This window comes from Bradyrhizobium hereditatis (assembly GCF_020329435.1).
Classification (GTDB): domain Bacteria; phylum Pseudomonadota; class Alphaproteobacteria; order Rhizobiales; family Xanthobacteraceae; genus Bradyrhizobium; species Bradyrhizobium hereditatis.
Map to the genome: position 1 here is coordinate 1 of NZ_JAGKJK010000014.1, position 55,269 is coordinate 55,269.

53 protein-coding genes, 2 tRNA genes and 1 riboswitch (1 of these 56 only partly in view) are annotated in these 55,269 nt (G+C 63.6%); of the genes, 29 read left to right on the forward strand and 26 right to left on the reverse strand.

Annotation, left to right across the window (positions count from 1 at the left end; genetic code table 11):
* Positions 1-565, forward strand: a 565-nt coding sequence (locus tag J6524_RS28005) for a transposase (protein ID WP_225676637.1), incomplete at its 5' end; no start/stop codon positions are given.
* A 535-nt stretch (positions 566-1,100) separates the two neighbouring features.
* Here the strand turns inward: J6524_RS28005 and purH are convergent.
* From purH to J6524_RS28020, 3 genes are all read right to left on the reverse strand, one after another.
* Positions 1,101-2,693 carry a bifunctional phosphoribosylaminoimidazolecarboxamide formyltransferase/IMP cyclohydrolase gene (purH, locus tag J6524_RS28010; protein ID WP_225676639.1) on the reverse strand — a complete coding sequence of 531 codons (1,593 nt, stop codon included), beginning with the start codon at positions 2,691-2,693 and terminating at the stop codon, positions 1,101-1,103.
* Positions 2,694-2,716: 23 nt separating this feature from the next.
* A riboswitch (ZMP/ZTP riboswitch) is annotated at positions 2,717-2,797 on the reverse strand.
* A 351-nt stretch (positions 2,798-3,148) separates the two neighbouring features.
* A complete protein-coding gene (locus tag J6524_RS28015) occupies positions 3,149-4,861 on the reverse strand; it encodes a heparinase II/III family protein (protein WP_225676641.1) in 1,713 nt (570 codons plus the stop codon).
* Positions 4,862-5,025: 164 nt separating this feature from the next.
* Positions 5,026-6,378, reverse strand: a complete 1,353-nt coding sequence (locus J6524_RS28020) for an RsmB/NOP family class I SAM-dependent RNA methyltransferase (RefSeq protein WP_225676643.1) — start codon at positions 6,376-6,378, stop codon at positions 5,026-5,028.
* Between the two features lie 160 nt (positions 6,379-6,538).
* On the opposite strand from J6524_RS28020, the gene J6524_RS28025 reads away from it, so the two are divergent.
* Together J6524_RS28025 and J6524_RS28030 are read left to right on the forward strand one after the other, a co-directional pair.
* Entirely contained in the window at positions 6,539-6,748 is a 210-nt protein-coding gene (locus J6524_RS28025) for a DUF1674 domain-containing protein (RefSeq protein WP_225676645.1), read from the forward strand.
* Between the two features lie 179 nt (positions 6,749-6,927).
* Positions 6,928-7,404: a thermonuclease family protein gene (locus J6524_RS28030; RefSeq protein WP_312002499.1), complete on the forward strand. Its 477-nt coding sequence runs from the start codon at positions 6,928-6,930 to the stop codon at positions 7,402-7,404.
* Between the two features lie 47 nt (positions 7,405-7,451).
* On the opposite strand, the gene J6524_RS28035 is transcribed toward J6524_RS28030, so the two are convergent.
* On the reverse strand, positions 7,452-7,964 hold the full coding sequence (locus J6524_RS28035; protein WP_225676648.1) for a L,D-transpeptidase: 513 nt from the start codon (positions 7,962-7,964) through the stop codon (positions 7,452-7,454).
* A gap of 441 nt (positions 7,965-8,405) precedes the next feature.
* A complete protein-coding gene (gene acs / locus J6524_RS28040; protein WP_225676651.1) occupies positions 8,406-10,358 on the reverse strand; it encodes an acetate--CoA ligase in 1,953 nt (650 codons plus the stop codon).
* 371 nt (positions 10,359-10,729) lie between these two features.
* On the opposite strand from acs, the gene J6524_RS28045 reads away from it, so the two are divergent.
* Positions 10,730-11,905: a DNA topoisomerase IB gene (locus J6524_RS28045; RefSeq protein ID WP_225676653.1), complete on the forward strand. Its 1,176-nt coding sequence runs from the start codon at positions 10,730-10,732 to the stop codon at positions 11,903-11,905.
* A 155-nt stretch (positions 11,906-12,060) separates the two neighbouring features.
* On the opposite strand, the gene J6524_RS28050 is transcribed toward J6524_RS28045, so the two are convergent.
* The 3 genes from J6524_RS28050 to tsaD are packed head-to-tail and all read right to left on the reverse strand — an operon-like array spanning position 12,061 to position 14,532.
* On the reverse strand, positions 12,061-12,474 hold the full coding sequence (locus J6524_RS28050) for an EVE domain-containing protein (protein ID WP_171712661.1): 414 nt from the start codon (positions 12,472-12,474) through the stop codon (positions 12,061-12,063).
* A gap of 2 nt (positions 12,475-12,476) precedes the next feature.
* Complete coding sequence (locus tag J6524_RS28055; RefSeq protein WP_225676656.1) at positions 12,477-13,457, reverse strand: NAD(P)H-dependent glycerol-3-phosphate dehydrogenase; 981 nt, start codon at positions 13,455-13,457, stop codon at positions 12,477-12,479.
* A 1-nt stretch (position 13,458) separates the two neighbouring features.
* Positions 13,459-14,532, reverse strand: a complete 1,074-nt coding sequence (tsaD, locus tag J6524_RS28060) for a tRNA (adenosine(37)-N6)-threonylcarbamoyltransferase complex transferase subunit TsaD (RefSeq protein ID WP_225676991.1) — start codon at positions 14,530-14,532, stop codon at positions 13,459-13,461.
* Between the two features lie 123 nt (positions 14,533-14,655).
* Here tsaD and J6524_RS28065 point away from each other — a divergent pair, with 123 nt between their 5' ends.
* The 5 genes from J6524_RS28065 to J6524_RS28085 all read left to right on the forward strand — a co-directional run bounded on the left by J6524_RS28065 (position 14,656) and on the right by J6524_RS28085 (position 19,383).
* Complete coding sequence (locus J6524_RS28065) at positions 14,656-15,411, forward strand: uroporphyrinogen-III synthase (protein ID WP_225676658.1); 756 nt, start codon at positions 14,656-14,658, stop codon at positions 15,409-15,411.
* A gap of 109 nt (positions 15,412-15,520) precedes the next feature.
* On the forward strand, positions 15,521-16,768 hold the full coding sequence (locus J6524_RS28070; RefSeq protein ID WP_225676660.1) for a COG4223 family protein: 1,248 nt from the start codon (positions 15,521-15,523) through the stop codon (positions 16,766-16,768).
* A 25-nt stretch (positions 16,769-16,793) separates the two neighbouring features.
* Complete coding sequence (locus J6524_RS28075) at positions 16,794-18,587, forward strand: heme biosynthesis protein HemY (RefSeq protein WP_225676662.1); 1,794 nt, start codon at positions 16,794-16,796, stop codon at positions 18,585-18,587.
* Between the two features lie 155 nt (positions 18,588-18,742).
* Positions 18,743-18,818: transfer RNA gene (locus J6524_RS28080), tRNA-Thr, on the forward strand.
* Positions 18,819-18,942: 124 nt separating this feature from the next.
* Complete coding sequence (locus tag J6524_RS28085; RefSeq protein WP_225676664.1) at positions 18,943-19,383, forward strand: hypothetical protein; 441 nt, start codon at positions 18,943-18,945, stop codon at positions 19,381-19,383.
* A 381-nt stretch (positions 19,384-19,764) separates the two neighbouring features.
* Here the strand turns inward: J6524_RS28085 and J6524_RS28090 are convergent, their stop codons facing one another.
* On the reverse strand, positions 19,765-20,817 hold the full coding sequence (locus J6524_RS28090; RefSeq protein WP_225676666.1) for a polysaccharide deacetylase family protein: 1,053 nt from the start codon (positions 20,815-20,817) through the stop codon (positions 19,765-19,767).
* A 207-nt stretch (positions 20,818-21,024) separates the two neighbouring features.
* Between J6524_RS28090 and J6524_RS28095 the strand changes: the two genes are divergently transcribed.
* Positions 21,025-21,303 (forward strand): hypothetical protein, encoded by a 279-nt coding sequence (locus J6524_RS28095; RefSeq protein ID WP_225676668.1) that lies wholly within the window; start codon positions 21,025-21,027, stop codon positions 21,301-21,303.
* Between the two features lie 225 nt (positions 21,304-21,528).
* Positions 21,529-21,756 carry a hypothetical protein gene (locus J6524_RS28100; RefSeq protein ID WP_225676670.1) on the forward strand — a complete coding sequence of 76 codons (228 nt, stop codon included), beginning with the start codon at positions 21,529-21,531 and terminating at the stop codon, positions 21,754-21,756.
* Positions 21,757-21,776: 20 nt separating this feature from the next.
* Here J6524_RS28100 and J6524_RS28105 read toward each other — a convergent pair whose 3' ends face one another.
* The 6 genes from J6524_RS28105 to J6524_RS28130 form a co-directional block, all read right to left on the reverse strand.
* Entirely contained in the window at positions 21,777-21,950 is a 174-nt protein-coding gene (locus tag J6524_RS28105; protein WP_225676672.1) for a hypothetical protein, read from the reverse strand.
* Positions 21,947-23,332 carry an amidase gene (locus J6524_RS28110; protein ID WP_225676674.1) on the reverse strand — a complete coding sequence of 462 codons (1,386 nt, stop codon included), beginning with the start codon at positions 23,330-23,332 and terminating at the stop codon, positions 21,947-21,949. The genes J6524_RS28105 and J6524_RS28110 overlap by 4 nt, the downstream gene beginning before the upstream one ends.
* Before the next feature lie 30 nt (positions 23,333-23,362).
* Positions 23,363-24,712, reverse strand: coding sequence for a TRAP transporter large permease (locus J6524_RS28115; protein WP_225676676.1), 1,350 nt, complete (start codon positions 24,710-24,712; stop codon positions 23,363-23,365).
* Positions 24,709-25,314, reverse strand: a complete 606-nt coding sequence (locus tag J6524_RS28120) for a TRAP transporter small permease subunit (RefSeq protein ID WP_225676678.1) — start codon at positions 25,312-25,314, stop codon at positions 24,709-24,711. Before J6524_RS28120 ends, J6524_RS28115 begins: the two co-directional genes overlap by 4 nt.
* Positions 25,315-25,430: 116 nt before the next feature.
* Positions 25,431-26,552, reverse strand: coding sequence for a TRAP transporter substrate-binding protein (locus tag J6524_RS28125; RefSeq protein WP_225676680.1), 1,122 nt, complete (start codon positions 26,550-26,552; stop codon positions 25,431-25,433).
* 429 nt (positions 26,553-26,981) lie between these two features.
* A complete protein-coding gene (locus J6524_RS28130; RefSeq protein ID WP_225676682.1) occupies positions 26,982-28,661 on the reverse strand; it encodes an MFS transporter in 1,680 nt (559 codons plus the stop codon).
* 152 nt (positions 28,662-28,813) lie between these two features.
* Here J6524_RS28130 and J6524_RS28135 point away from each other — a divergent pair, with 152 nt between their 5' ends.
* From J6524_RS28135 to J6524_RS28145, 3 genes are all read left to right on the forward strand, one after another.
* The gene (locus tag J6524_RS28135; protein WP_225676684.1) at positions 28,814-30,199 is read left to right on the forward strand and encodes a hydrolase; all 1,386 of its coding nucleotides are present in this window, start codon (positions 28,814-28,816) and stop codon (positions 30,197-30,199) included.
* A 142-nt stretch (positions 30,200-30,341) separates the two neighbouring features.
* A complete protein-coding gene (locus J6524_RS28140; protein WP_225676686.1) occupies positions 30,342-31,721 on the forward strand; it encodes a cytochrome P450 in 1,380 nt (459 codons plus the stop codon).
* A 115-nt stretch (positions 31,722-31,836) separates the two neighbouring features.
* Positions 31,837-33,246, forward strand: a complete 1,410-nt coding sequence (locus J6524_RS28145; RefSeq protein WP_225676688.1) for an adenylate/guanylate cyclase domain-containing protein — start codon at positions 31,837-31,839, stop codon at positions 33,244-33,246.
* Positions 33,247-33,400: 154 nt separating this feature from the next.
* Here the strand turns inward: J6524_RS28145 and J6524_RS28150 are convergent, their stop codons facing one another.
* The gene (locus tag J6524_RS28150; RefSeq protein WP_225676689.1) at positions 33,401-33,877 is read right to left on the reverse strand and encodes a cupredoxin domain-containing protein; all 477 of its coding nucleotides are present in this window, start codon (positions 33,875-33,877) and stop codon (positions 33,401-33,403) included.
* Between the two features lie 366 nt (positions 33,878-34,243).
* On the opposite strand from J6524_RS28150, the gene J6524_RS28155 reads away from it, so the two are divergent.
* The 4 genes from J6524_RS28155 (at position 34,244) to J6524_RS28170 (ending at position 37,715) form a co-directional block, all read left to right on the forward strand.
* Positions 34,244-34,750, forward strand: a complete 507-nt coding sequence (locus J6524_RS28155; protein ID WP_225676692.1) for a tellurite resistance TerB family protein — start codon at positions 34,244-34,246, stop codon at positions 34,748-34,750.
* A 232-nt stretch (positions 34,751-34,982) separates the two neighbouring features.
* Positions 34,983-35,762, forward strand: a complete 780-nt coding sequence (locus J6524_RS28160; protein WP_225676694.1) for an SDR family NAD(P)-dependent oxidoreductase — start codon at positions 34,983-34,985, stop codon at positions 35,760-35,762.
* Between the two features lie 163 nt (positions 35,763-35,925).
* Positions 35,926-36,723, forward strand: coding sequence for a glutamine amidotransferase (locus tag J6524_RS28165; protein WP_225676696.1), 798 nt, complete (start codon positions 35,926-35,928; stop codon positions 36,721-36,723).
* A gap of 179 nt (positions 36,724-36,902) precedes the next feature.
* Complete coding sequence (locus tag J6524_RS28170) at positions 36,903-37,715, forward strand: enoyl-CoA hydratase (protein WP_225676698.1); 813 nt, start codon at positions 36,903-36,905, stop codon at positions 37,713-37,715.
* A 120-nt stretch (positions 37,716-37,835) separates the two neighbouring features.
* Here the strand turns inward: J6524_RS28170 and J6524_RS28175 are convergent.
* Positions 37,836-37,911 (reverse strand) — tRNA-Ala (locus tag J6524_RS28175).
* 184 nt (positions 37,912-38,095) lie between these two features.
* Here J6524_RS28175 and J6524_RS28180 point away from each other — a divergent pair.
* The 3 genes from J6524_RS28180 (at position 38,096) to folD (ending at position 39,679) form a co-directional block, all read left to right on the forward strand.
* On the forward strand, positions 38,096-38,386 hold the full coding sequence (locus J6524_RS28180) for a YggT family protein (protein ID WP_225676699.1): 291 nt from the start codon (positions 38,096-38,098) through the stop codon (positions 38,384-38,386).
* Positions 38,387-38,416: 30 nt separating this feature from the next.
* Positions 38,417-38,731, forward strand: coding sequence for a DUF167 domain-containing protein (locus J6524_RS28185; protein ID WP_225676701.1), 315 nt, complete (start codon positions 38,417-38,419; stop codon positions 38,729-38,731).
* 63 nt (positions 38,732-38,794) lie between these two features.
* Positions 38,795-39,679: a bifunctional methylenetetrahydrofolate dehydrogenase/methenyltetrahydrofolate cyclohydrolase FolD gene (gene folD, locus J6524_RS28190; protein WP_225676704.1), complete on the forward strand. Its 885-nt coding sequence runs from the start codon at positions 38,795-38,797 to the stop codon at positions 39,677-39,679.
* A gap of 229 nt (positions 39,680-39,908) precedes the next feature.
* Here the strand turns inward: folD and ppa are convergent, their stop codons facing one another.
* Together ppa and J6524_RS28200 are read right to left on the reverse strand one after the other, a co-directional pair.
* Complete coding sequence (ppa, locus tag J6524_RS28195) at positions 39,909-40,445, reverse strand: inorganic diphosphatase (protein WP_225676706.1); 537 nt, start codon at positions 40,443-40,445, stop codon at positions 39,909-39,911.
* A 99-nt stretch (positions 40,446-40,544) separates the two neighbouring features.
* Positions 40,545-41,054 (reverse strand): GNAT family N-acetyltransferase, encoded by a 510-nt coding sequence (locus J6524_RS28200; RefSeq protein ID WP_225676708.1) that lies wholly within the window; start codon positions 41,052-41,054, stop codon positions 40,545-40,547.
* Between the two features lie 289 nt (positions 41,055-41,343).
* Between J6524_RS28200 and J6524_RS28205 the strand changes: the two genes are divergently transcribed.
* The 4 genes from J6524_RS28205 (at position 41,344) to J6524_RS28220 (ending at position 44,514) form a co-directional block, all read left to right on the forward strand.
* Positions 41,344-42,240 carry an alpha/beta hydrolase family protein gene (locus J6524_RS28205; RefSeq protein WP_225676710.1) on the forward strand — a complete coding sequence of 299 codons (897 nt, stop codon included), beginning with the start codon at positions 41,344-41,346 and terminating at the stop codon, positions 42,238-42,240.
* Positions 42,237-42,704: a DUF2269 family protein gene (locus J6524_RS28210; protein WP_225676712.1), complete on the forward strand. Its 468-nt coding sequence runs from the start codon at positions 42,237-42,239 to the stop codon at positions 42,702-42,704. The genes J6524_RS28205 and J6524_RS28210 overlap by 4 nt, the downstream gene beginning before the upstream one ends.
* A gap of 7 nt (positions 42,705-42,711) precedes the next feature.
* Positions 42,712-44,031: an SDR family oxidoreductase gene (locus J6524_RS28215; protein ID WP_225676714.1), complete on the forward strand. Its 1,320-nt coding sequence runs from the start codon at positions 42,712-42,714 to the stop codon at positions 44,029-44,031.
* A 75-nt stretch (positions 44,032-44,106) separates the two neighbouring features.
* Positions 44,107-44,514, forward strand: a complete 408-nt coding sequence (locus J6524_RS28220; protein WP_225676716.1) for a thiol-disulfide oxidoreductase DCC family protein — start codon at positions 44,107-44,109, stop codon at positions 44,512-44,514.
* A gap of 104 nt (positions 44,515-44,618) precedes the next feature.
* Here J6524_RS28220 and J6524_RS28225 read toward each other — a convergent pair whose 3' ends face one another.
* Together J6524_RS28225 and typA are read right to left on the reverse strand one after the other, a co-directional pair.
* On the reverse strand, positions 44,619-45,875 hold the full coding sequence (locus J6524_RS28225) for a flavin monoamine oxidase family protein (RefSeq protein WP_225676719.1): 1,257 nt from the start codon (positions 45,873-45,875) through the stop codon (positions 44,619-44,621).
* 111 nt (positions 45,876-45,986) lie between these two features.
* Positions 45,987-47,813 (reverse strand): translational GTPase TypA, encoded by a 1,827-nt coding sequence (typA, locus tag J6524_RS28230; protein ID WP_225676721.1) that lies wholly within the window; start codon positions 47,811-47,813, stop codon positions 45,987-45,989.
* Here typA and J6524_RS28235 point away from each other — a divergent pair.
* On the forward strand, positions 47,812-48,126 hold the full coding sequence (locus J6524_RS28235) for a hypothetical protein (RefSeq protein ID WP_225676723.1): 315 nt from the start codon (positions 47,812-47,814) through the stop codon (positions 48,124-48,126). The two genes, typA and J6524_RS28235, sit on opposite strands and share 2 nt — an antisense overlap.
* 21 nt (positions 48,127-48,147) lie before the next feature.
* Here the strand turns inward: J6524_RS28235 and J6524_RS28240 are convergent, their stop codons facing one another.
* Positions 48,148-48,903, reverse strand: coding sequence for a Crp/Fnr family transcriptional regulator (locus tag J6524_RS28240; RefSeq protein WP_225676725.1), 756 nt, complete (start codon positions 48,901-48,903; stop codon positions 48,148-48,150).
* A 90-nt stretch (positions 48,904-48,993) separates the two neighbouring features.
* Here J6524_RS28240 and J6524_RS28245 point away from each other — a divergent pair, with 90 nt between their 5' ends.
* The gene (locus J6524_RS28245) at positions 48,994-49,494 is read left to right on the forward strand and encodes a response regulator (RefSeq protein ID WP_312002501.1); all 501 of its coding nucleotides are present in this window, start codon (positions 48,994-48,996) and stop codon (positions 49,492-49,494) included.
* Between the two features lie 59 nt (positions 49,495-49,553).
* Here J6524_RS28245 and J6524_RS28250 read toward each other — a convergent pair whose 3' ends face one another.
* Together J6524_RS28250 and J6524_RS28255 are read right to left on the reverse strand one after the other, a co-directional pair.
* Positions 49,554-51,140, reverse strand: coding sequence for an alkaline phosphatase D family protein (locus J6524_RS28250; protein ID WP_225676727.1), 1,587 nt, complete (start codon positions 51,138-51,140; stop codon positions 49,554-49,556).
* A gap of 89 nt (positions 51,141-51,229) precedes the next feature.
* The gene (locus J6524_RS28255) at positions 51,230-52,624 is read right to left on the reverse strand and encodes a TAXI family TRAP transporter solute-binding subunit (RefSeq protein WP_225676729.1); all 1,395 of its coding nucleotides are present in this window, start codon (positions 52,622-52,624) and stop codon (positions 51,230-51,232) included.
* Positions 52,625-52,866: 242 nt separating this feature from the next.
* On the opposite strand from J6524_RS28255, the gene J6524_RS28260 reads away from it, so the two are divergent.
* The gene (locus tag J6524_RS28260) at positions 52,867-53,172 is read left to right on the forward strand and encodes a 4a-hydroxytetrahydrobiopterin dehydratase (RefSeq protein WP_225676731.1); all 306 of its coding nucleotides are present in this window, start codon (positions 52,867-52,869) and stop codon (positions 53,170-53,172) included.
* Between the two features lie 146 nt (positions 53,173-53,318).
* Positions 53,319-53,702 carry a YkvA family protein gene (locus J6524_RS28265; protein WP_225676733.1) on the forward strand — a complete coding sequence of 128 codons (384 nt, stop codon included), beginning with the start codon at positions 53,319-53,321 and terminating at the stop codon, positions 53,700-53,702.
* Positions 53,703-53,831: 129 nt separating this feature from the next.
* Here J6524_RS28265 and J6524_RS28270 read toward each other — a convergent pair whose 3' ends face one another.
* Both J6524_RS28270 and J6524_RS28275 read right to left on the reverse strand, forming a co-directional pair.
* The gene (locus tag J6524_RS28270) at positions 53,832-54,995 is read right to left on the reverse strand and encodes a TAXI family TRAP transporter solute-binding subunit (protein ID WP_225676735.1); all 1,164 of its coding nucleotides are present in this window, start codon (positions 54,993-54,995) and stop codon (positions 53,832-53,834) included.
* Positions 54,996-55,026: 31 nt separating this feature from the next.
* A protein-coding gene (locus J6524_RS28275; RefSeq protein ID WP_225676737.1) for an SEL1-like repeat protein crosses the window boundary here: on the reverse strand, positions 55,027-55,269 show its final stretch. It continues 867 nt past the right edge of the window; only the last 243 of its 1,110 coding nucleotides appear in the window; its start codon lies off the right edge, out of view; its stop codon occupies positions 55,027-55,029.

Consider the following 55,269-nt stretch of genomic DNA (forward strand, 5'->3'; position numbering starts at 1 on the left):
AAACAGGAGCGAGCATTCCACACCGGACGTCGTGCAGAGGATGCAGAGGCGGCTCTTGAACAACATCGCCCTTGAAGTTGCCAAGCTCGAGACTGCGATCGTAGCCATGGTCAAGGCGACGCCGCATTTTGCCGAGCTCGCCGAGATCATTGAGAGCGTGCCGGGGCTCGGCAGGATCACGTCCGCTGGTCTGATCGCGGCGATGCCTGAACTCGGCCAGGTCAGCAACGAGATCGCCGCGGCCCTGTTGGGGGTGGCTCCTTATGATGACGATAGCGGCCGACGTCACGGGCAGTGCCAAATCAACGGCGGGCGCCGCAAGATCCGCAACCTGTTCTATATGGCGTGTCTCGGGGCCGCGACCCAGCACAATCCCGTGCTCAAGGCGTTCTATGCCCGCCTGATCGCGAAGGGAAAGGAGCCCAAAGTTGCGCTCACCGCCTGCATGCGCAAGCTCATCGTCATCGTGAACACCATGATCGCACGGCGCCAGAAATGGGATGCTAACCGTTACAACCTGAGCAATCCCGCTCGGCTTCCGCCGAGCGCATGCCCAGCCAAATGACCGGTGAGCGGACGGGGTCAAGGCCGTCAGCCGCCGGAGGCGGTGGCGCGTAGCGCCAGCCTTGAGCCTGGCCGATTACCGGTCTACGAAAAACACAGTTGCTCCCTGGTGAACGGCTTTATTGCCACCATCGCCCGCGAAAACTTAGCTCTCGCGGACTTAACGCCAGCACCGCGGCATCAGAACCACACGACTTCGCCGTACGCCTCCGGCGCGCAACGTCTCTCGCGCGATCCGCGTCCATCGCATCTCAGCGCGCGTTCGTGACGTGGCCGCCGCCCCTCATCTTGCGGTGAGACGAGCGGAGTTATGCGACTGATTTGGGTGAAAACGGAAGCGGAATATTTTTGCTTCCGGGGCTTGACGTGATTTCTGAAAATCAGAAGTGATTTGCCTATCGGGCAACCACATCACCGATGCCGTAGGGTGGGCAGAGCGCGAGCGTGCCCACCGTCAGGCCATTCGATCGGTGTTGGATGGTGGGCACGTCGCTTGCGCTCCTTTGCCCACCCTGCGATTTTTCATTCAACGTCGCTCAATGCCGGAAATGCCTGACGCCGGTGAACACCATCGCGATGCCGTGGTCGTCGGCAGCCTTGATCACTTCGTCATCGCGCACGGAGCCGCCGGGCTGAATCACGGCTGTGGCGCCGGCTTCGATGCAGGCCAGCATGCCGTCGGCGAAGGGGAAGAACGCATCCGATGCAACGACCGAGCCTTTTGTGAGCGGCTCGGCAAGTTGCAGCTCGGCCGCGGCATCGAGCGCCTTGCGCGCGGCGATGCGTGCGGAATCGACCCGGCTCATCTGGCCCGCGCCGATGCCGACGGTCGCGAGACCCTTGGCGTAGATGATCGTGTTCGACTTGACATGCTTGGCGACGCGGAAGGCGAACTTGAGATCGCGCAACTCAGCATCCGTCGGCGCGCGCTTGGTCACGACCTTGAGCGACATGTCGTCGATCACGGCATTGTCGCGGCTCTGCACCAGAAGGCCGCCGGCAACGGTCTTGGCTGTCAGACCCGCCGTGCGCGGATCCGGCAGCCCGTCGGCCAGCAAGAGCCGAAGGTTCTTCTTGGCCGCAACGATCTTGATCGCGTCTTCGGTTGCATCGGGCGCGATGATCACTTCGGTGAAGATTTCGGTGATGGCGCGGGCCGAATCCGCATCGAGCGTGCGGTTGAGCGCCACGATGCCGCCGAAGGCGGAGGTGGAATCGCAGGCGAGCGCGCGGCGATAGGCGGTGATGAGGTCGGGCCCTTCGGCGACGCCGCAGGGATTCGCGTGCTTCACGATCACGCAAGCCGCGGTGCGCTGGGGGTCGAATTCGCCGATGCACTCATAGGCCGCATCGGTGTCGTTGATATTGTTGTAGGAGAGCTCCTTGCCCTGCAGCTGCCGCGCGGTCGAGACGCCGGGCCGCTTGTCCGGCGTGGCGTAGAACGCCGCTTTCTGGTGCGGGTTCTCGCCATAGCGCAGCGACTGGATCAGCCGGCCGCCGAAAGCACGGAAATCCGGCGCGTCGGTCTCGTTCTGCGCCGCGAACCAGTTCGAGATCGCGGCATCATAGGCGGCGGTGCGGGCATAGGCCTTGGCGGCGAGGCGGCGGCGCAGCGCGAGCTTGGTCGCGCCCTTGTTGGCGGCGAGCTCATCGAGCACGGCCTGATAATCCTGCGCCTCGACGACCACGGCGACGTCGTCGTGGTTCTTGGCCGCTGCGCGGATCATAGCGGGACCGCCGATGTCGATGTTCTCGATGCACTCCTCGAAATCAGCGCCTTTGTCGACGGTTGCCTCGAACGGATAGAGATTGACGACCAGCAGATCGATCGGCGCGATGCCGTGCGCCTTCATCGCCTCGGCATGTTCCTTGTTGTCGCGGATCGCGAGCAGGCCGCCGTGCACTCTCGGGTGCAGGGTCTTGATCCGGCCGTCCATCATTTCGGGAAAGCCGGTCAGTTCCGAGACGTCTTTGACGGGTAGCCCGGCCGTGGCGATCGCCTTCGCGGTGCCGCCGGTAGAGACGAGCTCCACGCCATGGCCAGCGAGCGCCGTGGCGAATTCGATGAGGCCGGTCTTGTCGGAAACGGAAAGCAGAGCGCGGGTTACGCGGCGGGTCGTATCAGTCATGGGCAAGGTCCTCTGTCAGGGGATGCTTATGCCCAGGCGTGCGGCGATTGTTCCCGCGCTTCCCGATGGTGCTCCATCCAAAGTCGCCAGTCGCGCGAGAGGGCGCTGGTTAGCAGCTTTTGACTGACTTCACAATGACGGTTTCGAGCGCCTTCGTAGCTTTTGGGCGTAATGGGCGCACATTGACTAAGCACGGGAGCTGCGTTCCCTCCCCCCTTGCGGGGTCCGAGACGAGCGAAGCTCGCTCGTGGGTTAGGGAGAGGGGTGGCGGCAACGGCGGTGTGCGTTGCTTAATCACCATCATACCGGTCTAACCGGTCGGCAATTCGCCCGGTCGGTGTTCGTGGCTTACCCCTCTCCCTAACCCACGAGCGAGCTTCGCTCGTCTCGGACCCCGCAAGGGGGGAGGGAGCTCACCGCCCGTGGGGCGAGGCATCTAAAGCAATGACGAGCAGCTAAAGCGGCAGTTCCGGCTCGCGGCGGGCGCTGCGCCGCGCGTTGGTCGTGGCGGCTGACGCGCTCGAGCGGACAAAGCTCCAGCGGATCGAGGAGGCGTGGCGGGAGTCCTGCCGGATCACGATCTGGGCGGTGCGGCGCGGGCCGTCATTGCCGGCGAGAAACACGCTGTCCTCGAGGTCGACCTTGTCGTCGAGCGCCTCGAAGGTCCAGACGTCGCGGTTGGGCAATACCAGCATGACGCCGCGCGCGTCGCTGAGGCGGCTCGCCTTCACGGCGGGATGCAGATGAAAGCGCAGCGCAAAATCGGTCGCGCCCTTGATGCGCGCGCCCGGCGCCGGCGACACGGTGTCCTCGCCGTCAAGCCGTCCACCGTCCTGCGAGATCATCAGTACCCGCCGATGCAGGATGCCGAAGCGCGCGACATAGCCGTCCTGCGAGGCGGTCAGGAGATCGCCGTCGGCCACCGCCTCGCGGTAGCTTTCCACATTGGCCGGACCGCTGACGATCGGCGAACCCTGTAGGAGGCGTTTCATCGCCGACAATTCGACGAACTGGCAGGACGACGTGTCGTGATAGGTCAGCGTCGAATGCGCCATCGTGCTGCGGGCAAAGGTACGCCAGTTGTCACGACCGGTCGAGGGCATGCCGCAATTGACGACGATGCGGCTCGCGCCCGACGACAATTCGAACGAGAGACAGCCGGCGTGGGCTTCCTGGCTGACATTCGGCGGCGGCGGCGGGCCGGTATCGATGATGACCGTCGTGGTGCCGGCATCGAGGCGCTGGAAGCCGGTATGTGGCATGCTCGCCATCGGCACGCCATGCGTGTCGTCATAGGCCAGCAGCGTCGCCACCAGATCCGAAGGCGCGTTGCTCATGCCGTTGAACAGCGCAAAACTGCCGTCGCCATGACGGAAGAAGCGCAGCATCGGCATCATGCGATCGATCGCGTTCAAGAGCGCCGGCGGCGGCGCGATGTTGCGGGCGGCAAAAGTCTGGCGCAGCGGCAGCAGGTCGCTGAGCAGCTCGACCAGCGCGCCGGGATTGCGCGAGATGTGCCCGCCGTCGGGCAGGATCTGGCGCTGCAATTCGTCGGACAGGCGCCGCGTGGCAGCGCGGATGTGACGCGCCTGGTTGGCAAGGCACAGCGAGGCGTAGCACAGCGCGATCAGCACCTGCAGCCGCGGCACGCCGTCAACGATGTCGAACATCGCATAGCGCAAATAGCGAATCTCGCGAGTCAGCCCGCGCAGATATTTGCGATAGAATTTTCCATCGGTGTCGCCAAGTACCAGCGGCGCCTGCGACAACAGCGAGATCACGCGGCGCGCCAGCACGTCCGGGCGGCGCTCCAGCGGCCGCTTGCGCGCGGGATTGGAGATCCAGTCGTCGACCAGCGAGCGCGCATTGGCGCGGGTCAGCGCGGTGTCGGCGGCGCGCAGGTGCCGCAGCCAGCCAAAGCCGAGCAGGGCGGCTTCCCAGTCTTCCGACGGCGGTTCGAGATCGAAAATCGAGCGGCCATGGCAGGTCACGATCTTGCCGGCGAACACGAAGCGGCCGGCATAGATCTCGGCGGCGCGGGTGGCGTCGGCGGTACGCAGGTCATGCGGCGCGATGATCAGCCGGTCGGCGCGCCCGGGCCACAGCCGCGACACCGCCACCGTCGCTCCGGTCGCGCGCGCGATCACGGTCCGCGCCGAGCGGCTCATGATAAGCGTCGAGATGCGTCTGCGTTGAGCGACCGACACGCCGTGCCTTGGAAAGGGAGGGAGGGGTATTCTGGCGAATCCTTTTAATCCGGAAACGCCGGGATGGCACCATCTTGAAAAGCCACGAATCACCCGAGGGGCGGGCCGGGAAATTCCATTTAAAATCAGGACGATTTAACCAGACGCGCCGCGTAAAATCCATCCAGCCCGCCGAGCCGGGGGTCGGAATGGGGCAAATGGCAGGGCAGGGTGCGCAAATCGCCTGACGCGGTCAGGATTTCGCTGAGGCCTGCCACCTCCTCGGCCCCGATTGGGGCGCGGTGCACGCCGGGCTCAGTGGCCAGCAGGGAAGCGACAGCCTGCTCGCCTTCCTCGGGCTCCAGCGAACAGGTGCAATAGACCAGCGTTCCGCCTGGCTTGAGCAGGGCGACCGCCTTCTGCAGCAATCGCTTCTGCAGCGCCGTGAGCGCCGCAATATCGGCTTCCTGACGCAGCCAGGCGACGTCGGGATGGCGGCGGATGGTGCCGGTCGAAGTGCAGGGCGCATCCACCAGCACGCCGTCATAACCGCCATTGCCGCCGCCTTGCCATTCGGCAGCATCGGCCACCACATTATCGGCCTGCAGCGAGAGTCGCGCCAGATTGTCGCGCAGCCGCGCCATGCGCGCCGGCGAGCGATCGACCGCGGTTACGCGCGCGCCGGCCTGCGCCAGTTGTGCGGTCTTGCCGCCCGGCGCGGCACAGAGGTCGACAATGGATTTGCCGGCGACGTCGCCGAACAGCCGCGCCGGCAGCGCGGCGGCGGCATCCTGCACCCACCATTGTCCTTCGGAGAAGCCCGGCAGCATCGTCACCGAACCCTGCAGCAGGGTACGCACCGTCCCGGTAGGCAAGGTCTCGCCATGCAGGCGGCTCGCCCATTGCGGCGCGTCTGATTTCACAGTGATGTCGAGCGATGGCTCGTTGCCGATGGCGCGCGCCATTTCACGCGCGGTTACCTCGCCGTAAGTGCTGATCCAGCGCGCCAATAGCCACGGCGGAATGTCCAGCGTCTGCGATTTGACTTCTTCGATCAGCGGTTGTCCCTCGCGGGCGCAACGGCGTAGCACGGCGTTGACGAGGCCGGCATATTTGGCGGCGCGCCGGTCCGATTGCACCAGTCGCACCGAGAGGTCGACGGCGGCATGATCGGGCACATCCATCCAGAGAATCTGCGCCGCACCGATCAACAGCGCGCTCTGCGCGCGCGGCGCATCCGTCGGAATGCCGCGATCGAGCAGGCGTGAGAGCAAATGGCCGAGCGTGCCGAGCCGCCGCAGGATGGTAGCTACCAGGCGGCGCATCAATGCGCGGTCGCGATCGGCGAGCGCCTTCAATCCGGGATGGGCGCCTGCGCCGTCGAGCTGATCGTCGAGCGTGCGACGCTTGTGCAGCACGCCGTCGAGGATGTCAGCCGCGATCCGTCGCGCCGCGAGGCCGGGCACTTCTGAAGGTACTGCGAATCTTGAAGTGGGCATGAGGCAGGAATGTCTCGGAAGGCGGAAAGGTTTCGGCTCATGCCATGGACAATGAACAACTCGTGTGCCATGCGAATATGCCAAATGTAAGAATCGCCACAGACAATTTTGCGAATGTGATGTCATCTGCGCGCTCATCCCGTGCTATGGGAGGGTTGCGATGACCGACAATTCCTCAACTGCCGCGCCCGTCGCGGAACGCAAGAAGCTGACGCCTGCGGCCGAGCGCGCGCTCGCCGAGGCGGAAGCACGCCGCAAGGCTGCGGAGGCCAGCGCCACCACGCTGCAGAGGGAATTCCAGGGGCCGAAGGGTCTGGAACCGACCCGCTACGGCGATTGGGAGCGAAACGGGATCGCCTCGGATTTTTAAGCGATATTTTTGAGGGGCGCTGGCCCTTGCCGGATGACCCGACTCAGCTCTTAGTCGGGCATATGCCCTCCTATGAGCGAATGAATCCATATCGGCGCCGCCGTCCAGGTCGCCGCTTGATTTCGGCGGCGCTGCCATGGGTGTTCGTGGCGTGCGTGGCGGCGGCAAGCAATCTGCCAATGCGCCAATGGATCGACTGGCCATGGTCGCGTCCCGCCGACAGCCAGGCCGCGCGTGATGCAGAGACGATCTTGAAGCGTGCGGGAAGCCCGGACACCCGCCATGCCGTCGACGTGATCCGCACGATTGATGGCGATACCTTCGAGGCGCGGGTTCATCTGGAAGGCGGTGTTGATCTCAACACGCGGATCCGCCTGCGCGGCATCGATGCGCCGGAGTTGAAGGCATCTTGCCCGCAGGAGCTGCAGATGGCGGAAACCGCGACGGGCGCGTTGCGCGCATTGCTCGGCGAAGGCGACGTCCGGATCTTCAATATCGGGCCGGACAAATATGCCGGCCGCGTTGTCGCTGATGTCGCGACGCGGCGTACCGGAAATGTTTCGACGGCGATGATCAGCGCAGGCTATGTCCGCAGCTATGGCGGCGGGCATCGAAACAGCTGGTGCGCGAACGCGAGCCAAGCACTGCCGAAATGAAAGAGCCGCGCGAATCGCGCAGGCCTTGTTTTCAATTCAAGCGCAGATCAGTGAGTGACGGTCACGGTCGTTCCGACCGATACGCGCTGATAGAGATCGGTGATGTCTGCGTTGAGCATCCGAATGCAACCATAGGATACGAAGCCGCCGACCGAGTTCGGCACGTTGGTGCCGTGAATCGCATACTCGCCGCCGGCCAGCGTCAGCGCCGCGACGCCCATCGGGTTGCGGGGCGAGCCGCCGGGGATGACGTCGGGCATGTCGGGCTTGTCGCGCTTGACTACGCTCGGCGGCGACCAGGCCGGGTTGAGGTACTTGCCGTCGATCTTGGTAGTGCCGGACCACTGCTTGCCGGCCTTGCCGACGCCGACGGGATAACGCATGGCGAGGCCGGATTCGAGAATGAGATAGAGGCGTCGCTCACTGGTCTTCACCACGATCGTGCCGGGCGCGTAATCACCGCTGACCCCGACCAGTTCCGGCCGCGCCTGCGCCGCCGACGACATCATGCTGCTCGCACCGATGGTGGCGGCCAACGCCACTGCAATGTTCTTCAACATGCCCCAGCTCCACTTGCCCGCTCCCGCTCAGGGGGTCCTCAAAATATCCTTTTCAAGCCTGACGGCCCGTAGTCTCGCCGGCGCATTGTTAGTCGCGCGGACTCACCGGCTGGTTTCATGCCGGCCTTTCGAGGCCCGTTTCGCTGGGCGGAACAAAGAAAATGTTTGAAATAAAGTAAATGACCGGAAAACAACACATGGCCGCGGAATGGTCAGCGAGGTTGGCCCACCACTGACAATTGCGTGAGTGTGAGGGATTTGGCGTCAGGCTCTGCGCTTGCTGTCCCGTGCATCAATGCCTTCGTCACCGCGCCAAAGGCGTGGGTGCCCGGGCATAGGCGAGCGGAAGCGACGCCGTCCTTTGGACGGCTATGCCGGCCACGACGGCGTAGGAAGCTTGGCCGCCTCCGACGCCGGAGTGCAAGCGTGAGGTGCGCCAGCCTACGCCGGCGCGCTCTTCTTGTTCTGCCGGTTCTTGACGAGATCGTCGACCACGGCGGGATCGGCGAGCGTCGAGGTGTCGCCGAGGCTGGACGGCTCGTCTTCGGCGATCTTGCGCAGGATGCGACGCATGATCTTGCCGGAACGCGTTTTTGGCAGGCCCGGCGCGAACTGGATCTGATCGGGGGAAGCGATCGGGCCGATGTCCTTGCGCACCCAGGCGACCAGTTCTTTCCGCAGCTCCTCGCTCGGCTCGGTGCCGGCCATCAGCGTGACATAGGCGTAGATGCCCTGGCCCTTGATGTCGTGGGGATAGCCGACCACGGCGGCCTCCGACACCTTGGCATGCGCGACCAGCGAGCTTTCGACTTCTGCGGTGCCCATGCGATGGCCGGAGACGTTGATGACGTCGTCGACGCGGCCGGTGATCCAGTAATAGCCGTCGGCATCCCGGCGGCAGCCGTCGCCGGTGAAATACTTGCCCTTGTAGGTGGAGAAATAGGTCTGCTCGAAGCGCGCGTGGTCGCCGAACACCGTGCGCATCTGCCCGGGCCACGATTTGGCGAGGCAGAGATTGCCGGTGCATTCGCCCTCCAGCACCTTGCCGTCGGCGTCGACGATCTCGGGCACCACGCCGAAGAACGGCCGCGTCGCCGAGCCGGGCTTGAGCTTGGTCGCGCCGGGCAGTGGCGTGATCAGGATGCCGCCGGTCTCGGTCTGCCACCAGGTGTCGACGATCGGGCAGCGTCCGTCGCCGACCACGCGGTGATACCATTCCCAGGCTTCCGGATTGATCGGCTCGCCGACCGAGCCGAGCAGGCGCAGGCTCTTGCGCGAGGTCTTCTTCACCGGCTCGTCGCCCGCCTGCATCAACGCGCGGATCGCGGTCGGCGCGGTATAGAAGATGTTGACGTTGTGCTTGTCGATTACGTTCCAGAACCGCGAATTGTCCGGATAGTTCGGCACGCCCTCGAACATCAGCGTGGTGGCGCCGTTCGCCAGCGGGCCATAGAGAATGTAGCTGTGGCCGGTGACCCAGCCGACGTCGGCGGTACACCAGAAGATATCGCCATCGTGATAGTCGAAGACGTATTGATGCGTCATCGACGCATACACCAGATAGCCGCCTGTCGTGTGCAACACTCCCTTGGGCTGGCCGGTGGAGCCTGACGTATAGAGGATAAACAGCGGATCTTCGGCGTGCATATGCTCGCACGGGCATTCCGTCGTCACCACCTTGGCCGCCTCGTGGTACCAGAAGTCGCGTGAGGGACTCATGTCGACGGCTGCGCCCGTGTGCTTGACCACGACGACCCAATCGACGCCGCCGGCTTTTTCGATCGCGGCATCGACATTGGCCTTCAGCGGCACCTTCTTGCCGCCGCGCAGCCCCTCGTCGGCGGTGATGATGACCTTGGACTGACAGTCGGTGATGCGCTGGGCGAGGCTGTCGGGCGAGAAGCCGGCGAACACCACCGAATGAATGGCGCCGATGCGCGCGCAGGCCAGCATCGCGTAGGCCGCTTCGGGAATCATCGGCAGATAGATGGTGACGCGATCGCCTTTCTTGACGTTCCTTGTGCGCAGGATGTTCGCCATCTTGCAGACTTCGTCGTGCAGCTGGCGGTAGGTGATGTGCTTCGACTGCGAGGGATCGTCGCCCTCCCAGATGATCGCAGTCTGGTTGCCGCGCTTGTCGAGGTGGCGGTCGATGCAGTTCCAGGCCGCGTTCAGGACGCCGTCCTCAAACCATTTGATCGAAATGTTGCCTGGGGCAAAGGAGACGTTTTCGATTTTGTGGGGCGGCTTCATCCAGTCGATGCGCTTGGCCTGTTCGGCCCAGAAGCCGTTGGGGTCCGAGACCGAGCGGGCATACATTTCCCGATACTTTGCGTCATCGACGTAGGCACGTTTGGCCCAATCGGCGGATACGTCGTAAATCTTCTCGGACATGCTTCCCTCCCACTCATTGCGGCCCGATGCCGAGGCGGCCGCAAATCGTCCTGAATTGTTGCAGCGATTATGCGTCGCGGGGCGATACCCGGACAAGGCGGAACGTCTGCGACCTTGGTCGGCAAGCCGGTTACCGAACCTTGTCAGAGATCAAAATCGCCTGATTTTTCGCTGGGCGCTGCAGGGCGAAATCAACGTTATCGCCGGAATGGCTCCCATGAAAGGTATCTAATAACCGTCAATGACGGAATCGGGACTCGCAAACCGGTTCATTACCCCCTAAATGGCCTCCCCGGGGCGGCGGCCCTCCGGAACGAAGCCACAATAAGGGGCATTACCGGCGAAACAGGCGGAGCAAGGCGACAACAGTCATGATGGATCAGCAGAATTTCGAGGCTACGCGGCCCGTTTCCGCCGATCCTGCCGTGGCACTGGCGCAAGCGCTCGGGCAGTTGCCGAAGGAACCCATCAAGTCGGTTCGCAAGCCGGCCGCGACAAAGCCGCACATCGTCGCCAAGACCTCCGTCGAAGAGCTCGCGCAGGAACTCGGCCTCAAGCTCGGCGACCAGAACAGTTTGACGATCCGCCGGGTCAAGCGCGGCAAGGGTTATTCATTCCATCGCGCCAACGGCACGCAAATCCGCCATGCCGGCACCATCCGCCGCCTGCATTCGATGGCAGTGCCGCCGGCCTATCGCGACGTTCGCTATTCGGCCGATCCGAATTCGCATCTGCAGGCGGTGGGCATCGATGCGGCGGGCCGGCTGCAGTACCGCTATCACGTCGATTGGGAAAAGGTCCGCGAGCATCGCAAGGCGCATCGCCTGGCGCGGCTGGTCGCGGCGCTGCCGAAGATCCGCCGCAAGGTCTCATCGTTTCTGTCCGGCGACGTGCCGACGCGCGAATTCGCACTTTCGGCGGTGATCGAACTGATCGCGCGCACCGCGATCCGGCCGGGCAATGAATCCTACGCCCGCCTCAACGGCACCCGCGGCGCCACCACGCTGCTCAAATCCAACGTCACGCTGGAAGACGACTGCGTCGTCCTGACCTTCAAGGGCAAGGGCGGCAAGGACGTGCGCAAGGAGTGCGACGCCGCCAAGCTGGTGCGCGCCATCGGCATCCTGCGCACCGTGCCGGGCAAGCGGATGTTTCAGTACCGCGACAATTCCGGCATTGTCCGCGGGGTCTCGACCACGAGCGTGAACGCTTTTCTGCGCGAGATCGCCGGCATCAAGATTTCGCTGAAGGATTTCCGCACGCTGATGGCGTCTGCAGTCGTGCTGGAATCGCTGTCGCGGATTTCGCCTGCGGCAAGCGCCCGCGGCCGCAAGAAGCAGGTGCTGGAAGCAGTGCGCGCCGCCGCAGACGAGCTGTCGAACACGCCGGCGATCTGCCGCAAGAGCTACGTTCACGATACCATCGTCACCGCCTTCGAGGATGGCATCCTCGAGCGCTTCGCCGCGACGATGAAGGGCTACCGCACGCAAGCCAAGCGCGAAGCGCTGCTGGCGCAGGTGGTGACCGCCGCGGCGGCGGTGGCGTAGAATCGCAGCAGCATCGTAACCCCTAAACCGTCATGGTGAGGAGGCGCGAAAGCGCCGTCTCGAACCATGTGGCCCGGCCGATGCCATTCATCCTTCGAGAGGCGCGAAGACGCGCTCCTCAGGATGAGGTCTGGCAGCCGTAGGCAATGACGCAGCTACAACCCGCCCATCTTGCAGACGAGTTTCCACTCTTCCGCTGTCACGGGCTGCACAGATAGCCGCGAATATTTCACCAGCGCCATGTCGGCGAGCTTCTTGTCAGCCTTGATCGCGGCCATCGTCACTGGCGTCTTCAAGGGCTTGTCGGCTTTGATATCGACGCAGACGAATTTGCCGGTCTTGTCGGTCGGATCAGGGTAAGCTTCCTTGATCACTTCCGCGATGCCGACGATCTCCTTGCCCTCGTTGGAATGGTAGAAGAAGGCCTTGTCGCCCTTCTTCATGTTGACGAGGTTCTGCCGGGCGGTGAAGTTGCGCACACCGGTCCAGGCTTCACCCTTGGCTCCCTTTGCGACCTGCTGGTCCCAGGACCAGGTTGACGGTTCGGATTTCACCAGCCAGTACGCCATCCTCATTCCTCCGCCTTGAACGGCCGCGTCATCAGGCCTTCGATCGCGGCGTCGATCGTGATCTTTCCGCTCAATATCGTCGCGACCGCATTTGATACCGGCATATCGACGTTTTGCGAAGCCGCGAGTTCGATCAGGACGGGTGCGGTGAATTCGCCCTCGGCGAGCTTGCCGCGGTTTGGCGTCTCGCCGCGACCGAGTGCGATGCCGAACGCCAAATTGCGCGACTGCGGACTGGAGCAGCTCAGGATCAGATCGCCGAGGCCCGAGAGCCCCGCCAAGGTTTCGCTGCGCGCGCCGCAGGCGCGGCCGAGGCGCGCAAGTTCGCTGAAGCCGCGCGTGGTCAGTGCGGCGAGCGCCGAGGCGCCGAGCTCGCGGCCGACGACGATGCCGGCGGCGATCGCCAGCACGTTCTTGGCGGCGCCGCCGATCTCGACCCCGCGAACGTCGGTGGTGTGATAGGGCCGGAACGTTGCCGAGCCCAGCGCCTGCACCAAATCGCTCGCCAGTTTTTCATCCTTTGCTGCAAGGGTCACTGCGGTCGGCAGGCCCCGTGCGACGTCGTCGGCGAAATTCGGGCCCGACAGGATCGCAGGGGTTGCGCCTGGTATGGCCTCGGCGATGACCTCGGTCATGAAGCGGTGCGTGCCGCGCTCGATGCCCTTGGCGCAGGCGACGACGGGGGTCGAGGGTTTCAGAAGCGGCGCCAGCGCGGTGGCTGCGTCGCGTGCATTCTGCGCCGGCGTTGCCAGCAGGACGATATCCGCCCGCGCTGCCTCGGCCATGTCGGCGGTGATGTTGATGCTTGCGTCGAGGCTGACGCCGGGCAGTTTTGGATTTTGCCGTGTCGCCTTGATCTGCGCGGCACTCTCGGCGCTCCGCACATAGATCGTGACGTCGCGGCCGGCACGTCTCGCGGCGCTGGCGAGCGCCGTGCCATACGCACCGGCGCCGATCACTGCGACGGATTGAAAGGACGCCATGTCAGAATCCTGCGCGCGTGTTGGCGAAGCCGGCCGGCGCTTTGGCGTTGGCATCTAGCAGCCAGCGCGCCCGTGGCGGCGCATCCATTGTATCGGTCAGGCCGAGCGCCATCCGCTCGGCACCGGCCCAGGCGATCATCGCGCCGTTGTCGGTGCAAAGCGCGGGCGGCGGAATGATCAGCGTGGTCTGCGCTTTTGCGGCGACGTCTTGCAGCGCGCCGCGGATGGCGTGATTGGCGGCGACACCGCCGGCGGCGACCAGCGCGCGGGGCGGACCAAATTGTTCGTAGAACACTCGCAAGCCGACGCTGAGGCGGTCCGCGGTCGATTCCAGCACCGCGGCCTGAAAGCTGGCGCAGAGGTCGCTGACATCCTGCGGCTCCAGCGGCATCATCCGGCTGGCTTCGTTGCGCACCGCCGTCTTCAATCCCGACAAAGAGAAGTTTGCATCGGGACGCCCGAGCATCGGCCGCGGGAAGGCGAACCGTCTGGCATCGCCGCTCGCCGCGGCGCGCTCGACCTCCGGGCCGCCCGGATAAGGCAGCGATAACATTTTGGCGACCTTGTCGAAGGCTTCGCCCATTGCGTCGTCGACGGTGGTGCCGAGCCGCACATATTGGCCGACGCCGACCACGGCGACGATCTGGGTATGACCGCCGGAGGCGAGGAACAGGCAATAGGGAAAGGCGAGCGCGCAGGTGAGCCGTGGCGTCAGCGCGTGGGCTTCGAGATGATTGACCGCGATCAGCGGCGTGTCATGCACCATCGCGATGGCCTTCGCAGTGGTAAGGCCGACGATGACGCCGCCGATCAGGCCCGGACCTGCGGCGGCTGCCACGGCGGAGAGTTGTGGAAAGCCGACATTCGCGTCCTTCATCGCCTGGGCGATGATGCCGTCGAGCAGGTCGACATGGGCGCGCGCCGCGATCTCCGGCACCACGCCGCCGAAACGGGCGTGTTCCGATGTCTGCGAGCGGACGATATTGGACAGGATCTTGCCGCTGCCGTCGCGCTGGCGCTCGACCACGGCGGCTGCGGTTTCATCGCAGGTGGTCTCGATACCCAGCACCAGCATCGGCTTGTCGTTGTCCAATTTCAGCCCTTGCGCGATCAGCAAAAACAACGTTTCCGTAACCGGGTAGCACTACGAGGTCGCAAGGTGCAATCGCCCGAATTGGGTTTGACGGAGATCTCAGATATGGCCGTCCTCGTCACGCGACCAAGCCCGGACGATGAGCTGACTGCAAAAGCGTTGCGCGCGCGCGGCCTTGAGGTGCTGCGCGCGCCGATGCTGCGGTTCGAAGCCGTCCCGTTCCAGGATGAGACGGAAGCGAATTATGGCGCGATCATCGTCACCAGCGCCAATGCGCTGCGCGCCGTCGCGCCTCAACTCGGGAACAGCGGTCTTCTCAAACTGCCGCTGTTTGCGGTCGGAGAACATACCGCAGCCGCAGCGCGCGAGGCCGGATTCGGCGAGGTGATCGTCGCAAAGGGCGACGCCGGCGCGCTGCGCGACCTGGTGCTGGGGCGCGCGAAATCAAAGCAACTGAAGAAGGCGAGCCCGATCCTGTACCTTGCAGGCGCCGATCTGGCGCGCGATCTTGCCGGTGAACTCGGCGAGAAGGGATTTACGGTGGTGACGCGCACCACCTATCGGATGGTGCCGGCCCCGAACCTGCCGCGGGAAATATGTGACGCCTTTGTGGCGCACAGGATTGAGGCGGTGCTGCATTATTCACGGCGCAGCGCGCGGGCCTTTCTCGAGGCGGCGCGCGCCGGCGGCGTCGAAATCTCCGCGCTGGCGCTGCCGCAATGCTGCATTTCGGCGACGGTCGCCGCGGTGCTGCGGGATGCTGGCGCGACCCAAGTCACCGCGGCGGCCTCCCCCGATGAAAATGCCCTGTTCGAGGCGCTGGAGCGGGCGTTGCAACCCCGATTGCGCACTAATCTTTAAGTCGAAGCAGGTCTTATCGGAAAACCGGTGCCGCCACGGCCACTTCGTGCTCTAACACGTCCGGATTCTGCTAAGTTCCGGCATCTAACGTTCAAAGGGAACCGCTGCGATGGTCGATAACAGGCCCGAAGACACTGGATCGCTGCCCGATGCGGGCCGGCCGAAGCGCGAGCCGCCGACCATCGATTTGGAGGCGGTGTCGAGCGAGACGAAGCGCCCGGCCGAGGCAACGCCCGAGCAGGCGGCCGATGCGGCGCCCGTGGTTGCGGCCGCTGAGCCGTCCCCCGAAGCCGCCAACGCTTCGGCGGACGAAAAGGCTCCGGTGGAAGAAGCGCCGGTTGCAGAGCCACCGTCACGGCCAGTCTCGCCCTGGATCGTCGCGCCGGTTTCCGGTGCGGTCGCGGCGGCGCTGGTGATCGGCGTCGGCTGGATGCTGGGCTGGCCCGCGATCCAGCCTGTCACCGTGCCGCCGGCTGCGCAGCAAAATGCCGCCGCGATTGACAGTCTGACCGCGCGGGTCGCCGGTCTCGAGGCGAAAGCCGGCAAGGCGGTCGCCGATCCCGCCGCGGCCGCACGCACTGAGGCGCTCGAAAAATCGGTCGCGACGCTGCGCACTGAACTCGCTACCGCACGTGCGCAGGGCGAGAAGCTGGCATCTGCCCTCAACGAGGTGAAGTCCGCGCCGCGCTCGGACGGCGCGGTGTCGCCGGATCTCACGGCGTTTGCAGAACGCATCGCCAGGATCGAGAACCAGGTGCGGACACAAGGCGCCGAGATCGCGCAGCAAGGCAGCAAGATCGCCGAAACTCAATCCGCGGATGCCAAGGCGGCCAACGACATGCCCTGGCGGCGGGTGCTGGCGGCGGCGCTGCTGGATGTGCTGGTGCGGGTCGGTGATCCCTATCCGACAGCGCTCGCGACGGCGAAATCACTGGCGCCTAGCCCGGACGCGTTGAAACCGCTCGAACAGTTTGCCGACACGGGCGTGCCGAACGCCGCGAAGCTGAGCACCGAACTGCTGGCGGTGGTGCCGAAGCTGCTGCCAGCCCAGCAGAATGCTGCCACGACCGGCACGGGCATCGTCGATCGCCTGCAGGCCGGCGCGGCCAAGCTGGTGAAGATCGAGCGCACCGACACCGTCGGCACCGATCGCAGCGCTGTGGTGGCGCGGATCACCGCAGCGGCGCTGCGAAATGATTTCAACGAGGCGCGGCGCGAACTGAAGACGCTCTCGCCGGAAGATCGCGCCGCGGCGCAAAGCTGGCTCGAGCGGGCCGACGCGCGCGACGCCGCGCTGGCTGCCTCCCGCCAATTTGCGGCCGATGCGATGGCCGTTCTCGCCAAACCGTCGGAATAGGAATTTTGTAAGTCTAAGGATTGCAATGATCCGGATCATTCTTTTTCTGTTGTTGATCGCGCTCGGTGCAGCGGGCGCAGCCTGGATTGCCGAACAGACCGGCGATGTCGTGCTGTCGTGGGACGGCTATCGCGTGCAGACCACGTTGCCGGTGTTCGCGCTCGGGCTCGGCATCGTCATCGTTGCGGCGATGATGGCGTGGGCGATTCTGCGCGGCCTGTGGCGCACGCCGGAACGCATCCGCCGTAACCGCCGCGAACGGCGTCAGGCCCGCGGCCGTCACGCGATCACGCAAGGGCTGCTGGCGATCGGCCACGGTGATTCCACCGCCGCGCGCATGCATGCCGAAGCTGCGCGCAAGCATGCATCACACGATCCGCTGTCGCTGCTGCTGCATGCGCAATCCGCGCAGCTCGACGGCGACCGCGAGGGCGCCCAGCGCGCCTTCCGGGCTATGGCGGAGCGCGAGGACACGCGGCTGCTCGGCCTGCGCGGCCTGTTCATCGAGGCGCAGCGCGCCGACGATCCCGTCTCCGCCGTGATGATCGCCGAGGAGGCGCTGAAGCTGTCGCCGTCCTCATCATGGGCATCGCACGCCGTGCTCGGCTTCTGCTGCGCCAAGGGCGACTGGGCCGGCGCGCTGAAGATTCTCGACAACAATCAATCGGCCGGGCTGATCGACAAGGCGACTTACCGGCGGCAGCGCGGCGTGCTGCTGACGGCGCGCGCGCTCGAGCTCGAAAAGGTCGACCGCGACCTGGCGCGCGAGAGCGTGATGGAAGCCGTCAAGCTGGCGCCGACGTTGGTGCCGGCGGCGGTGCTCGCTAGCAAGTTCGAGAGCGAGGCACACCAGGTGCGGCGTGCGATGCGCCTCGTCGAGACCGCATGGCTGGCGCAGCCGCATCCTGATCTCGCCGACGCCTACGCCCATGTGAAACTCGGCGATTCCGCGCGGCAGCGGCTGGTGCGCGTCGAGACGCTCGCGGCGAAGACGCCCGGTCATATCGAGGGCGCACTGGCGATTGCGCGCGCTGCGATCGACGCCTCCGAATTTGCGAAAGCGCGCGCGGCACTGGAGCCGTTCATTGCCGCACCGACGCAGCGCGTCGCGCTTCTGATGGCCGAGCTCGAACGCACCGAGCATGGCGATAGTGGCCGCGCGCGGGCGTGGACCTTGCGCGCGGTGCGCGCGCTGCACGATCCGGCCTGGACCGCGGATGGCTATGTCAGCGATCGCTGGCGGCCGGTCTCTCCGGTCAGCGGCCGGCTCGACGCCTTCCAGTGGCAGACACCGGTGGCGGCGCTGCCGTCCGACAAGGGACCTGCGATCGAATCCTCACCCTTCGAGGAAGCCATGCTGGCGACCCCGCGCCGCGCCGTCGTGATCGCGCCGCCCGAGCCCGCGAATGAGCCGCCGGCCGAACCCGCCGCCCCGGTCAAGCCGGAGCCGTCAGCCGCTCCGATCGCGCCGGCGGCACCCGCCGCGCAGGACAATACCCCGCCTGCGGCTGCCGCCACGGAACCGCCGGCCGCTGCCGAGGCAAGCCGCCCGGAGCCGACCGCCGAGGAGCCAACCCCGCCCCCGCAAAAGCCGGCCGAATTAGCCCCGCCACAGCCGGCTCCCCTGTTCCGCTCGCGCAAAGATATCCCGAGGGCCGTTCCGGCCACGATTCCGGCCGTGATCCCGCTGGTACGGGCGCCCGACGACCCCGGGGTCGACGAGGAAGGGCCGCCGGACGAATTCGCGGAACAAATCGGCCCGCCAAAGGCCCAGGCCGGCGGCTGGAAGGGATTTTTGTCACGCTGGGGTGGCAGCTAGCGGCTTAGTATCTTGTTTTGACGCGTTTTCTTGATGCGAGCCGGTGCTCACCCCGCTCGAAAGCGCTTCTGCCCTAGCGTTTATCTTGCCAATCGGGGCCGTCCCCGATATCAGGTGCGGGCGTTCGCGGGCTCACCCGCGCGCCGCTTCGGTTCGCCGCAATAGCTCAGTTGGTAGAGCACGTCATTCGTAATGACGGGGTCACAGGTTCGAGTCCTGTTTGCGGCACCACGCTTTCAGAGAGTTCGCCGAAAGGATCGCGCTCGCATTCACGGATGCGTTTGCGTGACTCAACTCACATAACAATCCGGCTGTCGCCAGTAGTCTCCCGGTCAACCACAGGGGAGATTTCATCATGCGTAAATTCATTCTGATTGCAGGATTTGTTCTGGCATCCGCCGCCGCGCAGGCCGGCGATCGGAGCCTTTCGCTCGGGGTTAATGACACGCAGCGTGCGCCGGCGCCTGCGAAAGCCATCGATGCGCCGAAAACCGCTGAAGCGCCGCAGGCTGTGGAAGCGCCGAGATATGTCGAGCGGCCGGCGATCGTCGAGCCGAAGGCTGAGACGCCCAAGGCCGAAGCACCCAAGGCGGACACACCCAAAGCCGAAGCGCCGAGGCCAACGGCGAAAGCCGCGCGGCTTGCCGCTCAGCGCTCGGGCGTTGCGCCATCAAGGCCGGCGTTCCGGAGAACGGCGTCGATGTCCAGGGGCATGAGGCCGGTCCGGCTCTACCGGAACTACCGCCTCGAAGCGCGTATCATCCACGCGCTGCATCGGTACGGGATCTATTGGTAAGCCCCAGCTATCTGCACGCGTCGTCATGCCCGGGCAAAAGCGCGAAGCGCGTCTTCGCGCTAGAGCATGATGATCTTTGATTGAATCGATTTGGCCGCAAACGCGCTTCACCTCTCCCGCTTGCGGGGGAGGTCGGCGCGAAAGCGCCGGGTGGGGGCTCTCTCCACTCGGGCAGCGTCGCCCGCGGAGACACCCCCACCCCAGCCCTCCCCCGCAAGCGGGAGAGGGAGCGCACCTTGGTCGCAATCAACCTGACATCATCACGCGCTAGATGTCCCGGGCATCCACGTTTCGGATGCTGCCACAAAGACGTGGATGGCCGGGACAAGCCCGGCCATGACGCGTGTGGTTGGAGTGGGCGCCAGCGAGCGCCGACTTCTCTTACTGCGAAACCGTCTGCACCACGCTGCTGATCGGGCGGCTGGCGACCGCGGGCATCTTCTGGTCCTTCACCAGCATCGCGTCATATTCGGGCAGGGTTTCGAGCTGCTCCTTGGCGCGCATCTGCACCACCTTGTAGCCGCCGGCTTTCAGGCGGCGCAGCAGCGTCGGCAAGGCCTGCGCCGTGCTCTTCTGCAGATCGTGCATCAGGATCACGCCCTTGCCCTGCTTGTCGAGCTTGGTCATGACGTTCTGGATGACCTGGTCGGGACCGGACGATTTGAAATCGTTGGAATCGACATCAACTGAAAACATCGAGATGTTGCGCGAGGCGAGATAGCCCAGCGCTCCTTGCGTGTGCGCCAGCCCCGGGAAGCGGAAGAACGGCGCGGGCGCGGTCCCCAGCGCCATCTTCACGGCGCTAAAGCCCTTCTCGATCTCTTCCTTGACCTGCGCTTCAGTCAGTTTCTTGCTGTCGAGATGCGCGTGCGACCAGGTGTGCGAGCCGATGGTGTGGCCGGCAGCAGCGACCTGCTTGAGAATTTCCGGATGATAAGTCGTGTGCTTGCCGACGGGGAAGAAGATCGCCTTGGTGCATTCATCGCTCAGCGCCTTCAGCACCGCCGGCGTGGTCGGCCACGGACCGTCGTCGAAGGTCAGCACCACTTCCCTGTCGGTCAGGAAGTCGAACTGCTTGTATTGCAGGAAGCCGAAGCCGGGGCCGCCTGTCGTGTCGATCACGACGGTGCGGCTGACGCCGAGCGCGTCCGGATTGGCGCAGGCTACTGCTGGCCGCGCCGGCAGTGGCGCGGGAAACGCCGCGGGAGCTGGCGTAAGGGCGGGGGCCGGTTTCGAGAGTCCAGCGGTGATCTCGACGTCGTCCTTGGGCGCGGGCCTGACTGCGGCGGGTGCCAGCAGCGGCTCGGCCGCACGGGCGGCGACGGTTTGAGGCGGGGCCGCATCGGTGCGCGGCGAGGAAGTCCAGAACCAAACGCCGGTGATGAGAACCGCCGTTACAAAACTGGCCAGCATCAGGCCCAACGCATTACGCATCGCTACTCTTTCCAGATACTCGGGATACACAGGCAATGGGCCATTATTGCCAACAATGTCTTAACGTCTGGCGAACACGCCTTGGTTAGGCGAAGAAAATGAGGGGGTTATCTTCGGGTGAGGTCAGTCACAGTCGCCGCGCGGTTCGAGGCGCATGCTCCCACCATCATCAACGGGCCCGCTGTGCCGGGCCAATGGGAGCCGACAATGACCGCAGTGTTCTTCAATACCGTTCGCAAGGTTAGTTTGGTGCTGGCCTTGACCGCCTCCTTCGCTGCCGTTTCCTCGACCGCGAGCTTCGCGTTCAGCTCGGAGGCGCAGCAGATGTGCACCGGCGACGCGTTTCGCCTCTGCAGCTCGGAAATCCCCAATATCCCGAAGATCACCGCCTGCATGATCAAGCACCGCGCCGATCTGAGCGCGGGCTGCCGCGCAGTGATGGATCGCAATCTTGCGGCGCAGAAGGGCAAGCTCGCCGCGAAATAACGGGCTCTGCCCCTCCTCTTTGGCTCTCGGGAACGCTTGCGTCGATCCGACGCGGGCGTTTTCGCTTTGGCGGGGACGCGATTTCGCCCTTCACAAATGCGTTGCCGGCCGCATTTGGGCTGCCGGATTCCCGTTTTGGCGCGTTTTCTGGACGTCAACCGGTGTCCACACTCGCGAAAACGCTATAGAACGCCCGAATTCCGTTCTCGTGGAAGGCAAATGCAAATGACCAAGATCCTTTTCGTTATTCCCCTGGTTCTGATGACTTCAGCAGCCTCGGCGCAGACGCCACAGGAGCGGCAGAAGGGGCATGATGCCTGCTCGCGCGACGTCTCGCGGTACTGCCGGGCGCACATGCAGTCTGGCGACCAGATCGTGCTTGCCTGTCTGAAGCAGAACCGCGCCAAGATCAGCAAGGGCTGCCAGCAGATGCTGGCGAGCCACGGGCAGTAGCCCGCGCCGGCAGCCGCGACTTATCGAGCTCCGTTTCCGTTGGCGCGCAACGATTGGTAGAAATCGTAGACCAGCAGCGCCATCACCAGCACACAGATGATGATCAGGGGCGGCGCCTTGATCCACCACAGCAGGATGCCGAGAAACGTGCAGACGCCGACAATGCCGATCAGTCCGGTGATGAAATTCGTCATCTGCCGCTCCTTGTTTGTGCGCGACGCGCCCGGGCATTCGGAGATGCGGCTCTGCCGCGTTTTCCAAGTTTATTGACAAGCCAGTTGGCTGTTCGCAAGAGCCGCGCGTCGTTGCCGCGGCGCCCAACCAGCTGCACGCCGATGGGCAGGCCGCTTTCCGATTGCAGCAGCGGCAGCGTTATCGCCGGCGTGCCTAGATAGGTCCATGTCGAGCAGAACACCGGGTTTCCGGTGCTGTCGAGGCCGCGCGGCGCCGGGCCCGGCGCGGCCGGGGTCAGAATGGCGTCGTATTCGTCGAACACGCCGTCAAGCGCCGCGTTGAGCGAGGCGCTGCCGGCTAGCGCACGCGCATAGTCGACCGCCAGGACCTTGCGCCCGCGCTCGATCAACGCGCGCAGCATCTCGCTCAAGGAATCGCCGCCCTGCTCGAAATCGCGATGCAGGTTGTGCGCCATCTCCACTTCCATGATGGTGCGGTGCATGTCGACGGCGCGCTCGAAAGAGGGGCCAAGCTCGACCTCGGAAACGTATTCGCCCAGAGTTTCGACCAGTTCGGCGAACGCTTCCGTGGTCACTTTCTCGGCATGCTTCCAGGCGGGCGAGCGGATGAAGGCAAAGCGCGGCGGCAAGGGCGGCTCGCTTGCCGCCACGTCAACAAAGGGCGGACGAGCGATGGCGCGCGTATCCGGGTCCTCCTCGTCGAAGCCGGCAAGTGTCTGTGCGAGCAGCGCCGCATCGCCAACCGAGCGCGCAAATACGCCGACATGATCGAGCGCCCGCGACAGCAGCAGCGCGCCGCTGCGCGGAATGAGACCGTGTGTCGGCTTGAAGCCGACCACACCGCAGAACGCGGCCGGCCGGATCACGCTTCCATTGGTCTGCGAACCGATCGCGCCAGGTACCATCAAGGCCGCCACCGCCGCAGCCGAGCCCGAGGACGAGCCTCCCGGCGTGTGGTCAGGGTTGTGCGGGTTTCTGGTCTTGCCCGGACTGAAGTAGGCGTATTCGGTGGTCACCGTTTTGCCAAGGATCACCGCCCCTGCCGCGCGCAGGCGCGCCACGGCAGCGGCGTCGCGCCGCGGCGTACGTCCGGCCCAAAGTTTTGAGCCGAATTCGGTCGGCATATCGGAGGTGTCGAAGATGTCCTTGATGCCAACAGGCACGCCGTGCAGCGGACCCGTGGCCTTGCCCTGCTTGCGGTGGTCGTCGGCAGCCTGCGCCTGCTGCATCGCGTATTCGCGGTCGAGGAAGGTCCACGCCTCGATGTCGCGATCGACTTCGTCGATGCGCCTGAGGCAATCGGCAACCAGCTCGACCGAACTCAGCCGTCCCTCGCGAATGCCGGCCGCGGCTTGCGTGAGGCTAAGCTCAGCGAGACTCATGTGCACACTTCCAACGGTTCACCGAAAGGCTCACCGCGATCCATAGAGATAGCTGGGCAACCACAACGCAATTTCCGGGAAAACGTAGACGAGGACCATGGTGAAAAAGACCAGGAAGACGAAGGGAAGCGCGCCCGAGAAGATGTCGGTGAGCTTCACCTGTGGCGGCGCCACGCCCTTCAAATAGAAGGCAGCCATCGCGACGGGCGGTGTATTGAACGCCGTCTGTGTGTTCAGTGCGACCAGGATGCCAAAGAAGATTGGATCGATGCCGTACTGAGGGAGCAGCGGCAGGAAGATCGGCACGAAGATGATGATGATCTCCGTCCATTCCAGCGGCCAACCGAGCAGGAAGATGATGATCTGGGTCAGTATCAGGAACTGGGTTGGCGACAGATTGAGCGAGGTGAAGAACTGCTCGACCACCGACTGTCCGCCGAGAACGGCAAACACCGCGGAGAAGGTCCACGACCCGATGAAGAGGTAACAGACCATCGCGGTAGCGCGCACGGTCAGGTAAACCGACTCGCGCATCATCGTGTAGTTGAGCGAGCGATAGGCCGCTGCCAGAACGATGCTCATGAGCGCGCCCACCGCCGCCGCCTCGGAGGGCGTCGCCAGCCCGAAAAGGATCGCACCGAGCACTGCTACGATGAGCAGCGCGAGCGGCAGGAATGATGTGGCAAGCGCCCAAACCACCGTGGACAGCGGAACGTTGGTCTGCTCGGGTGGCAGCTTCGGCGCGAGCGCGGGATTGATGATGGCACGCGCCATGGCATAGAGGATGTAGAGCAGAGCCAGCAGGAATCCGGGAAAGAATGCTGCCGCATAGAGCTTGACCGCTGAAACGCCGGCAGTAGCCGCATAGACGATCAGGAGGATGCTCGGAGGAATCAGGATGCCGAGGCAGCCGCCGGCGCAGACCACGCCTGCGGACAGCTTGGTATCGTAGCCGGCGCGCAGCATTGCCGGCAATGCCAGCAGGCCCATCAGCGTGACCACGGCGCCGACGATGCCGGTAGCGGTTGCGAACATCGCGCAGGTGATGAGTGTGGCCACTGCGAGCGCGCCCGGCACGTTCTTCATCGACAATTGCAGCGAGTAGAACAGGCGGTCGAGAATGTTTGCGCGCTCGACCAGGTAGCCCATGAAGAGGAATAGCGGAACCGCGACCAGCACGTCGCTGGATGTGACCTCGAAGGTCTTCTGCACCAACAGCGTAAAGATACGGTTCTGGAAGAACTCCTGACCGGGCGTGTAATAGGCATAGAAGCCGAACGAGACGCCCATCGCCATCAGCGTAAAGGCGATCGGGAAGCCGAGCATGATGATGAAGATGAACAGCCCCAGCATCAGCATGCCGAGTTGAGGGTCGGTCATGCGCCTGCTCCTTTTTCGCTCGTCTCCGCCGCAGCCTGCTGCTGTTGATGTTCGCGAATGATGAGGCTCTCGGTTTCCTCCACGTCGTGCAGGCGTTGCGGCCATTGACCGCTGCGTATGCACAGCACACAGCGGATGATTTCAGCGAACCCTTGCAGAAACAGCAGCAAACCGGTGACCGGGATCAGCGCCTTCAGCGGAAACACCGGCACGCCGGCCGGGCTGAAGATGCTGACTTCGCGGAAGCGCACTGACATGTCGGCATAGTTCCAGCCCGAATACATCAGCGCGGCGATCGCCGGCAGGAAAAACAGTACATAGAGAACCAGGTCCATCGTCGCCTGGGTGCGCGGCGACCAGAGGCGGTAGACCACGTCGGCGCGCACATGGCCGTTGCGCGAAAGGGTGTAAGCGCCGGCCATCAGGAACATCGCGCCATAGGTGATGTAGCTGATGTCGAATGCCCAGGTGGTCGGCGCACGCAGCACGTAGCGCATGAACACCTCGTAGCTGACGCCGAGCGTGAGCACGAGGATCAGCCAGGCGAACGCCTTGCCGACCCAGGTGCTGAGTTCATCGATGAAAAACAGAAATTTTGTCATGCGAGCTGAACTCGCGGCAAGTCGCACATTCGGATGTCCCCCACCAGTTCCTGGCTGGGCGGCGCGTCAACCGCGCCGTCCTCTATTCATCCCGCGCCCCCAGCGCGCGGAGGCCGTCACACCTTGAGCACACCCGGGAAGTGATGCTCGAAGGCGCCACGGTAATCCGTTGCGTTGGTCATGTTGTAGTAAACCACGCGGCGCACCCATGCCTTCTGCGAGTCCATCACCTTCTTCATGAATGGATCCGACCCGAGCTGGGCGATCAAGCCATCCCATGCCTTGATCTGCGCATCGAACACGGACTTCGGCGTCCGCTGAACGTTGACCTTGTCCTTGTTGATCAGTTCCTGGAGGTCCTTGGAGTAATAGTCCATCCCCTTCCATTCATTGGCGGAGGAAACCGCCTCTGCAGCATACTGCAGGATCGCCTTATGCTCGGCCGGCAGCGCATTATACTTCGTGCGGTTGAACATGATCTCGAAGTATTCCGTCGCCTGATGGTGGCTGCCCAACATGTAGTTCTTGGCGACGTCCTGCGCGCCGAAGCGCCTGTCCGATGTCGGATTGTTGAATTCGAATCCGTCGATCACGCCGCGCTCCATGGCCGGCACGATTTCACCGCCCGGAAGCTGCGCGACAGAGGCGCCCATCGCCTGGAACAAATCGGCGGCGAGACCCACGGTGCGGTACTTGAGTCCCCTCAGGTCGGCGTCGCTATTGATCGGCTTCTTGAACCAGCCGAGCGGCTGGGTCGGCATCGGCATCGCGAAGAAGCTCTTGATATTGACCTTCATGATCTGGGTCTGGAGTTCCTCGAACAGCTCCTTGCCACCGCCGTTGTGAATCCAGCCAAGACCCTCATTGGCGTTGAAGCCGAACACCGGTCCGGTGCCGAACAGCGACGCCGCCTTGTGCTTGCCGTACCAATAGACGGTCACCGTGTGAGCCGCGTCGATCTGGCCGCCGTGCACGCCGTCGAACACCTGGAACGGATGCACGACAGAGCCGCCGACCAGATAGTCGATGCGCAGCCGGCCGCCGGCCATGTCATTGACGCGTTTCACATAGTCTTCGGCCATTTCGTTAAAGACGTCGGCCTTGCCCCACGAGCCCTGCATTCTCAGGGTCACGGTCTGCGCCCGGCTAACTTGCGGCATCGCAATCACCGCGCCGCCGGCGGCTGCAGCCGTCAGGAAGCGGCGGCGCGACGTTTTTGTATCGCTACGCTTGCTCATGAGTTCCTCCCGGTTAAATTGTCACCCGTCATTGGCGCGGGCTTGTTTTGTCTTGACGGCAAGTCAACGGCTTGCGCGGCGCTTTGGCAAGTGGGAAGTGCGCGGCGATCTTGCTAATTCCTTCCGCGGTAAACAGCGCTGTCGTTTCGCAGACGCGAAACGACGCTCGCTCAGCGGAGCGAAAGCGCACAGAATTCTTGCACTTTAGTCGCAAGAAATCAGCCGCGAGAAATCGCCGGAGCGGTGCCGGTAGCCGTCTGAAACCAGTTGGCTGATTTTATTCCCGCGCCATTCTGCGCCCAAAAGTCGCGTCCGCTATCGACGTGCCGACCCATAGCGTTTTCGAGCGAAGTGGACACCGGTTCGCGTCAGGAAAACGTGTCACAATAAGACTCTGGAGCCCTGTTCTGATTCAATCAGAACCGGGCTCTAAGTGCTGCTGCCGGCTGCTGTCGCAACCACGGGCAGTACCTCGTTGGCGGCGCGGTCGGGGGTATCCTCCTTCCAGCGCACCGAGCCGAACGGCCGCTCCAGCATGCGGCGGACGCGGATCGGCTCGGGCCCGAGATGAAAGTCGATCGCGCGCTGGTGCAGGGCGCGCTCGGACTGCGTGGCGCGGTTGCGCTGGCGCAGATAGTCCAGCCAGGTCGGGCAGTGGTAGCGTTCGGTCCACAATTCGGGGTCGGCGATGTCGCGCGCGATCGACCAGCCATAGGCGCCGTTACGCTGCCGGCTGAGCTGCACTTCCTGCATGACATTGTGGAAGGCGCGGGCATTGTCCTGCGCGACGCGGTATTCGATCTCCACCACCAACGGCCCGCTGCGCCCGGTCAGCGACAGCCGCACCTCCGGATCGGCCAGCGCCTCGGCGGGTGGCTCGTAACGCGCGCCGACCGGCGGCATGCGGAGCCAGATGCCGAGCAGCGGGGACAGCAGCATCAAGCCGGCCGAGACCAGCAGCGCCACCTCGACGCCGGCGATGTCGGTGAGGTAACCCCAGCCCCAGCTTCCGATCGCAATGCCGCCGGCAATTGCGGCCTGGAATGCCGCCAGCGAGCGCCCGGCGACCCAGCGCGGCGCCGAGAGCTGCACGCCGATATTGAACAGGGCGACCGCCAGCATCCACACCGCTCCCGCGACCACGAGCGCAATCGCCGTCAGGATGGCGTTTGTGCTGAGCGCGACGGCGGCTATCGCGCCGGCCAAAGATATCGTGCAAGCGCGCACGGCGGCCTCGCCGCTCAATTGTTTTCGGACGGAGCCGATGTTCAAGGCGCCGAATACGGCACCCATGCCGAAGGCGCCGAGCATGACGCCATAGGTCTGCGCGCCGCCATGCAGTAGATCGCGCGCGATCAGCGGCATCAGCGCCGAGATCGAACCGCCGATGATGCCGGTGACGAGCGTGCGGGTCAGCACGATCTTGATCGACGGCGAGTTGGTGATGTAGCGCACGCCGGAGACCATCGCGCGGTTGAGCCGCTCGCGCGGCAGCCGCGACGGCTCGGTGACCCGCTTCCAGAGAAACAGCACGATCAGTAACGGCAGATACAGCACCGCGTTGATGGCGAAGGCCGCAACTGCGCCCGCAGTCGCGACGATGATGCCGCCGATCGCAGGGCCGAAGCTGCGCGCGATGTTGTAGCTGATGCCGTTGAGCGCGACCGCCGCCGGCAGAGTTTCGGCAGGCACCTGCTCGCTGACCGAAGACTGCCAGGCCGGTCCCATCAGCGCCATGCCGGTGCCGACGATGAAACAGAACAGCAGGAGCACGTTGGGGGTGACCCAGCTGAACCACGAGAGCACGGTGAGCGCGGTCGCGCCGACCAGCGCGATCAATAGCGACACCATCGCCACGATGCGGCGGTCGTGCATGTCGGCGATGGCGCCGGCCGGCATCGAGATCAGCATGATCGGCAGCATCAGCGCTGTCTGCACCAGCGCGACTTTGTCGGCGGAAGAGGTCATTTGCGTCATCGCCCAGGCGGCGCCGACGCCCTGGATCAGGATGCCGAGATTGGATAACAGGCTGGCCAGCCAGATGCGCCGGAACACCGAATGCCGCAGCGGTGCGGTGATACTATCGGAGCGCTTTGGCGGTTCGGTCATATCCGGTTCCGATTGGGCTGCTATGAGCGGCGATGATTCCCGCAGGCCCTCTCACAGATGCCTGCGAAAACCTTGTTCTGTCCAGTAGTTAGGTCGCTGTGAGATCGGCTAGAGCACAGCCAAGGTACCGAAAGATGACGGGAGGAGCCAAAATGAGGCTGACGCGGCGAACGATGCTGTGGAGCGCCGGTGCGCTACCCTTGCTGGCAGGCAACCTCGCCGGCAATCCCCGCTTTTCCGCACTCGCGCAGACCGCGCTGACGCCTTCCGCGGCGGGCGAGATTCCGCCGATCCTGTTCGTTCACGGCAATGGCGACCACGCGGCGCTGTGGATCACCACACTGTGGCGGATGGAATCGAATGGCGTGCCGCGCGAGCGAATGATGGCGATCAGCTTCACCAATCCTCTTGCGCGCAGCGATGACAGACTGGAGCAAGTGAACCGTTCTTCGACCGAAGACCAGCGCCGGGAACTTGCTGAGGCCGTCAAGGAATTCAAGCGGCGCACCAGCGCGTCGCGCATCGCACTGGTCGGCAATTCGCGCGGCGGCTATTCGATTCGCAACTACATCAAGAATGGCGGCGCGGCCGATATCAGTCACGCGGTACTGTGCGGCGTTCCGAACCATGGCATCTATGAATGGGACGAAACTCTCGGCAGCGAGTTCAATGGCCGGGGTCCGTTCCTGCGCGGCTTGAACGAGGGTGAGAGCGAAGTGACGCCGGGCCCGGCGTTTCTCACCCTGCGCAGCGACGGCATGGACAAATATGCGCAAACCGATGGACGCTTCGTTGGCAAGCCTGGCACGCCCACCGGTGTGACGTCGGAGAGTCCGGCGCTGAAGGGCGCGACCAATCTCGTGCTTGGCGCGCTTGATCACCGCGAGGTCGCCTTTCATCCGCGCGCATTTCGCGAAATCTACAAATTCATTGCAGGGAAGGAGCCATCGCGGATCGAGATCGTGCCGGAGGCGGAGGTCAGGCTGAGTGGCCTTGTGACCGATACGCCGGGCGGCGTCGTTACCAACCGTCCCCTTTCCGGCGCCACGGTTGAAATCTACCGCGTCTCTCCCGACACCGGGGAGCGTAGCGGCGGGCCGATCCATTCGTCGCAGACCGGAGCCGATGGCCGTTGGGGTCCAGCGCTGGTCGAACCGAGCTGGTATCTCGAAATCGTGCTGACCTCGCCTGGTTCGTCGACGACCCATTTCTATCGCTCGCCGTTCCCGCGCTCCTCCGATATTGTCAATCTGCGCGCAGCACGTCCGCTCGGGTCGGCCGATGCGGGTGCGGGCGCCGTGGTGCTGATGACGCGTCCACGCGGCTATTTCGGCCTGCCGCGCGACGTGGTGCTGATCGACGGCAAGGAGCCGAAGGACGTGAAGTCAGGCGTGCCGACCGACTCGGTTACGACCCTGCGGCTTGCCGCAGCGGAGGTTGGCCGGCCGGTGGTAGCCATCTTCAATACAGAGCGAATCGTGGCGCGGGCCTGGCCGGCCTCGGAAAACCGGATTGCGGTCGCGGAACTGACCTACTAGCTGTTCTTAGATCGGCGCCTTTGCGGCGCCTGGATCATAGGCTTAGATATGATCGTAGCCCCGCATGAGCGCAGCGATATGCGGGGGCTTTGGTACAATCCCGGATATCGCTTCGCTCATCCGGGCTACGGGGTAGCGACCCATGAGCATTGCCGAAGCCTACGATATTCCGGTGTCACCGCTGGTGCCGCCGAGCCCGCCACGGGCGCCGGAGAACATGACCGTGTTCGGGCGGATCAAGGCGATCCGCGAAAGCCCGATCGGGATGTGGGGCCAAAGGGCCTATGAGGAAGATATCATCCAGGGGCGTTTCCTCGGCCGCAGCAGTTTCATTCTCAACGCGCCTGACGCCATCAAGCATGTGCTGGTCGACAATTACGAAAACTATACCCGCACACCGGTGAGCTTCCGGGTGTTGCGACCGATCCTGGGCCAGGGTCTTCTGATCGCCGAAGGACGCGCGTGGAAGCATCAGCGTCGGACGCTGGCGCCGGCGTTCACGCCGCGCGCGGTGATGACGCTCGTTCCGCACATGCTGGCCGCGACCGACGAGACCGTTGCCAAGCTCAGGGCTGCCAGCAATGCGCCCGTCGATCTGCGCGAGGCGATGCAGCGGATGACGCTGGAGATCGCGGGACGCACGATGTTCTCGTTCGGCATGGAGCGGCACGGCGCGACCTTGCGCGACTTCGTGATGGAATATGGCGAGCACTTGGCACGGCCGAATTTTCTCGATCTGCTGCTGCCGCTGAGCTGGCCGAGCCCGCAGGATCTGTCCCGCGCGCGTTTCCGCAAGCGCTGGACCGCCTTCGTCGGCATGCTGATGGCTGAGCGGCGCGCCGCCGGCAAGAAGGCGGGCGCACCGGCGCGCGACCTGTTCGACCTGATGGGCGAGGCACGCGATCCCGAAACCGGCCAGGCCTTTACCGACGATCAGCTTGGCGATCAGGTCGCGACCATGATTCTCGCCGGCCACGAGACGACGGCGACAGCGCTGTTCTGGGCGCTCTATCTGCTGGCGCTCGATCCCGCCACGCAGGAGGAGCTGGCGCGGGAAGTGCAGGGCGCGACCGCCAGCGGCGCGCTTGACCTCGATCGGCTGAAATTCACTCGCGCGGTGATGGACGAGACGATGCGGCTCTATCCGCCGGCGTTCTTGATCGCGCGTGCAGCAGCTGGGCCGGACACGATCGCGGGACTTCCGATCAAGAAGAAGGACGTCATCCTGATCGCGCCATGGATCTTGCATCGGCACGAAAAATTCTGGCGCGATCCGAACGCCTTCATCCCATCCCGCTTCATGACCGGCACGCCGCCCGACCGCTTCGCCTATCTGCCGTTCGGCGTGGGCCCGCGCGTCTGCATCGGTGCGCATTTTGCGCTGGTCGAGGCGACGCTGGCGCTGGCCAAGATGATCGGCACGTTTCGCGTCACCCTCGTCAACAAGGAGCCGGTCAAGCCGATCGGTGTGGTCACGACACAGCCTGATCGTTCGCCGATGTTTTGCATCACGGCCCGATAAGTGTCTTGCGAGCCGGAGCCGATCTGCTCGTTCTCCGGTTCGCGCGAAGAAAATGCGTCAAACAGAAGAGCGCATCTTGCGAAGCTGCGTTACGAGCGTCATCTAGGTTGTCACCATGAGCGATACCCAGGCCCAGTTCTCCGTTCTGCGGCAGACCGCCGATCCCGCGGTGGTCGACGCCATCACGCAATTGATCGCCACGGGCGAGGATCGCGAGCTCAACCGGATCAACCTTCTGGATTTTGCCGCGCGTTATGGGCTCGACGAGGAAAAGGTCATCTCCGCCTTTCTGCATTCGGCGCGGCTCGGCCTGTTCGACCTCACCTGGAATGTGCTGTGCCCCGGCTGCGGCGGCGTGCTCGGCGCGCACAACACGCTGAAGTCGCTCCGCCACGACGACTATAATTGCGCGCTATGCGCCCAGGGCTATGAAGCCTCCGTCGATGACCGAGTCGAGGTCGCCTTTACGGTGAGCCCGCGCGTCAGGCGTATCGCCGCGCACGATCCCAACACGCTGCCGATCTGGGAGTATAACCGCCAGATGTTCTGGAGCTCGGGGATGAACCTGAGCGAGGAATCGATCCAGCGGCTGATCGATGAGGTTTCGCTCGAAGCGATCGAACTGCCGGCGGGCGAAAAAGCGGTGCTGTCGCTGCAGCTGCCCAATCAGTTCGTGATCGTATTCGAACCGGTGACGCATTCGGCCCATTTCTTCGACGTCAAGGGCGAGCCGATCCGCGAGCGGCAACAGTTTTCGATCGTCTTCAACAAGCTGCAGGCGCCCACGGGATCGACAGTGATGCGGCCAGGACCGTTGCGCCTGTCGCTGGAGAATCAGACTGATACGCGCGTGCTTCCCGCGGTGTGGGTCGCCAACGACACGCTCCATGAGCTGCTCGGCAAGCGAAAGCCGATCCTGACCGCCAAGCGGATGCTGTCGAACCAGACTTTTCGCGACGTGTTCAAGGCTGATAATCTCAACGTCGATCAGCGGCTGAAGATCACCTCGCTGACGTTCCTGTTCACTGATCTGAAGGGCTCGACTGCCCTCTATGAGCGGGTCGGCGATCTCGCCGCATTCGATCTGGTGCGCGCGCATTTTCATGCGTTGCTCGAGATCATCGCTTCCGAAAAGGGCGCTGTCGTGAAGACGATTGGCGATGCTGTGATGGCCACCTTCATCCGGCCGGAACACGCGATCGTTGCGGGGTTGCGCATGCGCGCGGCGATGGCGGCGCTCAATGCCGAGCGCGGCCGGGAAGACCTGATCATCAAGATCGGCATCCACGAAGGTCCGTGCCTCGCGGTAATGCTGAACGAGCGACAGGACTATTTCGGTCAGACCGTCAACATCGCTTCAAGGGTGCAGCACCTGTCGATCTCGCAGGAGATCCACATCACCGGGCCGATTATCGAATCGCCGGCCGTCGCTACCATTCTGGAGAAGAAGGCGATCAGGCCGATCCAGAAGGAAGCAGCGCTGCGCGGCATCGCCGACAAGGTGATGGTGTACGAGATACCGTAGTCGTACTGCGTCATAAGGCCCTCATGGTGAGGAGCGCGAAGCGCGTCTCGAACCATGAGGCCCCGTCTGGGCCTACATCCTTCGAGACGCCCGCTCTGCGGGCTGCTCAGGATGAGGGGTTTGAGCGGCCATGACGCAGTAGAATGAGTTCGCGCTATTCGATCACGATCTCGCCGACCATCCCGAGCTCGGCGTGGGCTTTGCCGTCGCTGGTCTTGATGTCACAGCGCAGATCGTTGACACGGCCGGCCGCCACCGGCACCAGCCACCATTCGGCGGAGTGTCCCGGATAGACTTCGACCTCGCGGATCGCGCCCTTGAATTCGGCGAGCGTAACCGTCTTGCCGTTCTGTTGCTGCGTCACCTGCACCTTGCGCGTGAACACCATCTGCGAGAACGCATGGGAGGTGAAGTAGTGCGGGTCGTTGCTCGCGTTGCGCAGGATCAGCTTGTAGAGCTTGCCGGTTTCAAATTTGATCTGCTTCGGCGCGAATTCATGTTTGCCGGGCGAGCCGAGATCGACGGTTACCTCGATCGGCGTCTGCCGCGACAGATCGCCTGCCGCCAACGCCGCACCAGAGGCAATTCCAAGCACAACGGTCGCGCCAAGCGCGAAGCGGAAGGTGGTCATGCGCATTCCCTCGAAATCTTTTTGCCAAAACAACGGGTTCGCTTTTAATGCAAATGCGAATGATTTGCAATTGCGTTACGGCCACGTGGCCTGCGGCGAGTCGCGCTGGGCGGCCTTGGCTGAGCTGCTCTGTCTTCCAAGCACTCAGGGACCGCCTGCTTGAACCTCGGCGCGCGCATTTTGACTCATCAACGAGCGACGGCACCGAGACCGCCCGCAAGCACTGTAAGGTTCTGACGCAGAAGTTCTGGGTCACTTCATACGTGACGGCGATTTAATCTGCTCGCGCAGCCGGGCGTTGATTGCGGGGGAAGGATTTTCAACCCATATTCGATGACAGGCTCTTCAAGACTTTGCAGGTAGAGTATGCTCGACGGACTGCGCCAATTCATTGCCGACATCGTTGCGCCGAGCGCGGATCAGGATCTCGCGTTCGACGATACCGGATATCTTCTGGCGGCAACTGCGCTGCTGGTTCACGTCGTCTCGCTCGATGGCGAGCCGACCGCGGCCGAAAAGCGCAAACTGCACAGCCTGATCGAAAGCCGCTTCAAGCTCGATCCCGGCAAGGCGGATCATCTGATCGCGCAGGCGACGCGGGCCGAGGGCGAGGCGGTCGATCTTTATCACTTCACCAGCGTCATCATGCGCTCGGTGAACGAGGAAGGCCGGCTTCGCATCATCGAGATGATGTGGGAATTGGTATACGCCGACGGTCAGGTCAGCGAATTCGAAGATAATGTCGTCTGGCGCGCTGCCGATCTTCTCGGCATTTCCTCACGCGACCGCCTTGAGCTCAAGCACAAGGTGGCAGGGCAGCGGCAATCGGGCTCATCCAACGATGTTTCGAAGACGGCCGACGCGGCGACGTGACGGGCGTCTTTGCACTCGTTGATTGCGCCTCAATGCGGATGACGAAACTTTAATGTGCGTCTCGATCCGCCGCGATAATGTGGCGATAGCCCTGAAAATATTGAACTTCAATTGCTGAGGCAGGTAGCGGCGCATAAGCACATGCCATGCACGTGGCTTGCGTCGCACTACGCGACTATGCTCTCGTTCCAGCGCTGGTGGCATCTGGAATTGATTTTAAGAGCATTTGATCGTGACTGAGCGTGTGACGCTGATTACCGGGGCATCGGCGGGAATAGGTACCGAACTGGCGCGTGTTTTTGCATCGAGGGGACATCGCGTGGCGCTGGTGGCGCGGCGCGCAGACCGCTTGGCGACGCTAGCGAGTGAAATCGAGACAGCCGGTGGCGCGGCACCGATCGTCATTCCTTGCGACCTTGCGCAGCCCGATTGTGGCGACAGAATTGCTGAAGCCTTGGTCGAGTCCGGCGTCGAGATCGAATACCTCGTCAACAATGCCGGATTCGGCGTATTCGGCAGGGCGATCCAGCGCGATCGATCCAATCAGCTTGAAATCATCGCGGTCAACATTCGCGCGCTGACCGACCTGTCGCTGCGGTTTTCCGATCACCTGATCCGCAATCGTGGTGGTCTTCTCAATGTCGGATCGATCGCAGGCTTTCTGCCGGGCCCGGGGATGGCGGTCTATTACGCATCCAAGGCCTACGTGCTGTCATTCACCGAAGCCATGCGCGCGGAACTGGCGCCGCATGGTGTTCGCGTGACGGTGTTGTGCCCTGGCCCAGTGCCCTCGGAATTTCAGGCGCGCGCCGGATTTAGACCCGGTTATGATACGGCGATCCTCAACGTTTCGCCTGCCCATGTCGCGCGGCAGGCCTACAGCGGATTGATGGCAAACAAACGGGCAGTGTTGCCTGGTTTGGGCATAAAGGTCGTGCCGCTCATGCTTCGGCTGTTTCCACGCTCCTTCGTCCTGGGCGCCGTCGGACGCTTTCAACTCCGCCAGCGCTAAGGAATTCCCGGGTTTTTCCGGTGTGCAGCCTGTTCAGGCCACGACGACGCGCGGCGACTGCGTCTGGCCCGCGTTTTGCTTCGGCTTTTGCCTGTGTGCGTGAACTCACGCGAAATTAAGAATCACTTAGGTATGGTTTCGATTGAAGTCCTTGGTGACGCCGATGTCGCTCCGGTCGAACAGTGGTCAGAACGTGCTGCCCTTTCCGGGCCGAAGCGCGTCGGCTGCTTTCAATCCGGCGCCGCTCAGGCCCGTCCTGATCGTCCTGCACCAGGAGACCTCGACGCCGGGCCGGGTCGGCAACGCCCTGCGCGCGCTCGGCTATCCGCTCGACATCAGGCGTCCGCGATTCGGCGATCCCTTGCCGGAAACGCTGGAGCTGCACGCCGGCGCCGTCATCTTCGGCGGCCCGATGAGCGCCAACGATCCCGACGATTATGTTCGGCGCGAGATCGACTGGATCGAAATTCCCCTGCGCGAGCAGCGGCCGTTTCTCGGCATCTGCCTCGGCGCGCAGATGCTTGCCAAACAACTGGGCGCAGAGGTCGCGCCGCATCGGGAAGGGCGCGTCGAGGTCGGTTATTATCCGATCCGCCCGACGCCGGCCGGTCAGGCGCTTTGCCCGCATTGGCCGGAGCGCGTCTACCACTGGCACGGCGAAGGGTTTCAATTGCCTGGCGGTGCTGAACTGCTCGCCGAAGGCGACGACTTTCCGGTGCAGGCGTTTCAGTCAGGCCATGCGTTTGGATTCCAGTTTCACCCTGATGTCACCTACGCGATGATGCATCGCTGGACCACGCGCGGATGCGTGCGCATGGATTCGCCGGGCGCACAGCCGCGTCATCTCCACTTCGAAGGCCGCGCGGTACACGACGTGATCGAACGCGCCTGGCTGAAGAATTTCATCGCCGGCTGGATCATGCGCACGCCGCGCGCGGTCCTGCTCGAAGCCGCGGAATAGCCGCCACGCGGAATTTGCTCCGCGCCTACGAATATCTTTCAAAAGCCGCCGATGTGATAGTGTTGCGCTCCTAAAGCAGGTGGTCGCGATGGCGCAGTTCGGCGTCGAGCCGGCGCGGCCGAAGGGCTCGCGGCGGCAGACGTCAATGATCAAAGACAAGAACAACAGGGAGATCCGCGGTGACCTATCAGCATATTCTCTATGAGGTGAGCGACAAGATCGCGACCATCACGCTCAACCGTCCCGACCGCATGAATGCGTGGACCGCGACCATGGAGCGCGATGTCCGGCATGCGATGGAGGCGGCCGCCGGCGACGACAACGTCCGTGTCATCGTGCTGACCGGCGCCGGTCGCGCTTTCTGCGCCGGCGCCGATATGGAAGCGTTGCAAAGCATCGATCCCAGCGAAATCCGGCGCGGGGAGAATATCCCGCCTTTCGACATGAACCGCCGGGCGGACTGGCAGACGCGCTATGCCTATTATCCGGCGATCCCAAAACCCGTGATCGGCATGCTCAATGGCGCCACCGCCGGCATCGGCCTCGTTCATGCGCTCTATTGCGACCTGCGCTTTGCCGCCGACAACACCGTGTTCACCACCTCCTTCGCGCGCCGCGGGCTGATCGCCGAGCATGGCATCAGCTGGATGCTGCCGCGGATCGTCGGCCACGCCAACGCGCTTGATTTGCTGATGTCGGCGCGGCGGGTCTCCAGCGAGGAGGCGCTGCGGATCGGGCTCGTCAATCGGATTTATCCGCCGGACCAGCTGCGCGAGGAGACCTATGCTTACGCGCGCGATCTCGCCGATTTCGTCTCGCCGAGCGCGATTGCCGTGATCAAGCGGCAGCTCTACGACGTGCCGTTCCAGACGCTGGCCGAAGCCACCATCGATGCCAACCGCGAAATGCAGATCGCGCTGAAGGGGAGCGATTTCCGGGAGGGGGTGGCGAGCTTTGTGGAGAAGCGGCCGCCGCGGTTTACGGGGAAGTGAGGAGTAGGGTCTAACGGCCCGCCGTCGCCCTGCGGGCTATGGCGTGGCAGCCTTCGCTCTCTTCGCTACGATAGGGCACGTATGGCCTGCCCAGCCGTAGCTCGCGAAGCGAGCGAAGGCTGGTGGAGCCAGGCGGGATCGAACCGCCGACCTCGTCATTGCGAACGACGCGCTCTCCCAGCTGAGCTATGGCCCCGTCGCGACCGCCGCGGATGACCCGAAGCGGCCGACAATCGGCGCCATTTACAGTCTGGCCCAAGGTCAAGTCAAGAACGGTAAACGCTCCGATTTTGGCGCCACTTTGCCGGGAACTTCCCTTGTTTGCGGGGGGATGAACCGATATCTAGCTTTGTACCCCTCCTTGCGAGCACCCCCGCCACATGCGTGCCATCCTCGATATCGTCATCATCGTCCTTGATCTCTACGTCTGGCTCCTGATCGCGGCCGCCATCCTGTCCTGGCTGATCGCCTTCAACGTCGTGAACACGCGCAACCAGTTCGTCGCTGCGGTGGCCGAGTTCCTCTACCGGATCACCGAACCGGCGCTGGCGCCGATCCGCCGCTTCCTGCCCAATCTGGGCGGCCTCGATATCTCGCCGATCATCCTGATCCTGGTCATCATGTTCGTCCAACGCGTGATCGCCTACTACGTCTATCCCAACGTCGTCTGATCATGGGTGCCGGTAGCTGATGGATGCTCGATGGACCCCTGGCGTTATTCCACCGAGGGCATCAGTGTCGCGCTGCGGGTGACGCCGCGTGGCGGCAGAGACGACATCGACGGTATTGAAACGCTCGCGAACGGGCGTTCCGTGGTCAAGGTTCGTGTCCGCGCCATCGCCGAGGGCGGCGAGGCCAACCGCGCGGTGACGGAACTGCTGGCAAAGGTGCTCGGCGTGCCGAAGGCGAGGGTGAGAATTCTTTCAGGCGTAACCTCACGCCTGAAGCAGGTCGCCGTTGACGGCGATCCCAAGATTCTCGGCGACACGCTCCGGAAGGCGACCGCCAAAGCATGATCGGCAAGCTGGGTGTCAGTTTTCCGAAATGATCATGCGCAAAACTGAAGACGAAGGATTGAGATGACGGCACGCATTATCGACGGAAAGGTCATTGCGGCGGAGCTTCGCGCCCGTGTCGCGGAAGAGGTCGCGCGGGTCAAGCGCGAGCATCAGCTGACGCCGGGCCTTGCGGTCGTGCTGGTCGGCAACGATCCCGCCAGCGAGGTCTATGTCCGCAGCAAGCATACGCAGACCCAGGCCGCCGGCATGGCTTCGTTCGAGCACAAGCTGCCCGCCGACGTCGCCCAGGCCGACCTTTTGGCGCTGATCGCAAAACTCAACCGCGATCCCGCCGTGCACGGCATTCTCGTGCAACTGCCGCTGCCGAAATCGATCCACGCCGAGACCATCATCAACGCAATTGATCCGGCCAAGGACGTCGATGGCCTGCATCCCAACAATGCGGGACGGCTGGCCGGCGGCTTTGCCGCGCTGTCGCCATGTACACCGCTCGGCTGCATCATTCTCAGCAAGAGCGTGCATGCCTCGCTGGAAGGCATGAATGCGATCGTGATCGGCCGCTCCAATCTGGTGGGCCGGCCGCTGCTGCAATTGCTGCTCAATGAAAATGCGACGGTGACGATCGCGCATTCGCGCTCAAAGGATCTGCCGCAGCTCTGCGCCCGCGCCGATCTCGTCTATGCCGCCGTGGGCAAGCCCGAAATGGTGCGTGCCGACTGGATCAAGCCGGGTGCCACCGTGATCGACGTCGGCATCAATCGCCTGCCAGGTGCCGAGGGCAAGACGCGGCTGGTCGGCGACGTCGCGTTCAAGGAAGTGTCTGAGGTCGCCGGCGCGATCACGCCGGTGCCTGGAGGGGTCGGGCAGATGACGGTGGCGTGCCTTCTGGTGAATACGCTGCGCGCTGCGTGCGCGATCAAGGGGCTACCGAAGCCAGGGGTGTGATCTCTGTTCTCCCTCTCCCCGTTCTTCACGGGGAGAGGGTCGGGGTGAGGGGCTGCCGCCGCGGACTCTTCTCGTTGTCGGGACTCGCGGATGGACCCCTCACCCCAACCCTCTCCCCGCAAGAGCGGGGCGAGGGAGCCTTCTAGTCACCCCCGCCGCGTTCTCAATCGGGCGGCACCGGACGACGCTCACGCATCGCCTAAGCTGCAACGCGTCCGGGGCACGAAGCCTACTTCTTGTTCGCCTTCGCGCGCTCGATGCCTTCCAGTATCAGCCGCTGGGCATCCTCAGCGCCCAACCAGCGCAGCACCTTCACCCATTTGCCCTTTTCGAGATCCTTATAGTGCTCGAAGAAGTGCTGGATCTGCTGCAACGTAATGTCAGGAAGGTCGCTGTAATTCCGAACCTTGTCGTAGCGCTGGGTCAGCTTTGAGGAAGGCACCGCGATGATCTTCTCGTCGCCGCCGGCCTCGTCTTCCATCAAGAGCACGCCGACTGGGCGCACGCTCATCACGGCACCCGGCACGATCGCGCGGGTATTGGCGACCAGGACGTCGCAGGGGTCGCCGTCGCCCGACAGCGTGTGCGGGATGAAGCCGTAATTGCCGGGATAGCGCATTGCCGTGTAGAGGAAGCGATCGACCACCAGCGTGCCGGCTTGCTTGTCCATTTCGTACTTGATCGGCTCGCCGCCTACAGGCACCTCGATGATGACGTTGACGTCGTGTGGCGGATTTACTCCGATCGAGATGGCGTCAATGCGCATAAAGGGCTCCGCTTTGCGTTGAAAGGGCGCGCCCGGAATCAGGCGCACGTCAGGGTCCCTTTAGACCGGCAACGGAGCAGGGAAAAGCCTGAATTAGGCTCAGTTGGTCCAGGCGAATGCGACTTTATCGAGCGACTTGTGCCCGAATTTTTCGGAGGAGCGCGCCACCATCCGGCCACCGAGCGCGCGGTAAAATTCCGTCGCCGGATCGTTGTCGGAGAGCGCCCAGATCACCATGCTCTTCAGCCCGCTTTGTATGAGATCGCGCCGGGCGGCGGTGAAGAGGCGGCGGCCAAAGCCGAGGCCCTGGAATTCGGGCCGCAGATAGAGCTCGTAGATCTCGCCCTCGAAATGCAGGCTGCGCGCACGGTTGCGGCCGTAATTGGCGTAGCCCGCGACCTTGTCACCGAACACCAGCACGCTGACGCGGCTGCCTTTGCGGATCGCGCTGTCCCACCATTGCGGACCGCGACGGTTAATGAGTTTTTCGAGCTCGGCGCCAGGAATAATGCCCTGATAGGCGGAGCGCCAGGCTTCATCATGCGTAGCCGCTACCTCGGCTGCGTCCGCAGCTTTGGCCGGTCGAACCTCGATCAGGGTTGTGCTCATGAGCTGATCAAAGCAAGTCGGCGGGCCGGCTTCAAGGTCCATCGTTAATTATCGGTTAACCTGTGGATTTTCTGCATCAGTTGCATGTCTATTTGTATCGAAAGAGGACAAGGGCGCTGTCTTAAAGGGTCTTTGCCCGATGCAGTGGCGGCGGAATGGTTGTCGGAATCATCCAAAGCCGCGCGCCCTGCGATGCTGTTCACGGAAAAATGCACTGGATTTGATTCGCTGGCGGTATTCTGCTGGTGACTTCGGAACGCGCCCTCCTTCGCCTGTGTCAGGCCATTTCATGTGTTCGCCAAACGTGCTTGTTGCGCTGATTGTCGTTGCCGCGCTCGGGGTGAAAGCCGCGGCCGCGCAGCCCGCCCTCGGCGCGCAAGGCGGGGAAGGCGAGCCGCATCGGCTGCAGCAGTGGCGGGTGCCTTCTCCTGATCCGGCTATCACCGCGCGCGCGGTGCTGTTCAGGCCATCAGGCGAAGGACCGTTTCCGCTTGCGGTGATTGCGCACGCGACCACCCAGAACGTCCTGCGGCGGGCGCAGATGGCGCAACCTGAATACCGCGCGCTCGCTGCCTGGCTGGTCGCGCGCGGCTTTGCCGTGCTGGTTCCGGAGCGGCCGGGCCATGGCGGGAGTGGCAAATATCTCGAGGATCAGGGCGGCTGCGATGAGGCTGACTATGCGAGGTCCGGCCGCGTTATGGCGGATGAGATCGCCGCCGCCACTGGCCTTCTGCGCAAGCAGCCTTTCATCCGGCCCGAGGGAGTGGTCGTGATTGGCCATTCGGCCGGCGCCTGGGGCGCATTGGCGCTGGCCGCCGATGATTCGAAAAACGTTGCCGCCATCATCGCGTTCGCGCCGGGACGCGGCGGGCACGCCAACGATGTTCCCGACAAGGTCTGCGCGCCACACACGCTGATCACCGCAGCGGGCGAGTTCGGCAAGGCCGCACGTGTGAAGGTGACCTGGCTGGTCGCGGCCAACGACAGTTACTTCTCGCCGGCATTCTCGCGTCAGCTGGCTGACGCGTTTCGCGCCGCCGGCGGCAACGTCGATTTCCGCGTGCTGCCGGCGCATGGCAGCGAGGGACACTGGCTGCCGGAGAGCGAGAGCGGCGTCACACTCGCCGGCGCCGAGCTCGACCGCGCCTTGAAGGCGCGATCTCCAGCTCCGGCAAAGAAGCGATGATGCTGTACCTTCTCGTCAAATATCTGCATGTGCTCGGCGCCATCGTCATTCTCGGCACCGGCACGGGCATCGCGTTTTTCATGCTGATGGCCCACCGCAGCCGGAACGTGGCCTTCATCGCACGCACGGCCGAGACGGTTGTGATCGCCGATATGCTGTTCACGCTGACGGCGGTGCTGCTGCAGCCGGTGAGCGGCGGCGTTCTGATGTGGCTATCGTCCACCGCGTGGACTGAACGCTGGCTGATAACCTCGCTTGGGCTCTACGCGGTCGCCGGGCTGTTCTGGGTGCCCGTCGTTTTCATGCAGATCGAAATGCGCGATCTCGCGCGCAAGGCGGCCGACCACAATCAGGAGCTGTCGCCACGCTATTTCGCACTTTTCCACCGCTGGTTCTTGTTCGGGATTCCCGGCTTTGGCTCGGTCATGGCTATTCTGTGGTTGATGATCGCCAAACCGTTCTAGACAGCCCATGAACGCCGACGTCAGGAAAATCCTCGTGCTCGGCGCCTCCGGCCTGATCGGCTGCTTCATCACGCGCGACCTGCGCACGCGAGGATTTCCGGTGGTTGGGGTCGCCCGCAAACTGCCGGCCTCGCATAACAACAGCGCGCTCGATCTCGAACTGCCGCTGATATCGATGGACGCAGCCGCGATGACGCGGCTGATTGGCGACCATCGCGTCGACGTCGTCGTCAATTGCCTCGGCGTGCTACAGGACGGACCCGGCAGCGACACGGCCGCCGTGCATCGCGATTTCGTGACGCGGCTGCTGCAGGCGATCCGCGAGAGCCGCCGTGCGATCCGCCTGGTCCACATCTCGATACCCGGCACGATGGAGACCGACCAGACCGCCTTCAGCACCACCAAGCGCGAGGGCGAGCGGCTGATCGCGGAGTCCGGCGTCGCCTACACGATTCTGCGGCCGGGCTTCGTGGTGGCGCTGGCGGCCTATGGCGGCAGCGCCATGGTGCGCTCGCTCGCGGCCTATCCGCTCGATCTTCCGGCTGTCGAACAGGCCACGCCCTTCCAGCCGATCGCCATGGAAGACATTGCCGCGACTATCGCCTGGCTCGCCGCGCGCGATCCGACTGAGGCGAACGGCGTGACCTGGGACCTAATGCAGGAAGAGCCGGTCACGCTCGGCGGCGTGGTCGACCAATTCCGCCGCGCGCTCGGCACCCGCGAATGGCCGCGCATCGCGATGCCGGCGTTCCTGCTCGATATCGGCGCGAGGCTCGGCGATCTCGCCAACCTCTTCGGCTGGATGCCGCCGATGCGGACCACCGCGATCGCCGAGCTGCGCCGTGGCGTCAGCGGCAACCCCGCGGGCTGGATCAGCGCCACCGGCATCACGCCGAAGACCATCGCAGAGATGGCCGGGGAGCGCCCGGCGACCATTCAGGACAAATGGTTTGCCCGGCTATTCCCGATCAAGGCGCTTGTCATCGCAAGCCTTGTGCTGTTCTGGGTAGTGTCGGGCTTCATTGCGCTGGTGATCTCCTATGACGCTGCGGCGGACATCCTGCGCAGCCGTAATTTTCCGCCGGCGCTCGTCGGCCCCATCACTGTCGGCACCAGCCTGATGGACATGAGCATTGGCGCATTGATCGCGTTCCGCCGCACCTCGGCATTCGGCCTGATCGCGGGTATCATTGCCTCGCTCGGTTACATGGTCGGCGCTGCGATCCTGACGCCCGACCTCTGGATCGAACCCTTGGGCGCATTGGTGAAGACCGGTCCTGCTATCGTGCTGATGCTGGTGGCGCTTCTGACGCTGGATAATAGATAGCGTTTCCGAGCGAAGGACTTGATCCGTGGGTGGGAACGGTTCGCGTGAAGGAAACGCGTCAAACAAGGAGGCTATATGAACAATTGGCCAGACGATGACGTGATCCTCTATGACGGCGTCTGCGTCTTCTGCTCACGCTGGGTCCGTTTCGTCGCGAAGCGCGACGTCGCGCGCAGGTTCCGCTTCACCGCGATCCAGTCGGCTTACGGCACGCGATTGGCGAAGGAATTCGGCATCGATCCCGATGATCCCGACACCAATGCAGTCGTCCATGGCGGGAAGGTATGGCTGAAGTCCGACGCGGCGCTGACAGTGCTGAGCCTGTTGCCGCGATGGGGCTGGATGCGAGTGTTGTTCGCGGTGCCAAAACCGCTGCGCGACGCCGTCTACGACCTCGTCGCGCGTAACCGTTACAGGATCTTTGGCAAGTATAATGAGTGCTTTGTGCCGGACGCGGATATGCGGGCGCGGGTGATGGAGTAGGAAAAGTCGCCTCAACCGTCATTGCGAGCGCAGCGAAGCAATCCATTGCGCGGCATAACGGATGGATGGATTGCTTCGCTTCGCTCGCAATGACGGCGGAAACATTAACGCTTCGCTAACGATGCTAACGCTTCCTTCGCCGCCCGCTCTCCCGAATCCCGCGCCCCATGCGCGGTCGTGAAAAATTCCGGCGAGGTCGCTTCGCCCGCAAAGAACAGCCGGCCATCGACGGGCGCGGCGAGCACGGCGCGGTCGCCGGCGTGTCCCGGCAGCGCGTGCGAGTACGAGCCGCGCGCAAACGGGTCATGGGCCCAGCGCGATTCGGCGAGCGGCTTCAGCTTGCGGCGAAAATCGCTGCCGAGGAAGGATACGATTTCGTCGATGCTCGCGGCGGCCAGCGCACCATCGCCTGCGTCTTCCAGCGATTTGGCGAAGCGTCCGCCGAAAAAACCTTCGATGCAGGGCTGGCCGAACGGACGGATGTGATAGGTGCCCATGCCGGTGCGCATGGTGGCGCCGCGCAGATTGCCTTCGACGGGCAGCGCCTCGGGCTCCTCCAGCGCCAGCGTCACCTTATCGGCAAGGCCGAGCGGCAGACCGCGCGCGGCATCGACTTTTGCTGGCAAGGCGGGGTGAAAGCGGATCGTCTCGTCGGCAAGCAGGTTGGTCGGCACGGTGATGATCACCTTGTTTGCGGTCAGCGTGCCCTGTGAGGTTTCGATGCGGAGGCGTTTTGCGGAATGATCGATCAGGGTCACCGCGCAATTGAGTACGACGGGACATGAGGCACCGTAGGCCGCCACCAGCGCGCCATAGCCGCGGCGGACGCGCCAGTTGATGTCGGTGTCCTCATAGGCATCCATGTCGAGAATGGAAACCTGATCGAGCTCTCTGCCGTTCACATAGGTCGAGATGGCATCGATCATCGGATTCCAGCGGTTGCCGGGCTCCAGACAGAGGCTGGCGGCGCAGTCTTGGCCGGTCGTGATGGCCTCCGCCGCGGCCGCTTCGGCACGATCATAGAACGCGTTCAGCGCGCGGATAAAATCGTCGCGGTCATCCTGCGGAAACGCCTTGCCATAGGCGCGCTCGGCCCAGGGCGGCAGCGCCCTATTGATCTCGAAGCCAAGCTGTTCGGCGATTTTGACGAACGAGTTCCGGTCCGCCGAATGCAGCCAGCCGCAACCGACGTCGAACGTGACGTCCGGCGAAGGCATGATCGTGTGAGCGCGGCCGCCGAGGCGGTTGCGCGCCTCCAGCACGATGACGGAAAGGCCGGAGTCCTTCAGCGCATTGGCGGCGCCAAGGCCGGCGGCGCCGGCGCCGATGATGGCGACATTGATCTCTGTGGGGAAGGGCATGTGATCGGCGAACAGCGAATGGCGAATAGCGAGTAGGGTATCGGAAAGTAGCCGTAACGGGAACGTCCCTAATCGCTACTCCCCATTCGCTATTCGCCCACTTTCGCCGGCTTACGCCACTGCTTCCTTGGCTTTTTCCGCGCGCTTGCGGTCGTTGGCATCCAGGAACTTCTTGCGCAGGCGGATCGACTTCGGAGTTACCTCGACCAGTTCGTCGTCCTCGATATAGGCCAGCGCCTTTTCCAGCGTCATCTTGATCGGCGGGGTCAGGCGCACCGCTTCGTCCTTCGAGGTGGTGCGGATGTTGGTGAGCTGCTTGCCCTTCAGCACATTGATCTCGAGATCGTTGTCGCGGGTGTGCTCACCGACGATCATGCCCTTGTAGACCTTCCAGCCCGGCTCGATCATCATCGGGCCGCGGTCTTCCAGCTTGAACATCGCGTAGGCCACCGCCTCGCCCTGGTCGTTGGAGATCAGGACGCCGTTGCGGCGGCCCTGGATGTCGCCCTTGTAGTTGGCGTAACCGTGGAATAGCCGGTTCATGATCGCGGTGCCGCGGGTGTCAGTGAGCAATTCGCCCTGATAGCCGATCAGGCCGCGGGTCGGCGCGTAGAACACCAGCCGCAGGCGGTTGCCGCCGGAGGGGCGCATCTCGATCATCTCGGCCTTGCGCTCGCTCATCTTCTGCACGACGACCCCGGAATGCTCCTCGTCGACGTCGATCACGACTTCTTCGATCGGCTCCTGCCACTGGCCGGTGGCTTCGTCCTTCTGCAGGACGACGCGCGGACGCGACACTGAGAGTTCAAAACCCTCGCGGCGCATGGTCTCGATCAGGATCGCGAGCTGCAATTCGCCGCGGCCCGACACTTCCATGGCATCTTTGTCGGCAGCTTCCACCACGCGCAGCGCGACATTGCCTTCGGCCTCGCGCAACAGGCGGTCGCGGATCATGCGGCTCGTCACCTTGTCGCCTTCGGTGCCGGCGAGCGGCGAGTTGTTGACGATGAACGACATCGACACCGTCGGCGGATCGATCGGCTGCGCCTGCAGCGGCGTCTCGATGGAGGGATCGCAGAAGGTGTCGGCAACGGTGCCCTTGGTCAGGCCAGCGATCGCGACGATGTCGCCGGCTTCGGCTTCATCCAGCGGGGTGCGCTCGAGGCCGCGGAAGGCTAGAATTTTCGTGATACGCCCCTGCTCGATCGTCTTGCCGTCGGCGCTGAGCACCTTCACGGTCTGGTTCGGCTTGATGGCGCCGGACGTGATGCGGCCGGTGATGATGCGGCCGAGATAGGGGTTGGCTTCGAGGATGGTGCCGATCATCCGGAACGGCCCCTCTTCGACGCTCGGCGGCGCGACATGGCGCACGATCAGGTCGAACAGCGGCTGCATGCCGGCATCCTTCGGACCCTCCGGGCTGTCAGCCATCCAGCCCTGCTTGGCCGACCCGTAGAGAATCGGGAAATCGAGCTGCTCCTCGCTGGCGTCGAGCGCGGCGAACAGGTCGAACACCTCGTTGATGACTTCGGTCGGGCGCGCGTCGGGGCGGTCGACCTTGTTGATGACGACGATCGGCTTCAGTCCGACCTTGAGCGCCTTGGAGACCACGAACTTGGTTTGCGGCAGCGGACCTTCGGCGGCATCCACCAGCACCAGCGCGCCATCGACCATGTTGAGGATGCGCTCGACCTCGCCGCCGAAATCGGCGTGGCCGGGAGTATCGACAATGTTGATGCGGGTTTCCTTCCACTGCACGGAAGCAGCCTTGGCCAGAATGGTGATGCCGCGCTCGCGCTCCAAATCGTTGGAGTCCATGGCGCGCTCGGTCACCTTCTGGTTCTCGCGATAGGTGCCGGATTGCTGCAGCAGGCGGTCGACCAGGGTGGTCTTGCCGTGGTCGACGTGGGCGATGATAGCGACGTTACGAAGGTTCATGGCTCTTCTTCTGGTCGTGCAATGGTGGACGCGCGATCTCACCGGAAAGCCGGGATCCACTTTTCCAAACCGCGCTGCTCAAAACCCTGGAATACTGGCGCGTGATGACGCTTCTTCGAATCGTCATCCAGCTCCATCTTTTTTGTTTGAGCATGACCTTTTCGGAAAACCGGTACCCATTTTCCGGATCATGCTCCGGGGCGCTTTCCCCAAAAAGGAAGCCCGGCCAATGGGACCGGGCACACCTTACGCGTTGCGGCGCAATATATTCAGAAAACGCCAAAAAACAATGGTTTGTTTGGCAATTGGTTAGCCGATTTGGGCAGTCGCGTGCCTAATTGCCGCGGCCGGGCTCGGGATAAATCCCCCGCAAAACCTCCTCAAAATGGCTCTTCACGGCCTCGTTGCAGCGGCAGGACCGGTTTCGCAGCAGGTCGGAGTTGCGGATCAGGATCGAGCCGCGCCGGGTCTCGAGCGTACCTTCCGCCTTGAAAATTTGGATGACGCGGCTGGTGTAGGAGCGGCCGACGCCGAGCAGGGTCGCCAGTTGCTCATGCGTGAGCGGCACGGTGTCCTCGCCATCGGTGCGCTCCATCGCCGAAATGATCCATTTTGCCGTGCGCTGCTCGATCGAATGGATCGCGTTGCAGGCGGTGGACTGGAAGATCTGCGCCAGCAGGCAGTCTGCATAGCGGGCGAAAATGTTGCTCAACGTACGCGACTTCGATTTGGCGGCATCGAGCTTGTTGACGGACAGCCGCACGAAGGGCCCTGCGAACTTGACGATGATGCGGGTGTAGGCCGGGAGATTGCCCTGGCTGACGATGCCGCCAACGGCGCCCTCCCGGCCGATCAGGATGGTCTCGACGTCACGGCCGTCCTCGCTGGCAACCATGTAGGAGACGAGGCTGGGGCCGCACGGGAAATGCACGGTCTCGACATTGTCGCCGGGGCTGTAGAGCAAGTCATTCGGATTGGCTTCGGCCGCAAGGAGGTGCGGTGCGATCAGCGCGAAATCGGCGTCATTCAAGCGGCGCAGCAAATTGTTGAACGGCCGCTCCCCGGACGTACCGTTTTGTCGCGTAAGCATGAAAGTTCCTTGTCGCGCCGCCCCATGACAATATTCGGTTTGCGGCGGGTAATATGTTCACAAGTAGACAGACGACAGAACGTGCATGTGATGGTTTCAGTTCCGGAACCGGCGGGTGCGCTTTTACGAAAGCGTCAACCATTAGGGCAATTTCGGGCTTCGGCCGGATCTCCAGTCACCTTCCAACCGGAACTGGCGAGAAACATGGACCCCGCCTCCCATGATGGCATGCCGAGCGACGTCCTCATCGTGGAGGACGACGCGATCATCGCATTGGATTTTGAGGATACGATCCTTGAGCTTGGCGTGAAGACAGTGCGCACCGCCGGCAGTGTGGTGCGTGCGTTGGAACTGATCGCCGAGCGCGCGCCTGATTTCGCGCTGCTCGATGTCGGCCTTGCCAGCGGAAACAGCTTTGCAGTGGCCGAACGGTTGCATGGGCTGCAGATTCCGTTCGTCTTCGTCACCGGTTACAGCAGCGACATCGGGCTTCCATCCGGACTGAACGGCACGCAGATGCTACCAAAGCCCTGCACCCGCGAACTTCTGGAAGCGACGTTGCGGCAGCGCTCGCCGCGCAGTCGGGTGTAGAGCGCCACCGGCGGCAGCGTTCGCGTTCCCATTCGATGTTGCAGCCCTTTGGATCGAGCCTACACCGGCTTCGGTTCAAGCGTCGTCGACCACAGCGCCGTGTCGGCGCGGTCGCGCAAGGTCACCGCCATCTGCCCGCTGGCGCCATCGATCCGGACATGGCCGAAGAACTGCATCCCGGCCGACGGCGGCAGGTTCTGCTTGCCGGGCCCCGGTGCCTTGATGAACTTCACTTCGGGGCCGAACGTATTGTCCATCTCGTTCGGGCCGAACGTTCCGGCGTGCAGCGGCCCGGCGACGAACTCCCAGAACGGGTCGAACTCCTGAAATTGCGCCTTGTCGGGGTTGTAGTAATGCGCGGCGGCATAGTGCACGTCCGCCGTCAGCCACACCGTGTTGACCACGCCCGCGGTCTTGATGAAGCGCAGGAGATCGGCGATCTCCAGCTCGCGGCCGCGTGGCGGGCCGTCGCCCTGGGCAAGGGCTTCAGAGCCTTGCTTGTTGCGTGCATCATCATAGACGATGAGGCCAAGCGGCATGTCCGACGCGATCACCTTCCAGGTGGCGCGCGAGTTCAGTAGTGCGCGCTTCAGCCATGCGAGTTGCTCGGGCCCGAGAAAGTAGCTTTCCGGTCCGTAGGCCGTCTCCTGGTTCGGCCCGTTGGCGCCGCGATAGCTGCGCTCGTCCAGCATGAAAACGTCGAGATGCGGACCGTAGTTGAGCGTGCGGTAAACCCTGCCCGGCTCGCTGATGCTCTCACGGATCGGATACATTTCGTGGAAGGCGCGCGCGGCCCGTGCGGCAAGCAAGTTGATGTTGCGCTCCTTGTAGGACGCAGGCAGCTCCTTGGACGCCGACCAATTGTTGGTGACTTCGTGGTCGTCCCACTGCACGAAGACGGGCACCTCGGCATTGAAGGCGCGCAGGTGCTCGTCCATGAAATTGTACTTGTGCGCGGCGCGAAACTCGTCGAGCGTTTCGGCGACCTTTGCCTTCTCCGGAATCGTTATGTTCTTCCAGACCTTGCCGTCGGCAAGCGTCACCTCACCTTTGATCGGGCCGTCGGCATAGACGGTGTCGCCGGAATGCAGCAGGAAATCCGGGCGATGCCTGCGCATGGTGGCGAAGGTGAGCATGCCGCCGTCATCGGGGTTGATGCCCCAGCCCTGTCCGGCGACGTCGCCGCCCCAGACGAAACTGACATCGCGGCGGTCGCTCGGTGCGGTGCGGAAGCGCCCGACCACCGGCTCGCTTTCGATGGCGATATGTGCGAGATCGCGAAAGCGGACGCGGTAGAAGATCTGCTGCCCGGAAGGCAGGTTCTCCAGCAGCATTTTTGCGGTGAAATCGCTTTCGGGCAGCGCGGCGATCGGCGGCAGCTTTCGTGCGTCGGCAAAGGACTCCGTGGTGGCGACCTCGACCAGCATTTGCGAGGGACGATCGGCCCGCGCCCAGACCACGCCGCCATCAGCACCGATGTCGCCGGATTGCACGCCTGACGTCACGATCGGCCGGTCCGCTGCGCGGCTGAGATAGGGCATCGCCATGATGCCGACGGCCGTCGCGCCGGCGGTAGTGAGGAAACGCCGCCGAGAAATTCCGCGGAGACCATGGCGGGACATGCTGCGAGCAATTCTGAAGGTCATGCGGCCTCTTTCCGGATCTGGCGCGGATGCAAGAATAATCCGGCAGAGCTAGAAAGAATTAATGACGGTTCGATTACCGGATTTGCCGGTCAGGCATTGCCGGCCGCGCGGAATTGCGCGCTGGTCCGTTGCAGGTTTTGCGGCATGCTCATCAGCAGCGCCTTGCGGTCGGCCACCGCGTTGTGGAACTGCTCGATAGCGATGTTGAAGGCGGTCAGCGTACCTTCCTCGATCGCGCCGTGCTCGAAGCATTGCAGCGTGTCGCGCAGAATGGCGTCCGCTTCCGCCTGCATCTGGTCGAGCTCTTCCATCGAATCGCATTGGCGGGCGGCGGTGAGCATGTCGAGCAGCCGGTCGCGCTGCGAGGTGTTGATGCTGCGGTCGTCCTTCTTCAGGTAACCGGCGAACCAGGCGCCCGCGGAGCCCATCGCCGATACCGCCATCAGGGCCCACCAGATGTAATCGCTGTAGCGGTCGAGGAAGGTCTTTTCTTCACCGTCGACGAAAGCGGCGGCGCCGGGATGGACGGGGATCGTGGCGTCCTTGTCGGTGTCGGGCGTCTCGATCTTGGCAGCCAGCGGAAACTCGTTCTTCAAGTTCTGGCGAATTGCAAATAGCTGGCGCGTAAAGATGGCGATGGTCGATTCCGCAACGCCTCGGCGCGCCACGATATGGTGCGAGAAGCTGATCGTCTTGATCTCTTCCTCGGGCCGGCTTGGCGCGCTGCCGAATGTTCCGGCCGGGATCTCGGACGACTCGTAGGCAGGATAGTTCTGAGCAATCGCCTCGGCCGAATCGATCGCGAGAAATTTCGGCGCGCCGCCCTCGCGCGCGGATGCGGTGATCGCGTCCGCCGTGATCTTGCTGTTGACTGGGCCGGCGGCGAGATAGGCGTCGGCCTTCTGGCTGCGGATGGTCTCGGCGGCTTCGTTGGCCGGGAACTGGATGATCTCGACGGTTGCCGGATCGACGCCGTATTGCCGCAGGATCACCTTGAGCAGATTGACATTGGCCTGGGTGCGGCCGACGACGCCAATGCGGCGTCCCGTGAGCTGGCCGATGTTTGTGATGCCGGGAGCAGCCTTCTTTCCCCTGGCCTTGGCAGGTGGCGGCACCCACAGCACCACGACGTTCTTGCGCAACGTCGCCACGGCCTGCGCATTCTTCGGCATGTCGAGATCGCCGCGGATAATCGCGAGATCGACCTTGCCGTCGCCGAGCAGGTTGGCGCTCGCGACCGCGCCATCAGTCTGGACCGGCCGCAGGCGGACCAGAGTGTTGCGTTGGTTATTGAAGGCCTGCGCCAGGTTCTGAACGACCTTGAGATCGTCGCTGTTGGCCGGGCCGACCGCGATCCGCAAGGTCACCGGACGCATGGCAAAGTAATAGCCGGCGGCCAGCGCGCCGATGATCGCCAGCACGCCGGCCAGCGTGACGAATGTCAGCCGTCGTTTCGCTGAGCGGGGCGAGGGTGGGGCCGGCATTTCTGAAACGTGAGGGCCGTCGCTCATCAGTCCCTGGAATCGTTTGAGGTGCGATTTTACGCCGGCGGCACACTTAATGCGGATAGCCTAGCAAAATTTCACGATTAACCATTGTTACATCTCCGTCATGGTTACCGGCCGTCCCCAACTGCCGTTGGAAGCCGGTTGCGGCGTATTTTGGGCAGGATCTCCGGCGCGGCTTTTGGTGTTAGGGTTGAGGCGGTCTGAAACGGGAGGTGATCATGGTGGAGCGGCTGTCGGCGGAAGCGCGGAAATCGGCGCTGGTGGAACTTTCCGGCTGGGCCGAGACGTCGGGGCGCGAGGCGATCACGCGGACCTTCACCTTCCGGGACTTCAACGAAGCCTTCGGCTTCATGTCCCGCGCCGCGCTGATCGCGGAGAAGAACGACCATCACCCGGAATGGAAGAACGTCTACAAGACGGTGGAGGTGGTGCTGGCGACCCACGAGGCCGGCGGCGTGACGGCGCGCGACATCGATCTGGCCAAGGCCATGAATGCGATCGCGAGGCAGCTCGGCGTTGCCTGAGTTGGCGCGCGGCCTTAGGATCTTGCGGCGTGTGACGAACATCCCCAATTCTTCTTGAGAAGCGTTTTCAGGCGAAGCGGTTCGCGTGAAGAACGCAGATGCAAGCGGGGCCGGCATCCGCGCCGGATCTTTGAGGGAACGCTGCAATGGCATCCGATCACACCGTGGGGTTCGAACCGGCCGATGAGTTGGCGCAGGACCGCGAAAGCGTGCGCCGGCGCTTCTGGATCAAGTTCAAGCAGGTGGTGGCGCAGCTTCCGTTCGCCGAGGACCTGCTGGCCGCTTATTATTGTGCATTCGACAAGGAGACGCCGCGTCATGTACAGGCGTCGCTGCTCGGCGCCGTCGCCTATTTCATCCTGCCGCTGGATTTCATGCCCGACGTAATGCCCTTGCTCGGCTTTACCGACGATGCCGCAGTGCTCGCCACCGCGATCCGCATGGTCGCCAGTCACATCACGCAGGAGCATCGCGACGCCGCCCGCGCGGCGCTGAAGCGCGGGATCGATGCCGCTGAAGCGAACGAATAGCTGACGCCGGGCTAGCGGAATCAAAAGCCCCGTTCCGATTGGATCAGAACGGGGCTGTTGATTTCTTGAGCTAGATGACCCGGCGGCCACCTCAGATCAGGTCGAAGACGGGCTTCCGGCGGATACGTCTTAGCGAGTCTGCGCCCTTGCGCTTCGCTCCGCTTCCCAGGCCTGGAACTGCCTGAACAGGGCTTCCTTGTCCGCGTCGGTCTTGACGCTTGCGGCGGTGGTCGGGCTCTGTTTCAGGAATTCGTCGAATCTGGCGCGCGACACCGCCTCGATGTTGCGGCTCTTGAGCCATTGCTCGGCGACCGGCAGACGCTGCCAGTCCGGCAACGGCGCCGACAGTGACACTTCCTTCCACTTCGGATGGAACGGCGGATTCTGGAAGGTCGGAAACTTGGTGAAAAAGGCGTCCACGAACTGGGCGAGCTTGCGGTAACGGTCCGTGTTGGGCGCCCAATTGTAGGCCGCGAGCACCGCCGGCACGGCGATCGTGTCGACCTTCCCGCCTTCCGCGATCAGGTTCGGGTAGTCCTTCGAGGTCAGCACCGCCGGCAGATAGTCGCCCTGCAGCGGCCGCGAATACTCGACCGGGACGAGGTGGAAGCGGTTGTCATTGAAGTTGCTGACCGACTTGTACGGCTTGCCGCCGACGGCGATCACCGCGTCAATCTCGCCGTTCCGCATCTTCTCCATCGCGATGCGCTGCTCGATATAGAGGAAGTTCGGCTTGATACCGAGCCGTTCGAAGACGACAGCCGCGGTGACGAAGGTGCCGCCATTGGGAAGGTCGACGCTGACCCTCTTGCCGTTGAGCTGGCTGATGTTCGTCACCGATTTCGGCGCAAGGACGTACATCTCTTCATTGTAGAGCTTCGTTACATAAGTGAACTGCTTCTTGATGTCCTTGGCGAAGCCTTTTTTCTCCAGATAGTCGAGCGTGTCGGCGCGCACGATGCCGAGGTCGACACCCTGCAGGAACAGGATGTCGGCCACGCTCTGCACAGAGCCGCGCCCGACGATCGGGAGTACGCGCAACTTGTTTCCATCGTCGAGCACGGAAGCAAGGTCGGCGCCAAACTGCACATAGGTGCCGCCGATCGTTCCGGAAATCAGTGTGACTGTATTGGCGTTCAGCGCCTGCTTGGTGGAAACTGAGCCGAACTGAAAAATCGCTTTGAGACTTTCGCTTACCTTAGCTGGATCGTATTCCGTCTCAGCGGCCTTGGCCGCCGTAGTGCTGCATGCCACTGTCAAGGCGAGCAATGCCATTCCCACTAAATGTCGCATGGGTTCCTCTGCGCTGGTCTTGAGTAATTAACTAGTTCTGCAATTGGCCCAGCCGTCGTTTCGCATCGGCCGAACCGAGCTGGGCTGCCTTCTGGTACCAAATCTTTGCCGCCGCAGGATCAGGTGTGACGCTCCGCAGATCCTGGCTGCCCAGCACCTGCGGATCATAGGTTCCCGCTAGCATCAGCGCGGCCTCAGGCTCCTGCGCGTCCGCTGCGCGTTCGAGCAGCAGCCGGGCGGAGGTGATGTCGCCGATCGAGAGCAGGTTCTTCGC

What these genes read in the sequence shown, in the direction of transcription:
- J6524_RS28140 (WP_225676686.1), top strand. Translation starts at nt 30,342, where the DNA reads ATGAGCATTGCCGAAGCCTACGATATTCCGGTGTCACCGCTGGTGCCG.
- J6524_RS28265 (WP_225676733.1), top strand. Translation starts at nt 53,319, where the DNA reads ATGGCATCCGATCACACCGTGGGGTTCGAACCGGCCGATGAGTTGGCG.
- J6524_RS28075 (WP_225676662.1), top strand. Translation starts at nt 16,794, where the DNA reads ATGATCCGGATCATTCTTTTTCTGTTGTTGATCGCGCTCGGTGCAGCG.
- J6524_RS28020 (WP_225676643.1), bottom strand. Translation starts at nt 6,378, where the DNA reads ATGCCCACTTCAAGATTCGCAGTACCTTCAGAAGTGCCCGGCCTCGCG.
- J6524_RS28235 (WP_225676723.1), top strand. Translation starts at nt 47,812, where the DNA reads ATGGCTCTTCTTCTGGTCGTGCAATGGTGGACGCGCGATCTCACCGGA.
- J6524_RS28205 (WP_225676710.1), top strand. Translation starts at nt 41,344, where the DNA reads ATGTGTTCGCCAAACGTGCTTGTTGCGCTGATTGTCGTTGCCGCGCTC.
- J6524_RS28245 (WP_312002501.1), top strand. Translation starts at nt 48,994, where the DNA reads ATGGTTTCAGTTCCGGAACCGGCGGGTGCGCTTTTACGAAAGCGTCAA.
- J6524_RS28250 (WP_225676727.1), bottom strand. Translation starts at nt 51,140, where the DNA reads ATGACCTTCAGAATTGCTCGCAGCATGTCCCGCCATGGTCTCCGCGGA.
- J6524_RS28210 (WP_225676712.1), top strand. Translation starts at nt 42,237, where the DNA reads ATGATGCTGTACCTTCTCGTCAAATATCTGCATGTGCTCGGCGCCATC.
- J6524_RS28105 (WP_225676672.1), bottom strand. Translation starts at nt 21,950, where the DNA reads ATGACGAATTTCATCACCGGACTGATCGGCATTGTCGGCGTCTGCACG.
- acs (WP_225676651.1), bottom strand. Translation starts at nt 10,358, where the DNA reads ATGTCCGAGAAGATTTACGACGTATCCGCCGATTGGGCCAAACGTGCC.
- J6524_RS28045 (WP_225676653.1), top strand. Translation starts at nt 10,730, where the DNA reads ATGATGGATCAGCAGAATTTCGAGGCTACGCGGCCCGTTTCCGCCGAT.
- J6524_RS28035 (WP_225676648.1), bottom strand. Translation starts at nt 7,964, where the DNA reads ATGTTGAAGAACATTGCAGTGGCGTTGGCCGCCACCATCGGTGCGAGC.
- tsaD (WP_225676991.1), bottom strand. Translation starts at nt 14,532, where the DNA reads ATGCTGGTGCTGGGTATCGAGACCACCTGCGATGAAACCGCAGCCGCC.
- J6524_RS28015 (WP_225676641.1), bottom strand. Translation starts at nt 4,861, where the DNA reads ATGAGCCGCTCGGCGCGGACCGTGATCGCGCGCGCGACCGGAGCGACG.
- J6524_RS28260 (WP_225676731.1), top strand. Translation starts at nt 52,867, where the DNA reads ATGGTGGAGCGGCTGTCGGCGGAAGCGCGGAAATCGGCGCTGGTGGAA.
- J6524_RS28155 (WP_225676692.1), top strand. Translation starts at nt 34,244, where the DNA reads ATGCTCGACGGACTGCGCCAATTCATTGCCGACATCGTTGCGCCGAGC.
- J6524_RS28065 (WP_225676658.1), top strand. Translation starts at nt 14,656, where the DNA reads ATGGCCGTCCTCGTCACGCGACCAAGCCCGGACGATGAGCTGACTGCA.
- J6524_RS28215 (WP_225676714.1), top strand. Translation starts at nt 42,712, where the DNA reads ATGAACGCCGACGTCAGGAAAATCCTCGTGCTCGGCGCCTCCGGCCTG.
- J6524_RS28220 (WP_225676716.1), top strand. Translation starts at nt 44,107, where the DNA reads ATGAACAATTGGCCAGACGATGACGTGATCCTCTATGACGGCGTCTGC.
- J6524_RS28095 (WP_225676668.1), top strand. Translation starts at nt 21,025, where the DNA reads ATGACCGCAGTGTTCTTCAATACCGTTCGCAAGGTTAGTTTGGTGCTG.
- J6524_RS28150 (WP_225676689.1), bottom strand. Translation starts at nt 33,877, where the DNA reads ATGACCACCTTCCGCTTCGCGCTTGGCGCGACCGTTGTGCTTGGAATT.
- J6524_RS28055 (WP_225676656.1), bottom strand. Translation starts at nt 13,457, where the DNA reads ATGGCGTCCTTTCAATCCGTCGCAGTGATCGGCGCCGGTGCGTATGGC.
- J6524_RS28240 (WP_225676725.1), bottom strand. Translation starts at nt 48,903, where the DNA reads ATGCTTACGCGACAAAACGGTACGTCCGGGGAGCGGCCGTTCAACAAT.
- J6524_RS28165 (WP_225676696.1), top strand. Translation starts at nt 35,926, where the DNA reads ATGTCGCTCCGGTCGAACAGTGGTCAGAACGTGCTGCCCTTTCCGGGC.
- folD (WP_225676704.1), top strand. Translation starts at nt 38,795, where the DNA reads ATGACGGCACGCATTATCGACGGAAAGGTCATTGCGGCGGAGCTTCGC.
- J6524_RS28070 (WP_225676660.1), top strand. Translation starts at nt 15,521, where the DNA reads ATGGTCGATAACAGGCCCGAAGACACTGGATCGCTGCCCGATGCGGGC.
- J6524_RS28025 (WP_225676645.1), top strand. Translation starts at nt 6,539, where the DNA reads ATGACCGACAATTCCTCAACTGCCGCGCCCGTCGCGGAACGCAAGAAG.
- J6524_RS28090 (WP_225676666.1), bottom strand. Translation starts at nt 20,817, where the DNA reads ATGCGTAATGCGTTGGGCCTGATGCTGGCCAGTTTTGTAACGGCGGTT.
- J6524_RS28030 (WP_312002499.1), top strand. Translation starts at nt 6,928, where the DNA reads ATGCGCCAATGGATCGACTGGCCATGGTCGCGTCCCGCCGACAGCCAG.
- J6524_RS28135 (WP_225676684.1), top strand. Translation starts at nt 28,814, where the DNA reads ATGAGGCTGACGCGGCGAACGATGCTGTGGAGCGCCGGTGCGCTACCC.
- J6524_RS28270 (WP_225676735.1), bottom strand. Translation starts at nt 54,995, where the DNA reads ATGCGACATTTAGTGGGAATGGCATTGCTCGCCTTGACAGTGGCATGC.
- J6524_RS28125 (WP_225676680.1), bottom strand. Translation starts at nt 26,552, where the DNA reads ATGAGCAAGCGTAGCGATACAAAAACGTCGCGCCGCCGCTTCCTGACG.
- J6524_RS28085 (WP_225676664.1), top strand. Translation starts at nt 18,943, where the DNA reads ATGCGTAAATTCATTCTGATTGCAGGATTTGTTCTGGCATCCGCCGCC.
- J6524_RS28185 (WP_225676701.1), top strand. Translation starts at nt 38,417, where the DNA reads ATGGACCCCTGGCGTTATTCCACCGAGGGCATCAGTGTCGCGCTGCGG.
- J6524_RS28120 (WP_225676678.1), bottom strand. Translation starts at nt 25,314, where the DNA reads ATGACAAAATTTCTGTTTTTCATCGATGAACTCAGCACCTGGGTCGGC.
- J6524_RS28110 (WP_225676674.1), bottom strand. Translation starts at nt 23,332, where the DNA reads ATGAGTCTCGCTGAGCTTAGCCTCACGCAAGCCGCGGCCGGCATTCGC.
- ppa (WP_225676706.1), bottom strand. Translation starts at nt 40,445, where the DNA reads ATGCGCATTGACGCCATCTCGATCGGAGTAAATCCGCCACACGACGTC.
- J6524_RS28050 (WP_171712661.1), bottom strand. Translation starts at nt 12,474, where the DNA reads ATGGCGTACTGGCTGGTGAAATCCGAACCGTCAACCTGGTCCTGGGAC.
- J6524_RS28130 (WP_225676682.1), bottom strand. Translation starts at nt 28,661, where the DNA reads ATGACCGAACCGCCAAAGCGCTCCGATAGTATCACCGCACCGCTGCGG.
- J6524_RS28180 (WP_225676699.1), top strand. Translation starts at nt 38,096, where the DNA reads ATGCGTGCCATCCTCGATATCGTCATCATCGTCCTTGATCTCTACGTC.
- J6524_RS28255 (WP_225676729.1), bottom strand. Translation starts at nt 52,624, where the DNA reads ATGCCGGCCCCACCCTCGCCCCGCTCAGCGAAACGACGGCTGACATTC.
- purH (WP_225676639.1), bottom strand. Translation starts at nt 2,693, where the DNA reads ATGACTGATACGACCCGCCGCGTAACCCGCGCTCTGCTTTCCGTTTCC.
- typA (WP_225676721.1), bottom strand. Translation starts at nt 47,813, where the DNA reads ATGAACCTTCGTAACGTCGCTATCATCGCCCACGTCGACCACGGCAAG.
- J6524_RS28100 (WP_225676670.1), top strand. Translation starts at nt 21,529, where the DNA reads ATGACCAAGATCCTTTTCGTTATTCCCCTGGTTCTGATGACTTCAGCA.
- J6524_RS28115 (WP_225676676.1), bottom strand. Translation starts at nt 24,712, where the DNA reads ATGACCGACCCTCAACTCGGCATGCTGATGCTGGGGCTGTTCATCTTC.
- J6524_RS28225 (WP_225676719.1), bottom strand. Translation starts at nt 45,875, where the DNA reads ATGCCCTTCCCCACAGAGATCAATGTCGCCATCATCGGCGCCGGCGCC.
- J6524_RS28200 (WP_225676708.1), bottom strand. Translation starts at nt 41,054, where the DNA reads ATGAGCACAACCCTGATCGAGGTTCGACCGGCCAAAGCTGCGGACGCA.
- J6524_RS28145 (WP_225676688.1), top strand. Translation starts at nt 31,837, where the DNA reads ATGAGCGATACCCAGGCCCAGTTCTCCGTTCTGCGGCAGACCGCCGAT.